27 protein-coding genes, 3 pseudogenes and 1 riboswitch are annotated in these 57,671 nt (G+C 37.3%); of the genes and pseudogenes, 14 read left to right on the top strand and 16 right to left on the bottom strand.

What is annotated here, in order from left to right; translation table 11 throughout:
* Positions 1 to 68: 68 nt before the first annotated feature.
* A complete protein-coding gene (locus tag ACFIKU_RS06470; RefSeq protein ID WP_375657012.1) occupies positions 69 to 1,199 on the bottom strand; it encodes a metallophosphoesterase in 1,131 nt (376 codons plus the stop codon).
* 3,739 nt (positions 1,200 to 4,938) lie between these two features.
* On the opposite strand from ACFIKU_RS06470, the gene ACFIKU_RS06465 reads away from it, so the two are divergent.
* The 3 genes from ACFIKU_RS06465 (at position 4,939) to ACFIKU_RS06455 (ending at position 17,980) form a co-directional block, all read left to right on the top strand.
* On the top strand, positions 4,939 to 8,226 hold the full coding sequence (locus ACFIKU_RS06465; RefSeq protein WP_404977420.1) for an autotransporter outer membrane beta-barrel domain-containing protein: 3,288 nt from the start codon (positions 4,939 to 4,941) through the stop codon (positions 8,224 to 8,226).
* Between the two features lie 632 nt (positions 8,227 to 8,858).
* Complete coding sequence (locus ACFIKU_RS06460) at positions 8,859 to 13,901, top strand: autotransporter outer membrane beta-barrel domain-containing protein (protein WP_375657011.1); 5,043 nt, start codon at positions 8,859 to 8,861, stop codon at positions 13,899 to 13,901.
* 638 nt (positions 13,902 to 14,539) lie between these two features.
* Positions 14,540 to 17,980 carry an autotransporter outer membrane beta-barrel domain-containing protein gene (locus ACFIKU_RS06455; protein WP_375657010.1) on the top strand — a complete coding sequence of 1,147 codons (3,441 nt, stop codon included), beginning with the start codon at positions 14,540 to 14,542 and terminating at the stop codon, positions 17,978 to 17,980.
* A 110-nt stretch (positions 17,981 to 18,090) separates the two neighbouring features.
* Here the strand turns inward: ACFIKU_RS06455 and ACFIKU_RS06450 are convergent.
* A pseudogene (locus tag ACFIKU_RS06450) lies at positions 18,091 to 18,678 on the bottom strand (integrase); the annotation flags it as partial.
* 795 nt (positions 18,679 to 19,473) lie between these two features.
* Between ACFIKU_RS06450 and ACFIKU_RS06445 the strand changes: the two are divergent.
* The 6 genes from ACFIKU_RS06445 (at position 19,474) to ACFIKU_RS06420 (ending at position 31,136) form a co-directional block, all read left to right on the top strand.
* Positions 19,474 to 19,611, top strand: a complete 138-nt coding sequence (locus ACFIKU_RS06445) for a hypothetical protein (protein WP_375657009.1) — start codon at positions 19,474 to 19,476, stop codon at positions 19,609 to 19,611.
* Between the two features lie 430 nt (positions 19,612 to 20,041).
* A complete protein-coding gene (locus ACFIKU_RS06440; protein ID WP_375642207.1) occupies positions 20,042 to 22,519 on the top strand; it encodes an autotransporter outer membrane beta-barrel domain-containing protein in 2,478 nt (825 codons plus the stop codon).
* 672 nt (positions 22,520 to 23,191) lie between these two features.
* Positions 23,192 to 25,621, top strand: a complete 2,430-nt coding sequence (locus ACFIKU_RS06435; RefSeq protein ID WP_375642208.1) for an autotransporter outer membrane beta-barrel domain-containing protein — start codon at positions 23,192 to 23,194, stop codon at positions 25,619 to 25,621.
* A gap of 144 nt (positions 25,622 to 25,765) precedes the next feature.
* The gene (locus ACFIKU_RS06430) at positions 25,766 to 26,986 is read left to right on the top strand and encodes an autotransporter outer membrane beta-barrel domain-containing protein (protein ID WP_375657008.1); all 1,221 of its coding nucleotides are present in this window, start codon (positions 25,766 to 25,768) and stop codon (positions 26,984 to 26,986) included.
* Between the two features lie 130 nt (positions 26,987 to 27,116).
* On the top strand, positions 27,117 to 30,083 hold the full coding sequence (locus ACFIKU_RS06425) for an autotransporter outer membrane beta-barrel domain-containing protein (RefSeq protein WP_375657007.1): 2,967 nt from the start codon (positions 27,117 to 27,119) through the stop codon (positions 30,081 to 30,083).
* Positions 30,084 to 30,992: 909 nt separating this feature from the next.
* Positions 30,993 to 31,136 carry a hypothetical protein gene (locus ACFIKU_RS06420; RefSeq protein WP_375657006.1) on the top strand — a complete coding sequence of 48 codons (144 nt, stop codon included), beginning with the start codon at positions 30,993 to 30,995 and terminating at the stop codon, positions 31,134 to 31,136.
* Between the two features lie 649 nt (positions 31,137 to 31,785).
* On the opposite strand, the gene ACFIKU_RS06415 is transcribed toward ACFIKU_RS06420, so the two are convergent.
* The 7 genes from ACFIKU_RS06415 to parA all read right to left on the bottom strand — a co-directional run bounded on the left by ACFIKU_RS06415 (position 31,786) and on the right by parA (position 38,966).
* Complete coding sequence (locus tag ACFIKU_RS06415) at positions 31,786 to 32,190, bottom strand: flagellar protein FlgN (protein WP_375657005.1); 405 nt, start codon at positions 32,188 to 32,190, stop codon at positions 31,786 to 31,788.
* A 2,845-nt stretch (positions 32,191 to 35,035) separates the two neighbouring features.
* Complete coding sequence (locus ACFIKU_RS06410) at positions 35,036 to 35,179, bottom strand: hypothetical protein (RefSeq protein ID WP_273723552.1); 144 nt, start codon at positions 35,177 to 35,179, stop codon at positions 35,036 to 35,038.
* A gap of 866 nt (positions 35,180 to 36,045) precedes the next feature.
* Positions 36,046 to 36,264: an EexN family lipoprotein gene (locus ACFIKU_RS06405; RefSeq protein WP_375657004.1), complete on the bottom strand. Its 219-nt coding sequence runs from the start codon at positions 36,262 to 36,264 to the stop codon at positions 36,046 to 36,048.
* A 3-nt stretch (positions 36,265 to 36,267) separates the two neighbouring features.
* Positions 36,268 to 36,537 carry an EexN family lipoprotein gene (locus tag ACFIKU_RS06400; RefSeq protein WP_273723556.1) on the bottom strand — a complete coding sequence of 90 codons (270 nt, stop codon included), beginning with the start codon at positions 36,535 to 36,537 and terminating at the stop codon, positions 36,268 to 36,270.
* 179 nt (positions 36,538 to 36,716) lie between these two features.
* Positions 36,717 to 36,959, bottom strand: coding sequence for an EexN family lipoprotein (locus ACFIKU_RS06395; RefSeq protein ID WP_375657003.1), 243 nt, complete (start codon positions 36,957 to 36,959; stop codon positions 36,717 to 36,719).
* 1,150 nt (positions 36,960 to 38,109) lie between these two features.
* The gene (locus tag ACFIKU_RS06390) at positions 38,110 to 38,340 is read right to left on the bottom strand and encodes a plasmid partition protein ParG (protein ID WP_375620281.1); all 231 of its coding nucleotides are present in this window, start codon (positions 38,338 to 38,340) and stop codon (positions 38,110 to 38,112) included.
* Complete coding sequence (parA, locus tag ACFIKU_RS06385; RefSeq protein ID WP_375642217.1) at positions 38,337 to 38,966, bottom strand: ParA family partition ATPase; 630 nt, start codon at positions 38,964 to 38,966, stop codon at positions 38,337 to 38,339. The genes ACFIKU_RS06390 and parA overlap by 4 nt, the downstream gene beginning before the upstream one ends.
* A 1,002-nt stretch (positions 38,967 to 39,968) precedes the next feature.
* Here parA and ACFIKU_RS06380 point away from each other — a divergent pair.
* Positions 39,969 to 40,298: a TIGR01244 family sulfur transferase gene (locus tag ACFIKU_RS06380; RefSeq protein WP_375657002.1), complete on the top strand. Its 330-nt coding sequence runs from the start codon at positions 39,969 to 39,971 to the stop codon at positions 40,296 to 40,298.
* A 2,112-nt stretch (positions 40,299 to 42,410) separates the two neighbouring features.
* Here ACFIKU_RS06380 and ACFIKU_RS06375 read toward each other — a convergent pair.
* Positions 42,411 to 43,412, bottom strand: coding sequence for a bifunctional riboflavin kinase/FAD synthetase (locus ACFIKU_RS06375; RefSeq protein WP_375657001.1), 1,002 nt, complete (start codon positions 43,410 to 43,412; stop codon positions 42,411 to 42,413).
* On the bottom strand, positions 43,412 to 44,257 hold the full coding sequence (locus ACFIKU_RS06370) for a TIGR01459 family HAD-type hydrolase (protein WP_375657000.1): 846 nt from the start codon (positions 44,255 to 44,257) through the stop codon (positions 43,412 to 43,414). The genes ACFIKU_RS06375 and ACFIKU_RS06370 overlap by 1 nt, the downstream gene beginning before the upstream one ends.
* A 1,234-nt stretch (positions 44,258 to 45,491) precedes the next feature.
* Here ACFIKU_RS06370 and ACFIKU_RS06365 point away from each other — a divergent pair.
* Positions 45,492 to 45,844: pseudogene (locus ACFIKU_RS06365) on the top strand (helix-turn-helix domain-containing protein).
* Between the two features lie 701 nt (positions 45,845 to 46,545).
* Positions 46,546 to 47,665, top strand: a pseudogene (locus ACFIKU_RS06360) (tyrosine-type recombinase/integrase); the annotation flags it as partial.
* Positions 47,666 to 47,752: 87 nt separating this feature from the next.
* Here ACFIKU_RS06360 and gcvP read toward each other — a convergent pair.
* Genes gcvP through gcvT form a run of 3 tightly spaced genes read right to left on the bottom strand, consistent with a single transcriptional unit; the run spans position 47,753 to position 52,041 of the window.
* Positions 47,753 to 50,548 (bottom strand): aminomethyl-transferring glycine dehydrogenase, encoded by a 2,796-nt coding sequence (gcvP, locus tag ACFIKU_RS06355; protein WP_375657013.1) that lies wholly within the window; start codon positions 50,546 to 50,548, stop codon positions 47,753 to 47,755.
* Between the two features lie 5 nt (positions 50,549 to 50,553).
* Positions 50,554 to 50,922, bottom strand: coding sequence for a glycine cleavage system protein GcvH (gene gcvH / locus ACFIKU_RS06350; protein ID WP_273723568.1), 369 nt, complete (start codon positions 50,920 to 50,922; stop codon positions 50,554 to 50,556).
* Between the two features lie 6 nt (positions 50,923 to 50,928).
* Complete coding sequence (gene gcvT, locus ACFIKU_RS06345; RefSeq protein ID WP_375656999.1) at positions 50,929 to 52,041, bottom strand: glycine cleavage system aminomethyltransferase GcvT; 1,113 nt, start codon at positions 52,039 to 52,041, stop codon at positions 50,929 to 50,931.
* 136 nt (positions 52,042 to 52,177) lie between these two features.
* Positions 52,178 to 52,275: riboswitch (glycine riboswitch) on the bottom strand.
* Positions 52,276 to 52,721: 446 nt separating this feature from the next.
* Here gcvT and ACFIKU_RS06340 point away from each other — a divergent pair.
* Together ACFIKU_RS06340 and ACFIKU_RS06335 are read left to right on the top strand one after the other, a co-directional pair.
* The gene (locus ACFIKU_RS06340; RefSeq protein WP_330167957.1) at positions 52,722 to 53,384 is read left to right on the top strand and encodes an LON peptidase substrate-binding domain-containing protein; all 663 of its coding nucleotides are present in this window, start codon (positions 52,722 to 52,724) and stop codon (positions 53,382 to 53,384) included.
* Between the two features lie 14 nt (positions 53,385 to 53,398).
* Positions 53,399 to 53,605 carry a Trm112 family protein gene (locus ACFIKU_RS06335; RefSeq protein WP_375642225.1) on the top strand — a complete coding sequence of 69 codons (207 nt, stop codon included), beginning with the start codon at positions 53,399 to 53,401 and terminating at the stop codon, positions 53,603 to 53,605.
* A 2,619-nt stretch (positions 53,606 to 56,224) separates the two neighbouring features.
* Here the strand turns inward: ACFIKU_RS06335 and ACFIKU_RS06330 are convergent.
* Together ACFIKU_RS06330 and ACFIKU_RS06325 are read right to left on the bottom strand one after the other, a co-directional pair.
* Entirely contained in the window at positions 56,225 to 57,004 is a 780-nt protein-coding gene (locus ACFIKU_RS06330; protein WP_375656998.1) for a hypothetical protein, read from the bottom strand.
* A 94-nt stretch (positions 57,005 to 57,098) separates the two neighbouring features.
* The coding region (locus ACFIKU_RS06325) for a hypothetical protein (protein WP_375656997.1) at positions 57,099 to 57,671 on the bottom strand (573 nt) is incomplete at its 5' end.

The raw sequence follows: 57,671 nt of genomic DNA, 5'->3' as shown, positions 1-57,671 counted from the left end.
CTTCAAGTCCACACGCACACACAATATACTTTTTTTCTCATGCTTTAAAACAAAGAGGAAAAATCCTATTATAACTTACTGCAACTTTCAGAAAATTGGGTGTCTTTCCCTATAACACCAAGATCTTTAATTAAAAGCGGTTTTCCTATTTCTCCATTATAGGCTTTAACGCGAATGGTCTTTCCTTTCACATCTATGAGGTAATAATCTCCATTAAAAAGCGCACCAGCTGTATAGATAGGGATATTTCCAAAAACCTTATCATTTTTCGCACGGCAATAAGACTGATAATGCGTATGACCCACGAAGATTGCTTTAACATTATGAGAGGTAATAATTGACTTAAAGACCGACAAATCTTTAGCATTCTTTTTACGAATAAAAAAGGATTCACCATCAATGGAAGCAGCACGCGCATCATGAAAATTAATGATTGTCACTTTACCTCTTGCATCAGCAGCAGCTAAATCGTTCCTAAGCCAATCTAAAGATTTATTGATTTGCACCTGCATAGACTGTCCCATCAAACGAACCGTATAGCTTGGATAATTGTGAAGCTGCACATAGTGAACATCTCCATAATCCCAAGAATAACTCAAACTCCCCCTTATCGAGCGAATATTTCCACCCGAAATGGGAACCAAACTTTCAGTAACATCTGCATTGAAATGCGATAATTGACTACGGTATTTTTTGATTTCCGATACCATTCTTGAAACTGCACTTATAGCACAAGCATCTTTGTAAAAACTGAATTCTTGAGGATTTGTACAATTACCAACATTATTGGCATAATCGTGATTCCCTAGCCCCTCATAGACAGGTGCTCCAAAAGTTTTATAAACATTTTCATAATCATCATAGTTTTGTTGTTGTCCAAACTCCGTCAGATCACCATTGACAATATGGAACGCGGCCTTGTGCGCTTTTATCACGCCAGCAACCTGCTCATTTATCTTTAACCACGGCTCTCTGTTTGATATTCCATTGGCATCACCAGAGTTTAAACGCCACGGTTGCGGATCAGCCATGATGATAGCAGTATAATTTTTTGCAAGAGACTTTTCTTTCATAGACCAATCCATGAATGCATCATGATAAAGCCTATTGTCCCTTCTTAACTTTTCAGAATCAAGATTAAAACAACCAGAGAGAGTAAAAGCAATCACGGTGATTACCAATTCAACTTTATATCTCATAAACCTATCACCATAAAAACGTTATATATTTTTTTATAAAAAATTCCTCAGAAGCAATTTTTTTAGATTTTCTTGTCAAAAATGTGTCAAAAATTCAAAATAATGAAAGCGGTTATTCTTCAATGAAGGCGCACTTTAATGATATCAAAGAACCATCAGTTTCAAGCCTTCAACTTCAAGCACTTTAATTGATTGAGATTTATAAGCTCTGCCCCTCTCAAATGCCATTGATATATCAACAGCTTATCAAAAACTAGGCATTTATCAGAAACCTAGCAAGTGTTCGTATACTATTAAAATATCCCCAACAGGAGAAAAAATGTATTCTTATACTAGAGCACCTAACTCCTTTGGATATTAAGATCAAATATATTAGAATACTATGATAAATAAGGTATAAATAATCAACAGTGCTAGCAACAATGTTTGAGTATTACCGTCATAACTCACTTTGATAAGCTATAAAAATGCATAAATATTACATAATAATATTATTACTTTATAAAAAATAATATAAATTATGTAATTATTATAATAATATTTATTATTCATATAATATAAATAAGTAAAAATACATTGTGTATTAAATGTAAATTCATACAAATTTAATATTATTTATTTTTTAATTTTGACAAAAAACCAAAAATGTCTTACCAAATAAAAATAATTATCGAAATTAATAACAACTATCCATTTTCACTTCTTCTTATGAAGTTTGCGGGGAAATGAATATTTGGGGGCTCTCATAAGGAGAATACTGGTGTATAAAACATCCCTTTTATCATGCACGGCTGCGACTGCTATCATCCTATTCAACATCCAGTTCACTGCACATGCTGAAACTCTTAGCGTTGCCAACGAAGAAAAAGATATATCCGGAAAAACGTACGAGACTATTTATGTAAAAGACAAAGGAAAAATCACCGGCAGTACTGTAAATGTAACTGGAAATGAAAACACAAATACAGACACAGGTAGCGATAAATATGTTGTAACAGTTGAAGGAGCTAACAGTGCGCTTGAATTAAATGGCTTAAATATTCAAGGCACTGATTCTGATGTTCGTTTCGGTGTTTCTGTAAAAGACAGCGCTAACATCAACCTGACTGGGGGAAACATTACAGCTTCTCAAACCGGCGTTTATATTGATGGTAGTAAGAATAGTAGAAATATACTGCAAAATGTAGTGATATCAGATAATAAAAATGAAGCATCATCACTCCTTGGAATAGAAATAAACAACGAAAGTTTAATCACTTTAGAAAATGTAACTGTTAAGCAAGCAGAAACTGGTATACTTGCGGATGTTGTTTCTCAAGTTATCGTATCTGGAGGATCATTCGAAGGTAAAATGGATGGCGTATATGCTATGGGCGGCACCACCATTACTGTAGATGGCGGTACTAACATTACCTCATCTAATGGTAACGGACTCCATGCCGATGATGAAAATACCACCATAAAAATGACTGGGGGAAGCGTAACTGGAAAAGACGCAGCATTGTATACAAACGACGGTGGTCATATTAAAGTCACGGGTGGTACTCTAACAGCAAAGGGAGATACCACAAGTGCACCTACTACAGAAGGGGATAACCCTGATACATCTAATAAGGGTACTAAAATTGAGAGTGGATTCGGCGCATTGTCGCAAGGTGAAAACAGTGTGATTGAATTGTCTGATACAACGATCAATGATGCTACAATCGGGTTAAAAACACAAGAAAGTGGCGCAATCGCAATGACTGGGGGAAGCATTACAGCGTCCAAAGTTGGTGCATTCTTTTTGGATAGCAAGAGCAAAGAAAACGAACTGAAAGATGTAGTGACATCAAGTGGGAAAGATGATGCGCCACTAATCAATGGAATCAAGGCAACTAACAGTAATGTCACTTTAAATAATGTAACAGTGACGCAAGCACAAACTGCCATAGATGCATATGATTCCACAGTAAAAGTCTTAGGAGGATCATTTGATGCAGAAACAGCAACAATATTTGCTCAAAACGGCGGCAACATCACTTTAACTGGCGGTGCAAAAATTACATCATATAATGATGCTGGACTCTATGCGGAAGGTTCAAAGTCCATCATCGAAATGACAGGAGGGAGCATCACAGCGAAAGAGGAAGCAGTAACGACAACATACGGTGGTCATATTACTGTTACAGATGTCACCCTAAAAACAAATGGTGATGGACTTGGTGTAGCTTCTGATGATCTTGGTAGCATGATTGAATTACTTGGAAAGACAACGATTAGTGATAGTGCCGTCGGGCTTCAAGCACAAAACGGTGGTGTAATCAAGATGACTGGGGGAACCATTACAGTTTCTGCAGCTGGTGCTCTTTTCTCTAACAGTAACAGCCGTGAAAACAGACTAGAAAATGTGACCATATCGAGTGATAAAGATGATATGCCGCTAATCGCTGGGATAATGGCAGACAAAAACAGCGCTGTTACTTTAGAAAACATAATAGTGTCTCAAGCAAGTAATGCTATAGTTGTAGATAATTCTACAATAACAGTCTTAGGAGGATCATTTGATGCAAAAAATGCAACAATATCTGCTCAAAACGGCGGCAGCATCATTTTAACAAACGGTGCAAAAATTACATCGTCTGGTGATGTTGGATTCTATGCAAAAGGTTCAAACTCCTCCATCACAATGATAGAAGGAAACGTCACGGGAAAAGGGAGTGCTTTGGCTGCTGAAGATGGTGGCCATATTACTGTTACAGATGTTACCCTAAAAACAAATGATAGCGATACGTCATCTGGTGTATTTTCTAATGGCGCAAATAGTGTAATTGAATTGCTTGGAAAGACAACAATTAGTGGTAGTGCAATCGGGCTTGCAGTACAAAATGATGGCGCAATCAAGATGATTGGGGGAACCATTACAGCTTCTGCAGCTGGTGCTGGATTCTTAAACAGTAACAGTCGTGAAAACAAACTAGAAAATGTGATAATATCGAGTGGTAAAGACGATACGCCACTGAACTTTGGAATAAAAGCAGATAAAAGTACCGTCACTTTAAAAGATGCAACCGTCATGCAAGCAACCAATGCCTTAGTTGCAGATCATGATTCGACAATAACAATCTCGGGAGGATTATTTAATGCAAAAGGTGCAACAATATCTGCTCAAAACGGCAGCGCCATCACTTTAACAAACGGTGCAAAAATTACTTCATCTGAGAGCTTTGGACTCTATGCTGAAAGCTTAAAATCTACCATCACAATGACGGGAGGCTCTGTCACTGGGCAAGTTAGTGCTTTGGCTGCTGAAGATGGTGGCCATATTACTGTTACAGATGTTACCCTAAAAACAAATGATAGCGATAAGTCATCTGGTGTATTTTCTAATGGCGCAAACAGTGTGATTTTTCTTGAAAAAACAACGATTAGTGGTAGTGGAACTGGGCTTACAGCAAACAATGGTGGTGCAGTCAACATGACTGGAGGAACCATTACAGCTTCTATAGTTGGTGCTGACTTCTCAAGCAGCAGCAGCAATGAAAACAGACTAGAAGGTGTGACAATATCAAGTGGTAAAGACGATGCGCCACTGAGCTTGGGAGTAATAGCAGACCAAAACAGTATCATCACTTTAAAAGATGTAACCATCATGCAAGCAACCAATGCCTTAGTTGCAGATGATCACTCGACAATAACAGCCTCAGGAGGATCATTTCATGCACAAAATACAACAATATCTGCTCAAAACGGCAGCGCCATCACTTTAACCAACAATGCAAACATTACATCATCTGATAACGTTGGACTCTATGCAAACAGTTCAAACTCCACCATCAGCATGACGGGAGGAACCGTCACGGGGAAAGGTAATGCATTGGTTGCTGAAAATGGCGGACATATTACGGTCACAAATGTGTCTCTAAATGTTACAGATGTATCTCTAGATGACGACGATATATCGTCTGGTGTATTTTCTAATGGCGAAGGCAGTGTAGTTGAATTGCTTGAAGGAACAACGATTAGTAATAGTGAAATTGGACTTACAACAAACGATGGTGGCGCAATAAAAATGACTGGAGGAACCATTAAAACTTCTCTAGTTGGTGCCGGCTTCTTAAACAGTAACAGCGGTGAAAACAAGCTAGAAGGTGTGAAGATATCGAATAGTAAAGACGATGCGCTACTAAACTTTGGAATAAGAGCAGACAAAAGTACCGTTGTTTTAAATAATGTAAAAGTGACTCAGGCAGCCGCCAGTATAGTTGCAAATGATCACTCAACAATAACAATCTCAGGAGGATCATTTCATGGACGTGATGTAGGAGGAAGCGCCGAAGCCAGCAGTACGATTATCTTAAAAAACAATGCTAACATTACATCATCTAATGGCGGAGGACTCCTTGCAGACGGTTCAGGATCTAAGATCATAATGATGGGAGGATCCGTAGCCGCGAACGAAACAGCGTTATTCGCAATAAACGGAGGGCATATTGATGCCACAGATGTTGCTTTAACAACAGAGGGAAAAGGAAGCGGTGCATTTGTAAGTGGCGACAGCACAATTCAATTGCATGGTGATACAATAATTAATAATACTTTGAGCGGCCTTGGAGCAGTTGACGGTGGAAAAATCACCAGCAAAGATTTAACAATAATCGGTGGTGAAGCACTTGAAGGCCCCGACAACGAACGCACTGGTATATGGACATCGGACTCTGGTAGTGAAGTTAGGTTAATGGGCAAAACAACCATTCAAAATGTCGATGAAGGTTTTTATGCAGACGGTGGAAGTAAAATCATTAGCGGAGATTTAATTATAACCGGTGGTGAAAGTAAAACAATGACCGTTGGTGTAAACGTTGCGGAGTCTGATAGTGCAATCGAATTAAATGGTAAAACAATCATTCAAAATTTTGATGTTGGTCTCACAGCAGCGAATAATAGCACGATTAAGATGATTAATGGTGATATTGGAGCAGCACAGAATGCAATAAAAAATAAAATAGATGCAAAAAAAGTTGCACTATGGGCGGCATTTAACGGACATATTGATGTCCAGAATGCTTCTCTAACAGCAGGAGTTTCTGGTTTGCAATTTATAGCTCTCTATAATATTAAATCAGATGTACCTCAAAAATATCAAAGCAGTGAAATCAATTTGACCAATGCAGATGTTCACGCTGAAAATGGTACTGGAATTTTTGTTGGAGGTTTCACTAACACAAACATGGAAGATATTCCAACTTTATCAATCGGTACAGTCAATCTCAAAAATTCAGAAATCCATGCTGATGTATTGTTAGGAGATGGTCTTTTTACGAAAGAAAAAAGCTTTTGGGAAGAAGATGATATTACCGAGATCTCCAACGGCACCTTCACCTTAAGCGCAGATCAGTCTACTTTAGAAGGCAGAGCAAATATTGCTAAAGACAGAAATGTACACTTTGATCTGAAAAACAATACAACATGGACACTAAAGACCAGTACAAAAGAAAAAGATGATGATGGCAATCTGCTTGATATTGCTCAAAGATCACGTTCTGATGTTTCTGTACTTAATCTCAACAACAGTTCTATTGTTTTTGATGGACTGGTAGACGATCATTATCACACATTGCATATAGGATCTGGTAAACCAGATACGCAAGCAGTCTACAACGCCTCTGGAGACGCAAAGATTTACTTCAACATTGCTTGGAGTGATGGCGTAGCAAGTGCCGATCAAAAAACCGATAGACTTCTGATCCACGGTGATGTCTTAGGCTCCACAACAGTTTATATCAAAAGCGATACAGGGGATGAAAGTAGTGTAATAAATGCCTCTGATCCTTCCAATATAGGTGGACTTTCACTCATTCAAGTCTCTGGAAAAGCACAGGAAGACTCTTTCAAACTTGTAAACGGCTACACCACAAGAGGTCGTTTACCTTATAAATATACGCTAACGGCTTATGGACCAGAGTCAAGCCACGGACAAGCCGATGTTGCACAAAATCTGTTTGATGAAAAGAATGAAAATTTCTGGGATTTCCGCTTACATAAAGAAATTATTGAAACGGATTCTGGTTCTGGTCCAAGTGTGATCGTCCCTGTAGCACAAACGGCCAGTTACTTAGTCATGCCAAATGCTCTCTTCTACAGTGGGCTAACCGATATAGCTAAACAAAATGCACTTTTAGCCACAATGAGAACATCTGTCTTAGGAAAAGAAGAGGAAAAACAAACCGGTTTCTTCCTCTACACTTACGGAAGCACAGGAACCTTATCTTCTGAACGTGGTCCTCTCAAATATGGTTATGGCGCTGATATCCGCTATGCTGCTCTCCAAGCCGGTGTCACATTAGCAGCAATTGAAGGGCAAAATACCACGACACATTTCGGTCTTGTAGGCACCTATGGGCGACTATCTTTCACTCCAAAAGAGATGCAGGATGCAAGTAAAAGCACCTTAGATAAATGGTCTCTCACTGCCTATGGCAGCATGCAGCATGACAGTGGTTTCTATATGGATACACTGCTATCCTATGGAATTCTAAAAGGAGATATCGGCAATGCCATCAGAGGAAATACCGCAAAATTGAAAAATGCCAAAATGTTGAGTATCTCCACCACTATTGGCAAAGAATTTGCAACCGGAATGGAAGGTTTAACATTTGAGCCACAAGCACAAATTGCTTATCAACATTTGATGTTTAACACCATTGAAGATGCTGATAATTTTACCATTGATATGAACAATCCTTCTCAATGGTTAATCCGTGTTGGTGGACGTTTGACAAAAACCATTTCCACTGAAAACAGCCGTCCTATGTCTTTCTATGGAAAAGTAAACTTGATCAAAACTTTTGGTGATGATGGTACCATTCATATTGGTAGAGACTTTGACCTTGATCCTATGGGCCCTGCAATTGAAGGCGGCGTTGGCATCAATGCACAACTATCTCACAATTTCTCCCTTCATGGTGATGTAAGCTATCAACAAAAGCTTCAGAAAACGGGTATAAGTGGTGCAAGTTTTTCAGGCGGCATGCGCTATCAGTTTTAAAAGCAAGGCTGTAAAAATAGCTTATTCATTCTATTCAATTTAACAAAAAGGCAGCACAATGTGCTGCCTTTTTATCTCTCCCCTATTCTTCTCTACCAATACACACTGCTAACATTTCTCTTTGAGAAAATGAGTTAAAAAAACTCAAGACGACAAAATATCGCGCTTTCAACTGGTAAAAATATCCCTTTAAAAAACTAAAAGTCGATTGAAAAATCAATGAGCGCTATTTTATCGTAACCGTTAAAGAAAACCATGAAAACTATGATATCACCTTTGTTTTATGAGGTTGAAAGAAATCCCTATCAGACTCAGACAATACAATTTTCTGAACTTTTCTTGTTTACTCCTTTTCTTTAATAAGCATAAGCAATAAGTTTTATGCAAACAAAATACATATCTTGAATAGAAAAACCTATAATAATTATATAATATTAACATAATATATTTATTTTAATACAAAATGAATTTAAATATAATTACATTATATATTAAACGAATAAGTTAATTTATACTTTACATAAAAATAAAAATAGCCTATTCACCTTCCATCTCTAAAATGCCCATCCATTTAATATCCTTCTTATAAGCGGGGGAAGAGTGTGTGGCTCTTATAAGTTAGGAAAATTTTGATGTGTAAAAAATCCCTTTTATCCTGCACAGCTGTCATAGCTGTCATGTTATTCAACACCCATCTCAATGTATATGCTGAAACTCTTGAAGTTTCTGGCGAGAAAAAAGAAGTATCTAACACAACGTATGAGATTATTCATGCAAAAGACAACGGAGAAATTACCGGCAATCATTTAACTGTGGTTGGGGATAAAGACACAGATATTTACGCTGTAACAGCTGAAGGTCTTGGAAGCGCCATTACATTACTGCAAGACACAACCATTAAAGGAACTGACTTTGACATTCGTCTTGGCCTTAATGCAAAAGATGGTGCTACAATCAAAATGACTGGAGGCATTATTACGGTTTCTGAAATTGGCGCTTTCTTCGAAAACAGTATGAATGATAAAAACAAGCTGGAAGGTGTAACAATATCAAGCGGTAAAAATGGCCACTTCATGGATAAGGGAATAAATGCTGACAACAAAAGCAAAGTTACTTTAGAAAACGTAACAGTTACACAAGCAAACACCAGTATATTTGCAAATGATCATTCAGAAGTAACGATATTAGGAGGAGCATTTGATGGAGAACTCAAAGGAATATCTGCTACGGAAGGCAGCGCTATTACTTTAACCTATAGTAAATTAGCCGATAATAAAAAAGGCAGTGTTCAAGTTACATCATCTCATGGTGACGGACTCTATGCAAATGGTGCACAATCCACAATCACAATGATAGGAGGAGCAGTCACTGGAAAAAGTACAGCATTACTTGCAGAAAATGGCGGATATATTGACGTCACAGATGTTACTTTAAAAACAGGTGGTACCGGAATCGGTGCAATAGCTAATGATGTTGACAGCACAATTGAACTACACGGAAATACGGTCATTAATGACGCTGTAATTGGGCTTTATGCAGCAAACGGTAGCACAATCACAATGACTGGAGGAACCATTACGGCTTTTGAAACTGGCGCGTTCTTCAATGAGAGTAAAAGCAATAAAAACAAGTTAGAAAATGTAACCATTACTTATGCAAATACCAGCATAAGCGATCAAGACAAGCTAGAAAATGTAAAAACATCGGACAATGAATTAGACCCTGGATGGGAAAGTGAATTAGAAAATGAAAAAGAAGAGTTTTTATACACAGGAATAACGGCCTTTGCCGGAAGTCATCTCACTTTAAAAAATGTAACCATTACCCAAGCAGAAACCAGCATATCCGCAGAAGATGGTTCTCAAGTAAGAATATTAGGAGGAGCATTTAATGGAGAACACGTAGGACTATACGTAATGAACGGTAGCTTCATTACTTTAGCCAATAGTAAAGAAGGCAGCGTTCAAGTTACATCATCTAATGGTGATGGACTCTATGCAGACGGTTTATTCTCTACAATCATAATGATGGGAGGAACAGTGACTGCGGGAAACAGAGCATTATTTGCAAAAAAAGGTGGATATATTAAGGTCACAGATGTTGCTCTAACAACGATGGACGGAAACGGAAACGGGGCAGCTTCCACCGATCCTTACAGCTTTATTGAATTGGATGGGGGGACAACGATTAATAATGCTATAAATGGACTTGATGCGGAAAACAGTGGTGTCATCATAATGACGGGAGGAGCTGTAACTGCGAAAAGCGCAGCATTGATTACCATGAACGGTGGATATATTAAGGTCACAGATGTTGCTCTAACAACGATGGAAGGAAACGGATACGGTGCTGCTTCCACCGATCCTGAAAGCTTGATTGAATTGCATGGAAAGACAACGATTAATAATGCTCTCATCGGACTTTATACAGAAAATAGTGGTACTATCGCAATGGCGGGTGGAACTGTAACTGGGAAAAGCGCGGCAGTACTTACAAAAAGTGGTGGACACATTAAGGTCACAGATGTTGCTCTAACAACAATGGATGGCAACGGATACGGTGCAGCTACCAGCGATCCTGACAGCTTGATTGAATTACATGGAAAGACAACGATTAATAATGCTTTCATCGGACTTTATACAGAAAATAGTGGTACTATCACAATGGCGGGTGGAACTGTAACCGCAACAAACATGGCACTGTTTGCAACAAACGGTGGACATATTAAGGTCACAGATGTTGCTCTAACAACAATGGATGGCAACGGATACGGTGCAGCTACCACTGATCCTAAAAGCTTGATTGAATTATATGGAAAGACAACGATTAATAATGCTTTCATCGGGCTTAATACAGAAAATAGTGGTACTATCACAATGGCGGGTGGAACTGTAGCCGCAACAAACATGGCATTGCTTGCAAAAAGCGGGGGACATATTAAGCTCACAGATGTTGCTCTAACAACGATGTATGGCAACGGATACGGAGCAGCTACCTCCGATCCTGAAAGCTTGATTGAATTGGATGGAAAGACAACGATTAATAATGCTTTCATCGGACTTTATACAGAAAATAGTGGTACTATCACAATGGCGGGTGGAACTGTAGCCGCAACAAACATGGCATTGCTTGCAAAAAGCGGGGGACATATTAAGCTCACAGATGTTGCTCTAACAACGATGTATGGCAACGGATACGGAGCAGCTACCTCCGATCCTGAAAGCTTGATTGAATTATATGGAAAGACAACGATTAATAATATTTTCATCGGGCTCAATGCAGAAAACAGTGGTGCAATCACAATGACGGGAGGAGCTGTAACCGCAACAAACGTGGCAGTGCTTGCAAAAAGCGGTGGGCATATTAAAGTCACAGATGTTGCTTTAACAACAACAAATGGTAACTATGGTGCTGCTGCAACCGATCCTAAAAGCTTGATTGAATTATATGGAAAGACAACAATTAATAATGCTGTAACCGGACTTGAAGCAGAAAATAGTGGCACAATTATAATGACTGGTGGAACAGTAACTGCGAAAACCATGGCATTGTTTGCAATGAACGGTGGACATATTAAGGTCACAGACGTTGCTCTAACAACGATGGATGGCAACGGATACGGTACAGCTGCCAGCAATCCTTACAGCTTAATTGAATTGCATGGAAATACAGCAATTAGCAATACTTTCATCGGGCTTTATGCAGAAAACGGTGGCACGATTAAAATGACTGGAGGGACCGTAGCAGCAAAAGGATCAGCATTTGTTTTAAAAAATAGCGGATATATTGATGTAACAAATGTTTCTGCAGCAGCAGAAAACAGTGGCATAACATTTGATAAATCCGAGGACGATAATGCCTTAGAAATCAACTTGACAAATACAAAGATTCGCACTGAAAATAGTATTGGAATTAACGCAGACCAATCAATCGGTATAGCCAATCTCAAAAATTCAGAAATCAGTGCCGATATTTTATTAGCAGCCAAAGCATCAACTAAAGAAAATAACTTTGCTTTTACACTAAATGCTAATCACTCCGTATTAAAGGGAAGAGCAAAAATTGCAGAAAACAGAACTGCACGCTTTGATTTGACAAACAAGACAACATGGATATTGAAAACCAGTACAAAAGAAACCGATGATGACGGAAAACTGCTTGCTATTGCTCAAAGGTCACGTTCTGATATTTCTGTGCTCAATCTCAATGATAGTTCTATTGTTTTTAATGGACCGGTAGAAGATCATTATCATACATTGCATATAGGTTCTGGTAAACCAGATACCAAAGCCGTCTATAATGCTTCTAGTGAGGCAGAAATTCATTTCAACGCTATATGGAGTGATGGTGTTGCAATAGATGCACAAAAAACCGATAGGCTTCTCATTCACGGTGATGTAGCAGGCACCACAACAGTTTATGTCAAAGTCTCAGGAGATAAAGAGAATGTAGAAAATGTTTCTGCTTCTTCAAATATAGGTGGACTTTCACTTATTCAAGTTTCTGGAGAAGCAAAAGAAGACTCCTTTAAATTGAAAAATGGCTATACCACCATAGGAGGAACTCCTTATAAATATACGCTAACTGCCTATGGACCAGTATCAAGCTATGGCAAAGCCAATGCTAACCAAAACTTATTCGATGAAAAGGATAAAGATTTCTGGGATTTCCGCTTGCAGCCTGAATTTCTTGACCCCAATTCAAAAGTAAGAACCGTTGTACCACAAATGGCAAGCTATTTGGTTATGCCAAATGCCCTATTTTATGCTGGATTGGCCGATATGGCCAAGCAAAATGCACTTTTAGCCAATATGAGAACAACAGTCTTTGGAGAGCAGAACAATCTAAAAAACAATTTCTTCCTCTCTACCTATGGGGGTACAGGTACCTTATCCTCGAAACGCGGACCTCTTAAATATGGTTATGGCACTGATATCCGCTATGCTGCTCTCCAAGCCGGTGTCACATTAGCAGCAATTGAAGGGCAAAGCACTACTACACATCTTGGTCTTTTAGGTACCTATGGGCAACTGTCTTTCACTCCAAAAGAGATGCAAGATGCAAGTAAAAGCACCCTAGATAAATGGTCTCTCACTGCCTATGGTAGTGTACAGCATGACAGTGGTTTCTATATCGATACGCTTTTATCCTATGGGATAATAAAGGGCGATATCACCAATGCCATCATTGGTAAAACCGCGAAATTGAACAATGTAAAAATGTTGAGTATTTCCACCACCGTTGGCAAACAATTTTCTATCGGAATGGAAGGAGTAACCTTCGAGCCCCAAATACAACTTGCTTATCAACATTTGATGTTTGATACCATTGAAGATGCTGATAATTTAAAAATTGATATGAAAAATCCTTCTCAATGGTTGATCCGTGTTGGTGGACGTTTAACCAAAACCATTATGACCACTGAAAATGGTCCTGCCATTTCCTTCTATGGAAAAGTAAACTTAATCAAAACTTTTGGTGATAAGGGAAAAGTACAAATTAGCAAGAATTTTGATCTTGATCCCATGGGAACGGCAATTGAGGGCGGCGTTGGCATTAATGCGCAACTGTCTCACAATTTCTCCCTTTATGGTGATGTAAGCTATCAACAAAAGCTTCAGAAAACGGGTATAAGTGGTGCAAGTTTTTCAGGCGGCATACGCTATCAGTTTTAACTCAAGGCTGTAAAAATAGCCTATTTATTCTATTCGATTTAACAAAACGGCAGCACAATGTGCTGCCTTTTTTGTACATTAAAGTCATCCTTTTTCCTTTTAAAGCACCCTTCCCTCTTTATACTTAGTTCTTTACGAAAATCACCAAGACAAAACACAACAGAGCTCTTCATCCCAAATGGATGAAGAGTACTTGCTACTTTGAGAAAAAGAGAAGTCTATTAGAAATAAGTTAATACCACTGTGTTGAAAGATGAAAACCCTCTTTAAACCCAAGTAAGTTATCTTTTTTACAAGCTTCTACTACCCCCTTTTCTGTTCCCTCATAACTCCAATTTGCATTATCTAATAATCTCTACCATCACTTAAAAGATGTCATGGTACCACTATATCAGTATCTCAGAATATTTCTCTGAATAATAATATTCAAAATTATAATTCTTTAAATAAAATCAATTATAAATACATTTTGTATTAGACATAATTAATATCAATTATTTTTTAATTTTGACAAAAAACCAAAAATGTCTTACCAAATAAAGACAATTACTGAATTTAAAAAAAACTATCCATTTTCACTTCTTCTTATGAAATTCGCGGGGAAATGAATTTTGGGGGCTCTCATAAGGAAAATACTAGTGTATAAAACATCCCTTTTATCATGCACGGCTGCAGCCGCTATCATTCTGTTCAACATCCAGTTCAGTGCACATGCTGAAACCCTCGAAGTTTCTGATGGTAAACAAGAAGAAGTATCCGATAAAACCTATGAAACTATTCACGCAAAAGACGGTGGAAAAATCATTGGAAAACATTTAACCATTGTTACGTATAAAGATATAAACCAAGGCACAAACAAAACCGTCTATGCTGTAACAGCAGAAGGTGCTAATAGTGCGATTGAGTTACTGGATGGCACAACCATTAAAGGCACTGGTTCTGGTATTTTCTTAGGCCTTGAAGCCAAAGACGGTGCTACACTTCAAATGACTAAGGGAAAAATTACAACTTCTGGAAGTGGAGCCTCCTTATCTAGCATTGGTGCTTCCTTCTCTAACAGTAAGAGTGAAAAAAACAAGCTGGAAGATGTGGTAATATCGAGTTATAATGAAGATAATCCAATATCCTTAGGAATAAGTGTTAAAAACAGCACTGTGACTTTAAACAATGTAGCCGTCACTGAAGTAATAAAAGGCATATTTGCAGAGGATCACTCAACAATAACAGTGTCTGGAGGAGTATTCGATGGGAGCACTTATGCGGTATATGCTAAGAACGGCAGCACCATTACTTTAAACAACAATGTTACAGTCGCATCATCTAAAGGTAATACACTCTATGCAGAGGGTTCAGGATCTAAGATCACAATGGCAGGAGGAATTGCCATAGGAGGAATTGGGGATGAAGGTAAAAGCGTATTACTTACAGAAAATGCTGGACAAATTGATGCCACGAATATTACTCTAATGGTGGGTGGCAAAGGAACCGGTGCACTTGCAATTGGTCCTGATAGCAGAATTGAATTGCATGGCGATACAACAATTAACAATACTTGGAACGGTCTTGGAGCAAGTGTTGGTGGTAAAATCGTTAGCGAAAACTTATCGATAATCGGTGGTGAAGCGATTGATCAAGGCCCCGACAACGAACGCACTGGTGTATGGACATCGGACTCTAGTAGTGAAGTTAGGTTAACGGGCAAAACAACCATTCAAAATTTTGATGAAGGTCTTTATGCTGATAGTGGGAGTAAAATCGTTAGTGGAGATTTAACAATAACCGGTGGTAAATCCAAAAAACCAACCGTTGGTGTAAGCACTTGGGAGGCCGATAGTATAGTTGAGTTAAATGGCAAAACAACCATTCAAAATGTTGATGTTGGTCTTTTTGCCATTGAAGGTAGTACAATTAAAACGAGCAATGGCGCTATTGATGCTAATTCTAAAGATCTAGATACCCAATCCGACGCTCTTCAGAATGGGAAGAAAAATAAAATAGAAGCAAAAAAAGCTGCACTGGTTGTAATAAATGGCGGCCATATTGATCTGAAAGATGTTTCTGCCACAGCAGAAGTTGCCGGTTTACAATTCACAACTTTCTCTGACAACAATCCAAATGGCTCGCATGATCCACAAAAATATCATAGCAATGAGACCAATCTGACCAACGCAGAACTTCATGCTGAAAATGGTACTGGTATTCTCGTTGGAGCTTTTGTTGAAAAAAGCATCGAAGATGCTGCTGCTCCATCAATCGGTACAGTCAATCTCAAAAATTCAGAAATCCATGCCGACGTATTATTAGGAGATGGTATTTTTTGGGACAAAACGTTATGGAAAGATAAAGATTTGTGGGATGGTAAAGAGGCTAAAGCGATCTCCAACGGCACCTTCACCTTAAGCGCTGATCAGTCTACTCTAGAAGGCAGAGCGAATATTGCTAAAGACAGAAATGTACACTTTGATCTGAAAAACGATACAACATGGACGTTGAAGATCAGCAAAAACGAAAAAGATGCTGATGGCAATCTGCTTGAAATTGCTCAAAGATCTCGTTCTGATGTTTCCACGCTTAGTCTCAACAACAGCTCCATTGTTTTTGATAAACCAACAGAAGATCATTACCAAACATTGCATATAGGTTCTGGTAAACCAGACACGCAAGAAGTCTACAACGCAACGGGTGATGCAAAGATTTACTTTAACGCAAGATGGAGTGATGGTGCTGCAATAAATGACCAAAAAACCGATAGACTTTTGATCAATGGAGATGTCTCTGGTAACACATCTGTTTATGTTACGGGGCGCTTAGATGATGACAATGTCGCAGCAAATACCTCTGCAGCTGCCAATGTCCGTGGTCTTTCACTCATTCAAGTTTCTGGAAAAGCAGAAGAAGACTCTTTCAAACTCGTAAACGGCTATACCACAAGAGGTGGTTTACCTGATAAATATACTCTCCGTGCCTATGGAGCAAATTCAAGCCATGGACAAGCCGATATTGCACAAAACCTCTTTGATGAAAAGAACCAAAATTTCTGGGATTTCCGTTTGCAACCAGAACTTCTTGGAAATGGTTCTGGTTCTGGAAATGGCTCTGGTTCTGGTCCAAGTGTGATCGTCCCTGTAGCACAAACGGCCAGTTACTTAGTCATGCCAAATGCTCTCTTCTACACGGGACTAACCGATATAGCTAAACAAAACGCGCTTTTAGCCAATATCAGAACATCTGTCTTAGGAAAAGAAGAAGAGAAACAAACTGGTTTCTTCCTCTACACTTACGGAAACACAGGAACCTTATCTTCTGAACGCGGACCTCTCAAATATGGCTATGGCGCTGATATCCGCTATGCTGCTCTCCAAGCCGGTGTCACATTAGCAGCAATTGAAGGGCAAAATACCACGACACATTTCGGTCTTTTAGGTACCTATGGGCAACTGTCTTTCACTCCAAAAGAGATGCAAGATGCAAGTAAAAGCACCCTAGATAAATGGTCTCTCACTGCCTATGGTAGTGTACAGCATGACAGTGGTGTCTATATCGATACACTTTTATCCTATGGGATAATAAAGGGCGATATCACCAATGCCATCATTGGTAAAACTGCAAAATTGAACAATGTAAAAATGTTGAGTATTTCCACCACCGTTGGCAAACAATTTTCTACCGGAATGGAAGGTTTAACCTTTGAGCCACAAGCACAAATTGCCTATCAACATTTGATGTTTAACACCATTGAAGATGCTGATAATTTTACTGTTGATATGAACAATCCTTCTCAATGGTTAATCCGTGTTGGTGGACGTTTGACCAAAACCATTTCCACTGAAAACAGCCGTCCTATGTCTTTCTATGGAAAAGTAAACTTGATCAAAACTTTTGGTGATGATGGTACCATTCATATTGGTAGAGACTTTGACCTTGATCCTATGGGCCCTGCAATTGAAGGCGGCGTTGGCATCAATGCACAACTATCTCACAATTTCTCCCTTCATGGTGATGTAAGCTATCAACAAAAGCTTCAGAAAACGGGTATAAGTGGTGCAAGTTTTTCAGGTGGAATACGCTATCAGTTTTAAATCAAGGCTGTAAAAATAGCCTATTCATTCTATTCGATTTTAAAAAAGGCAGCACAATGCGCTGCCTTTTTTGCTTTATATAAATCCTAATGAGACTTACCCCCCCTCCTTAAGAGAGCCCTTGCTTTTTCTACTGCCTGTAAAATCAATATCCACACCAAACGCCGCAACATGTTTGAAACAAAGCTTGAAACGTATCAGTGCTGTATTAGTCAGCTCCAGCTTTTGTATGACAGATGGGAGCGAGGGTATTGCGTATTTCTGTTTGTGTAATCTCTGAAACAGACAGACAGCCTAATTTAGGGGGAATATAAAGTTTTAAAGGTGAAAACCAGTTTTCATCTTTACCGTTATTTCTTAATTCAGATTTACGACTTTCAAAAGCATCTAAGGCAATGTCTTTTAAGTAATGGAGATGACACATTGCCTCACGTTTTTATTTTTCTCATTCTTAATGGGGTCACGACCATCATGTAAAACAGAACACCACCCAGTTGCACATTCAACGAGCTTTTTTTAAGAGGCTTTTCTTAAAGCACCCAAATCCATTTCGTAAAGGCGCCTATGAATGCTGTAACAGTAAAGCCATTGAGTACGCCATCTTTACGCTTATGAATGAGCAAGCCAGCACCATCATTATATTTTCCCGCCCCCAATGTGGCAACAGACCTTGCATTAAGACGGTTCATAAGAGACATTTTTAGTCTTTTCTTGTACAGTTTTTATCCACACACTCATCCCACTTGTTATGTGCAAATGAGTGGTTTTAGTTGATTCAAGATAAACAGCTTTGAAATGAGAAAATCTTACGGTATTCGAGAATCTTATTCAATGTAAATAACGATAAATTACCATTATAAATCAATATATTGAACAATTTTTATCAAGAAAAATATAAGGTATTTTTATCTAGAATATGTCACCAAGTATGCTGTCTTTTCGCACATGAAATTCATTTTTTCCTGAAGTATTTTCTTTTCCACTTAAATACGCTTTTCCTCCTCTTGACATGGGTTGCGCAGCTATTCATTATCGAATTTGTCTATAAAGCTAAGCAAAGTGTATTTTTAGACAATATAAAGAAAACACCATTGAAAAAGATAATGATAAAATAAATTCTCTCTTCATACCTTTTCTATGTGTATCCTCCTGTTTCTTCAATCCATGAGCTTAACACTACCTATAAGGATTCATTGATATTTCCATGTACCGTTTTTTAGGCAAACCATTTTGACAATGCTTATCCCTCTCATTCCGATCAGTATATTGATGTATAAAGATAATTATTTGTTTTTCATATTAAATGAGAATCTCGAATATCGTAGGATTTTCTTATTTCAAACTTGTTTCATGTTAAATCAATTAAAAATTTTCTTGTACGTTACAAGCAGAGCTGGCGTGTGGAGCAAAGTTATATAAGAAAAGCCTAAGAACTTCTATAATGAATTGTATCCAGAACTAAGGACTTGTCATAAACATTGGGAGCTAGCAAAGTGTGTAATGGGTTTGCTCTTTTAATAAGCGTAAAGATATCGGCTTTCTCCTTCGTAAGCGTAAAGATGATAGGACTCTATGGTTTCGGCGTTATAGCATTCATGACCACCGTCGCGAAATGGGCTGTGCGTCCTTAGAAAAATAAGCTTTGCTACCCTTAAGGAAAAGTCTCTTTTAAGAAAGCCTATGAATAGCCCCCCCTCATCTCTTCTTCTTATAACAGAGAAAATTTTCTGATCGTTTTGGTGAGTGCATAAAATAATATATCTTACCGCTATAGAGCTTTTATAACGATTATCCTGAATAAACAATTTTAAATATCATACTTCATCGTGTTTTTAGCATAAACTTAACCAAGCTAAGTTTTCTGAAATCCATTTTTCCGACTTTTTATGATCATAAAAAAAGCTTTTTCTAAGAAAAACTTAAAATCATAGAGAACACCATAAATATAATTTGTTTTGTTATTTACAATAAAAACATAATGATATAAAAACTGACTGGGTACTTGCGCCATCAGGGGAATGAAGTAAGCATCAAAGCATACCAAATACTAAAGGCATATCTATGTGTAAGAAATATATTTATAAGAAAAATTTTTTGTTATGTACAATTGCTGGAACTTTCATTTTTTCTCATTTTGCTCCAACTTATGCAAATAGACAACCTCCTGAAATTATTAGTGAGTTTAAGCTGGAGAAAGGAGAAGAAAAAACTCTTAATAACGTTTTTATCCGCAATGGATTGAGCGCAGTACACGCCTCTGAAAAGGCAATTGCCACAATTACGAATTCAACAATACATTCAGCTTCGTTTGCTTTTGCTGTATCACAAGGTGGACGTATTAATGCTAAAGAAGTAAAAGTCAATGCCTTGTATACTGGTCTATCAATTTCAAACGGTATCATTAACATTGAAGATTCATTCATAGAAACCAAAAGAAAATCCGGTATTATTTTTCATAGCATTTTAGATTATTTTCTGAAAGATGGTGAAGAAGTTATCAATAAGGCAATTCTTAACAATACAAAGCTTCTTGTGAGAGACGGTGTCGGTATTTTAGGACCATCATCTTCAAAGTCTGTTGCCGAGGTTCAACTTAGAAATTCAGAAATTCGTTCTGATGTATTATTACAAAACAATGTAAAAAAGAAAACAGATTCAGATCCTCATCCTGTGACTTTTGTATTAACTGCCGATAATTCGATTATGGAAGGAAGAGCAAGAACCTTGGCAGTAAATACAACTGTTTTTAATTTAAACAACAATAGCAAATGGTATTTAAATGTAAGTCAATACGACATAAATCGTGATTTTGGTTCATTTAATTATGCACTGCATGACATTAAACAACGAGCGCTATCTACCGTTTCAGTACTGAACTTGAATAATAGCTCTATTGTGTTTAATCCGCCACATGCGCTAGCAAAGGGGCAATATCAGACCTTGAGTGTAGGACGAACAATTGCGCTTCCTAATCCACAGGAAAACAGGGGCTCCGCTATAAAAACCGTTTATAATGCAGTAGGCAATGCAAGGTTTTATTTCAATACAGAATGGAGTGATGGTTTAGAAAGAGAACAACAAAAAACGGATCGCCTTCTTGTCCATGGGGATGTATCAGGCACCACAACAATTAGGTTCAATAGCCTTTCAAAAGGTGAGCCATCAAAAGAAGAAGCTTCTATTCCCGCGAATATGCGTGGACTGTCGCTCATTCAAGTATCTGGAAAAACAGATGAAAATGCCTTCAAACTAGCAAATGGCTATGTCACAATGGGCGGTTTGCCTTATAAATATGTCTTAAATGCCTATGGACCAACATCACGTCTTGGAAAAGCTGAGAGTACACAGAGCCATTTAGGAGAAGTAACTCAGCAATCACAAGAAAAGGGCTCAAAAACCGACACGACCCCCGTTGTATTAGGTGGAGTGGTTTTAAGGATTGAGAATAATATAAAAGGTGAATCAACACCAAGTTCTGAGCAAGTAGGAAGCATACAAAACCATTTGAGAAAAAATCAGAATTTCTGGGATTTCCGCTTGCAAAGTGCAACACTTGATGATGAAGGAAAGATCAGAGCTCTCGTTCCTCAAGTGGCAAGCTATTTGTCCATGCCTAACGCAATATTCTCAGCTGGACTGGCTGATGCAAACAATCAAAATACTTTGCTGAACACAATACAAGAAACAAGCTTTGAGACAAAAGATCATAAAAACAAAGGGATCTTTTTCTCAACTTATGGCAATAAGATGACATTATCCTCTCACCGTACACCATTACAATATGGCTATGGTGCCGATATTCACTATGCTGCTTTACAAGCAGGCATTACATTAGCAGCTCTAGAAGATCAAAACATGACCACCAGTTTTGGTCTTTTGGGGACATATGGGAAATTAGCTTTCACTCCAAAAGATATGGAAGGTGCTGACAAGAGTACACTCGACAAGTGGTCAATTGCTGCATATAGTGGACTGCGCCATAATAATGGTACATATATCCATGCACTTTTCTCCTATGGAATGCTCAAAGGAAATATCACCACAGCTCTCATCGGACATACTGCAGAGTTGAAAAACGCTGATACATTCAGTGCATCGGCGACCATTGGACAAAAGTTCGAAACCAGTAAGAAAGGATTGGTCTTTGAACCACAAGCACAACTTGTTTATCAACATCTCATGCTTGGCACACTCTCAGATGTCGATGGCTTTGACGTGAATATGGGCAATCCTCATCAATGGTTGGTGCGCGTTGGTGGACGTTTAACGAAAACAACGCTTTCTAGCCAACAAGACTCTACCCTTTCTTTCTATGGTAAACTAAACATTGTTAAAGCTTTTTCTAACAATGGCACAATACAGATTGGTGAACCATTCCACCTTGATTCTATGGGAGCTTCTGTTGAAGGTGGACTTGGTGTAAATGCACAATTGTCACAACATATCACACTTCGCGCTGATGTTAATTATCAACATAAGCTTCAAAAAACTGGTATATCTGGAGCAAGCTTTTCAGGCGGAGTAAGCTATCAGTTCTAAGAAAAAGCAAAAACAACTGATAATCTATTCATTTTTAATAAAAAAAGCAGTACGAATGTACTGCTTTTTTGCAATCTTTCGGAAAGAACCATTAATAACGGTTCTTTCTATACAGCTTTCTTAAAAGGATTAATTTCATTCAAACCAAATACAATAAAATTCTTTATCTCTCAATGACGATTGAAATCTCAAGAGAGCTGCCTTTTTGATTTATAAAAATCGAATAGATTCAATAAAAACTGTTATATATTGATAAAAATACAAAATATTTTAGTTTTTTTACATCAAAAAAATTCATAGTGAATAATTCTATATGCAAGAAAACCATCTGAAAGCTTTTTGCAAGCGCGCAACAAATCTTCTCTAAAAACTTTTAGAGTTTTCATAATAACAGCCTTAAGAAACAAACATCCTTGCAAAATATTTTGGTTCTTAGCACTTTAAAACAAAAATACTTATCAAGCTAGGTTTTCTGAAATCCATCTTCACTGCATTGCGCTTTCTATTTTAAAAGTTCTTATAAGACCAATTTTAAAACGATAAATAACAAAATTTAATATTCGTTTTGTTATTTACAATAAAAACATAATGATATAAAAAACTGACTGGGTACTTGCGCCATCAGGGGAATGAAGTAAGCATCAAAGCATACCAAATACTAAAGGCATATCTATGTGTAAGAAATATATTTATAAGAAAAATTTTTTGTTATGTACAATTGCTGGAACTTTCATTTTTTCTCATTTTGCTCCAACTTATGCAAATAGACAACCTCTTGAGATTCCTACGGTCCAAGTAGCTAATGGAGAAGAGAAGAGCCTTCATAATGTTTTTGTTCGTGGTAAGTATGATGCCGTGGTTGCTAAAAAAGGTCATATTACCATTACAAACTCAACAATGCACTCAGGCTTTACTTTGCTTTCTGCAACGTCAGGTGGTCAAATTAATGCCAAAGGAATTGTAGGAAGGGCAGAAGAGCATGGTTTGTCACTCAAAAACGGTATAATCCATATTGAAGATTCAACATTAAGAGTCATAGGCCACAGCAAAGTCTATGGTATCAATTTTGGTTATATTCTAAGCTCTACAATAAAAGAAGGAGAAGAAGTTGTAAACAAGGCAATTCTTAATAATACAAAACTTCTTGTAAACGACGGTGTAGGTATTTTCGGACCTTATTATTCTAAAACTAACGCAGTGTACCTTAAAAACTCAGAAATTCGCTCTGATGTGTTATTAAAAAATGAAGTCTCACCATTCGTCGAGATTCAACCTACTATTTTTACATTAGACGCTGATAATTCGATTATGGAAGGAAGAGCAAAAACACTTCCTCAAAATACAACAGTTTTCACCCTAAACAATAACAGCAAGTGGCATTTAAAAATTAGTCTATTTGAATTGGAAAATAGTTTTAGTCTATTTGATTATAAGCTCCTTGATCTTAAGAAACGTGCACAATCAATCGTTTCAGTCTTAAACCTTAATAATAGCTCTATCATATTTAACGCACCACATAAACTAGCAGACAATCATTATCAAACCTTGCACGTGGGAAAACAACCAACAGCTGAAGTTGCGAGAGCAGAGCAAAACAGGAGCTCTGATGCAACAACAGTTTACAATGCATCGGGCAACGCGAGGATTTATTTTAATACTGAATGGAGTAATGGCCTTACAAAAGAACAACAAAAAACTGACCGTGTTCTCGTTCATGGTAATGTCTCAGGCACCACAACGGTCTATTTCAACAATCTTTCAAATTCTGCAAAACCATTCAATAATGAAGAAGCAGAAGATTTTATTCCTTTGAATACGCGTGGTCTCTCACTCATTCAAGTTTCTGGGCAAGCCAATGAAGATTCCTTCAAACTTGCCCATGGCTACACCACAATGGAAGGCTTACCTTATAAATACGTACTCAATGGCTATGGACCAACATCCAGCCACGGGAAAGCCGATAAGGCACAAAGTCATTTAAGCGGAATATCACAGGAATCAAAACAGAAAAACGCGCAAAATACTAATGTATCATCCCTTGAAAAAGTAACCAACAGACAAGCCCCCTTAGAAGAAAATGGTGATTTCTGGGATTTCCGCTTGCAGAATGCGACTCTTGATGATGAAGGAAAGATCAAAGCTCTTGTTCCTCAAATGGCAAGCTATTTGGTTATGCATAATGCAATATTTTCCTCTGGCTTGGCTGATATAAATAATCAAAATACACTGTTAGATAATATGCACTCAACAGTTTTTGGATTAGAAGGTCATAAAAAGAAAGGGGGGTTCTTATCAACTTATGGCAACAAGATGACGTTATCTTCCAGCCGTAGTCCATTGGAATATGGTTATGGTGCAGATGTTCGTTATGCTGCTATACAAGCAGGCATGACATTAGTAACGTTAGAAAATCAAAACATAACTGCGAATCTTGGTCTTTTAGGCACATATGGAAAGCTTGCTTTTACACCAAAGGATATGGAAGGTTCTGACAAAAGCATACTGGATAAATGGTCCTTTACGGCATATGGGAACCTCCACCATGACAATGGTCTCTATGTTAATGCACTTGTCTCTTACGGCATTTTAAACGGACATATTACAACAGCCCTTATCGGCAACACTACAGAGTTAAATAATACGGATACATTAAATATATCAGCTACCGTTGGACAAAAACTAGCAACTGGTGTTGAAGGGGTGTCCTTTGAACCACAAGCACAACTTATTTATCAACGTATTGTATTTGGCACTCTTTCGGATATCGATGGCTTCCAAGTTAATATAAAGCCCCCTCATCAATGGTTGGTCCGTATTGGAGGGCGTTTAACGAAAACAATGCTTCCCATTGAAAAAGATCGTGTTCTTTCTGTTTATGGTAAATTGAATGTCATCAAAGCTTTTGGTGAGAAGCGCACTGTCGATGTTATTGAATCTTTCCATCTCGATTCTATGGGCTCTTCATTTGAAGGTGGGCTTGGCATTAACGCACAGCTTTCTAAAAACATCGCACTTCATGCTGACGTTAATTACCAACATAAACTTCAAAAAGCTGGTATCTCTGGAATTAATTTTTCTGGTGGTATGCATTATCGCTTTTAGAAATCTTAGCTCTCTATTTTGACGCGTAAGCAGCGCTGAGATGAAAACAGTGCTGCTTATATTTTACTACATTACAAAAACCGTAGTGTGTCAAAAAGTGGTTCATTTTTAGCAAAAAAAGAAAATATCTTAAGGAACATCTCTATGCATAAGAATCTTTTGTTATGTACAGCCGCTTGTGCTTTGTTTTTTTCTTCTTTTAACTTCACATCTACCAGTACTGCCTCTGGTCTAAGCCCTCAAGCACGCCATGCCCTTGATTTAATAAACATACCAACGCAAGCAGAAAAAACGACTCTTAACACATCCACAAAAGCTCATGTGAAATTACCCACAAAAGTTAAAAGAACCGCTACCGCTGATACCGAGAGCACCTCTAAACTTACAGATAATGAAGCAACAGCAACTTCTGCTTCTCTTGATTTGGCAGAAAAAAGAACAATTCTTACGCCACAAAAAGAAAGCTCTTTAGTCATGCCTATCGCAATGTTTGCTGTTGGGTTTTCTGATGTCAACAATCAAAATAACTTGTTAGACAATATGCAAATAACAATGTTTGAACCCAAAGATGATCCAGAGAGAGGCCTTTTCTTATCCTCTTATGGCAATAAGAACACCTTTTCTTCTAGGGCTCAAACAGAACAAAATGGTATTCAGGCAGACATTCGCTATGCTGCATTGCAAGCAGGGGCGACATTAATAGCGCTAAAAGATCAAAATATCAGCAGCAATTTTGGTCTTTTCGGAACATATGGGAAATTGTCTTTTACTCCTAAAAATAAGAAGAACTTTCAAAAAAATATGTTTGATAAATGGTCACTCACCGCATATGGAAATATTCAACATGACAGTGGCATCTATGCAAGTGCATTTCTCTCTTATGGAATTTTCAAAGAAAATAACACCACAGCTTTCATCAAAGATACCTCAAAAGTAAAGAACAGTAAAATATTAGGAGCCGCTGCAACTGTTGGTCAAAAACTGTCAACCAGTTTAGAAGGTGTAATCCTCGAACCGCAAGCACAACTTGTTTATCAACGTCTCATGCTTAGCGCTTTTTCAGATGACAATAATTCTAAAATAGACATAAGCAAACCTCATCAATGGTTGCTCCGTATTGGCGGACGTTTGACGCAAAACAAAGGCCATGCCCTTTCCTTCTACGGCAAACTAAACGCGATCAAAACTTTTAGTAACAACTTTCCGCTTGCAGCTATGGGCTCTCTAATCGAAGGTGGTCTTGGTATTCAGGCGCACTTATCGCAAAATATCGAGCTTCATAGTGATCTCAGCTATCAACATAAATTTAAAAAAGCTGGCATATCTGCAATAAATATTGCCGCCGGAATGCGCTATCACTTTTAAAAATACTTGTATCCCTATCTTGAAATATAAAGCACCCTCATTATGTTTCGTTTTGTCTCTTATAAAAGAAACATAATGAGGTCAAAGTTTTATCTTTATGAGAGGGGGAAATATTTAGGAATACATCCATATGAAAAAAAGTCTTTTACTACACACAGTTTCTGGAGTTCTGTTTTGTTCTTCCACCAGCTTGTCTTATGCTCTTCATGATGCGAATGCACAACCTACGATAGATCTCCCTTCTCCGCCACTAAGTGCTGAAGAAGGGAGCCACCCGACTCTTCCTAGACGTACAACAACAATAACTACTCCTCCTACAACGGTTGAACCTACTGCAACTCCTTTTATAAGTACTGTAACTTCTAAAAATACTGTAGTGTCCCAAACGCGAAGTAGAAGAAATTCAATAAGCGATACAACTGTACAAAGCACTCCTCTTACACAATCTTCAACGACAGGAATGGAAGCAAAATCGAGAAGACGTTCAGGTGTTTCCACCTCTTCTACAGATTCTTCCAGCGAAAAAACACTATCGAATTCTGCTGTATCTTCACAGCCAGAAGCGACACAACCTTCACCTAATTTACAACCAACACTTACAAACTCTGAATCTACAAAAACAGCAACAGAGCTATCGCCAACACCTAAAGAACCAGAACTCGCACAGCCAATATCTTTAAGATCAGAAACTGGAAAACCAGCATTACAAGTACCGCCAAAACCTATAAAAACAGTGCCCGTACGATCTGCCTCTGCACAAAAAGTATCTGAAAAATTAGAGCTTGAAAAACCAATATCACCAATAAAGCGACCTGAAAATTCTACACAAATTGAGGATGTAAGCCTTGGAGTTGAGGCTAAAAACGGTAAGACCATAACGCTACATAACAAAAAAATTCAAGACAATGGTTTTGCCGTACATGCAGAGGGAAATAATTCAAAAGTCAACATGATAGGGGGAACAGTTGATGCGCGTTTTGTTGCACTAAGTGTATCAGATGGTGGAAAAATTGATGCTACAGGTATTACTGCAACAGCAGAAACAGTTGGTTTGGTAAATACAGAAGGCACAATCAAACTGAAAGATTCAAGCGTACATGTCACGGGAAATTATGAAGCGAGCGGTATTATTTTCCGCAATAATCAATATCATGCCCCTAGAAAACAATATACACCCAATGCTGAAAGGAATACCAATGCCGTTCAAGAACAAGATGGTGCCAATATTGCCGATAAAGTAACCCTAGAGAATACAAAGCTGTTCGTTGAACATGGTAGCGGTATCAGCCTTTATGGAGCAGACATAAACGGTGAAGTCAACCTTAAAAAATCAGAAATTCATGCTGATATTTTATTAAAAAATACAAAGAACGAAAATGCCTTCACAAACACCCTTACACTGGTTGCAGACCACTCTTCTTTAGAAGGTAGGGTAAGAACTTCTAAAGATAATAGAACAGTTTTTGATCTAAAAGAGGGAACAAAGTGGCTTTTAAAGGTGAGTAAAAACGCTGTAAATAATGATAATGTTTCAGATGATCATGTACGGTTTGGTGTTGATAAAAAATCATACTCGAACCTTTCTGAATTGCGCCTTACAGACAGTGTCATTATGTTCGACAAGCCAATGGAGCGACATTATCAAACTCTGTTTATAGGACCTAATCTTCCGAAAAGAGATGGAATCGCTCATACAACAGCGGTTTACAGTGCAAAAGGTGTTGCAGAAATTTATGTAAATACTCAATGGGATAAACATTCTCCTATCACGGAGCAACAGACCGATCGCATTGTGATTAATGGTGATGTCTCAGGGAGTACTGTTGTTCACATCAATCTGCAAGAAACAGATAAAAAAATAACCGATAGCTCTGCTGTTTGGGAAGAACATATGGCGTCACTTCCTTTAGGGACACATGGGATTTCAATCATTCAAGTTTCCGGACAAGCAAATGAAAATTCCTTCACGTTAGAAGGAAACTATATGACAATAGGGCAACAACCTTATAAGTATGTCCTCACAGGCTATAAACCTGGAACATCTCATGAGAGTCAAAATCTTTTTGGTAAAAACAGTAGTTTCTGGGATTTCCGTTTACAGAATGCCTACCTTGATAAGGATAAAAAAGTTCGAGCCCTTTTGCCACAGGTAGCAAACTATTTAACCATATCTAATACTTTATTTTCTGCTGGATTTACTGATGTAAACAATCAAAACACGTTGTTAGACAATATGCGAACAACAGTTTTTGGAGCAGAAGACAATAAAAAGAATGGTATCTTTTTCTCTTCCTACGGTGAGAAAGTCACCTTATCTTCCAACCGCGATCCACTGCATTATGGTTATGGCGCTGATGTAAACTATACTGCTTTACAACTAGGTGTCATATTAGCTGCCTTGGAAGGCAAAGACATAAGCACACATTTTGGTCTTTTAGGAACATACGGAAAACTTGCCTTTACGCCAAAAGAGATGCAAGATTCTGAAAAGACAACACTTGATAAATGGTCACTTAGCGCTTACAGCAGCATCCAACATAGCAATGGTATATATGTAAACACACTTCTTTCTTACGGAAAATTAAAAGGAAATATTACCACAGCTCTTGTTGGGAATGCCGCAAAATTGGATGGTACTGAGATGCTTAATATATCTGCAACCATTGGTCAGAAATTAGCAACCAACGCAAAAGGATTGGTATTTGAACCACAAGCACAATTTATTTATCAAAATCTTATGTTTGATATCTTCTCAGATGCCGATGGCTTAAAAGTAGAGATGGGCAATCCGCGTCAATGGTTGGTGCGTATTGGTGGACGTTTAACAAAAACTATCATGGCTGTTGAAGAAAATAAGGCTGTCTCCTTCTATGGTAAAATGAATGTTATCAGAGCTTTTGGTGATGGTAAAACCATAAAAATTGCTGATACCTTTCATGTTGATCCTACCGGCTCTTCAGTTGAGGGAGGCATGGGGGTGAATGCATATCTTTCGCAAAATATCGTGTTAAACGCCGATATCAGCTATCGGCAAAAACTGCAAAAAGCCGGTGTATCTGGCACCAGTTTTTCTGGCGGGATACGTTATCGTTTCTAAAGCAGAAGCTAATCTTAACTTAAATAAAAGGGCAGCACAAAGTGCTGCTTTTTTATTAAACTTATATTTTTTAAAATTCTCAAAACTCATTATCACATCAAAGAAGGTTTTGACTTATAATATTTCTTTTGCATATTGAATAAAAAACTGAATACCATAGCATTCTCTCATTCCCCCTCCATGCATAAAGTTTTATGTCTTACACCACACTTCAAGCGATGATGTTTTTACAGCACAACAGAATAAACATTCATGCGGATTTTAAAAAAAGTCAGCCCCTTCTTCGCTGTAGACGCTCCATTTATTTTAGATGATGTGCATTTAATATACCTGCTATAAAAACTTGATATCTGTTATAAATTATTAAAGGCATGTTTTCCCTCTAAAATCTCAATGCTACACCAACTCCCTCATAAGATAACACATTAATCTATAAAGAGTGTTCATTGTTTTGCTTGTAAAATGAGAATCCAAAATAGCGTAAGATTCTTTCATTTCAGACCTGTTCCATGTTGAATCAACCAAAATCATGTCTCTTGCAAGTTACAAGCGGAAAGAGCCCTTGCGGATAAAAAACTATTAAGAAAGGATTAAAAATGCCTCTAATGACCCCTCTCAAGTGCCAAAGGCTATAGCAACATTGGGAGCAAACAAAGAATATGACAGTGTTGAAAAATATAACAATATCAACTTACTCTTTTATTAAGCATAAAGATGCTCGTACCCCATAGATTTTATATGATTTCCATGGGGACTTTATTATTATACCATTCACAAATTCCGTTGCATCAGAGATGTCGTTTCTCCCCATAAACACCATCACAAAATAGGCTTGAGAGCCTAGATGTTTCTTAAAAACAAGGTCGTGAATTAGGAATAACAAATCCATTCTATTTTGAGTGTTTTGTCATGCATGAAGGGCGTGCCCCCAGTAAAAAACACAATAAAAATCTTGAAATAATGCGTAATCTTCATTATCTAACAGATAGTTTTTTAGATGCTTTTGAAAAACATAAAGCTAAATTAAAGAATGGTGGTATAGAAGGAAGCTGATTTCTAGCCCCTTTATTCTTTCCCAATAAGATCGCCTCCCCATTTCAAATATTACGCCAACAAAGGTATACGCAATATATTCACTCCAATCTGGATGCTCTCTCCAATCTAGCATACAAAAACTAAAATAGCAGAAAACAATATTAAACCGCTTTAATTTTTGTCTCAAACATATAGATTTAAACAGCTAACCGCTTCATATCACCACACTTCAAAGGACAGTACTCCATGAGGCTTATAGGCAATATTCAACCCTCAAAAGACTCAATATATAAAACCTTATATTACCACAGCCCCAAGGAAGCTGTTTTTAAGGCATCACAGGCTGGCTTAAATATTCTCTTGATCCGCCTCTCTAGACTAAAAAATGAAGCGCCCTATTAACTCAGTCTGCAAACAATGCTCTGTAAATAATCCGCCTTCTCTTAGTCCTCTTCCAGCTAGTTTCCCCCACAGCATGCGGTTCACATCACCACACCTTAAACGACATTGTTTTAAGAACAGCGTTTTACAGTACAACAGGATAATAATTTAAATACCCAAATGCGCTTAAAACATGTCTACTCACTAAACGCACTATTTATCCAAATCAACTGCTCTACCTAATCATTGTCATCACTTAGAACAGCCAATATTAATCAGATTTGAATCATTCCTCTATTTCTTTCGCGCGTCCAGATAATTGCATAGCTCTAGAAAGATCATTAACTGCATTTAAATGTGTTTGAAGTAATTCACTATTACGCTGTAATTTTCCTTGTAAATCAGATAGCAAACTTTCAACCTCATGTTCAATATCTTGATTCATGTAGCGCTTCACATCACTCATGGATTTATTAAGATCACGCAAACCACGTATTTTACGCAAATTTATTTCTTCGTAATCTGGAATACCACTGCTCTCTAGCATATTGCTTTCATAATCAACAACTTGAGCTAATCCTTTAACAGCAGCAACAAATTTTGTCATCGCCCAATCACGATCAATAAGGTTGTTATCAAGAACTTTTGCTTTTGCTGCAAAACTATCATCACCATATTGCACTACAGACATTTTTACTTCCCCTTCAACACTATTGTTCAATCTTACTTTCAAATGAGGGAGATTAAACAGGTTCTCTACAATGCTGATACACTCAACCAAGCTCGTGGTGCAAACATTGCTCAAACAACAGCACGACAATCCTTCAAAGCGTATACCACTTCAACTTTCAACGCATTCTTTCAAATATTTTTCTGCTTTGCTCCAAAACCATCATTGCGGCTATACTAATTCATCGAAACGCTATAGACTTAAACCTTACGTAGCAATACTGAAACTTTTATAGCAATATGAAACTTCTATATTGGCTCTGTCGATTTTGGTCTATTTCGCCTTGCCTATTTTATCTTTGCCTATTTTATCATCAGCACGTCTTCAACAGAAAACAACCACACTCTCGCGAGAACCTTGGCCATAAAAGCTATCTGCCGACAAAAAACCCGCAGCATATCTTGCAGCATAAGCCCATTAAAAATTTCAGCATTTTACCGATAGCAGCATTTTACCCTCCATAACTTTATGGCTTTCTCTGCACCTAAACTTGCATACCTTCTGGCACCCCATAAGACAGCACCCTACAAAATTAGTGCACACCCATCCAAAAAGACACACCTCCCCCTGCTCTTTCTGCACACATGCAGTATTTCGCATAAAATACGAAAAGAATGCTCTTTTGAACAGATCAGCCATACGGCAATATTAAAAAAGACATCTTAAATAGCTAAACAGCCATCAATCTTTCTTTTTTAAATTATCATTCGCTTTTCTTTGCAATGAACGACTATATAAGATTTTTTGAACCTTTTCAAGAGTTTCTTAGCCGATCAGTTCGATATGTCTTCAATCGCATATTCACGCGCTTGTTTTAAAGAAACATCTCTTAAGTGCACCCAAGCCTATTTCGCGCTTCCAGCCATGAATGGTATAATGATAAATCTCCATGACGTGTATAAAATCCATTGAGCACTTTCCATCTTTACGCTTAATAAAAGAAGCAAGCCAGCACCATCACATATTTTGCTAGCCCCTCATGTTGCGATATCCTTGGCAATTTGAGTGCGGTTCAAAAAGCATGCCTTTCTTGTACAATTTCGCTCCGCATGGCCCCTCCCCACTTGTAAGTGCAAAAGACATGATTTTGATTGCTTCAATCTAGAATAGATTTGGAATGAAAAAATGCATCGGTATTTAGGGCTCTAATTCAAATTGAATAACGATAGATTATCATTATAAATCAAAATATTATCCAATGCATAACGCTTAACACTCCCCACATTGATATTTTCAGAATTTTCACTGCATCTTCCTATAGATTATTTCACTCCATAACACAGTTTGCTCTTAACATCGCGGCTTTACATGCGCTACTAGTATAGAAACAGAGAAAAACAATCATTTTATAATCAAGGTACAATTTTTGTTACGAACTTTCTCTCATTTTCAACCTTCTAAATGCAGCTCTTCTCTTTCATAATCATCACATTTCAAATCTATTCCATGTGGAATAAATTAAAATCACTTTCTCGCACATCACAAACAACGCCCTGATGTGTTGATAAAATACACTGAAAGAAAAATGCCTCTTATGAACCCTCTTAAATGCTAAGGGCTATAGTAAACATTAGAAGAAATCGTACGATGACCGTGACTTGCTCTTTCATAAGTGTAAAGATGGCAGCATTCTATAGATTTTTATATTATTCAAATTTTATATTATTTCACGAAAGCTTTACCGTTATACTATTCAAATTTACCGTTATACCATTTACGAGTGTCATCATAAACTGTCTGTCGTGTGCGTTGAGAGATATTTCTTTAAAAAAGTACATAAATATGCAATAAAAATATATTAATATACAACATAAATATATTTCGTTTGGAACGTGCTATTCTTTTGTGCAAAAACATGCCCCATTAGAGCAGCATTAACCAATCTTGCTATGAGATGAACGATCAGAAAACATTTTTATCTTCCTCCGCTCACCTTAAAAAACCAAGATCTTAACTCAATCTGCTCTGTACGCAGTCCGAATTTTTGTCAAATGATCTTCTCTTGACTTTCCACTCATGTGATTCACTTAAACGAAAACGCAACAAATAAACCTATGAATATTCATCACACACTAAAAAGTACTTAAACGTTCCAAGAAAACTTATGCCTTATATTACCGCTATAAATGACAGTGTTTTATAGCATAACAGGATAAAAAAGTTTTCTGCAACACAAAACCTACAAAACCAATGAATATCCCCTTTAAAACTTTCTTTTTTAGGATTCACAGTGCTCCAATTCCTCAAGCCTTTATAAAAAAGGAACGATTTTAAGCTTGCTGAATATATTGTATCAGCATATATTACAGATTGTAACATATTGTTATTCATAAAATCACCTCAAAAAGAACAGAAAGAGGTTTTTATGGCTGATCTCGTAAAAGCCGCTATGCTTTATTCAACCTTGATTATCACCATCAATGCTTTTGTTGTTATTTTAGTTCTCGTAATAGAAATATACTAAGCATACTCTCTTGGCTTTTTGTAATCTGCGCAAATGAGCATCTTAATTTCACATAAGATCAAAGAAAAATTTTAATTCTACAGATAAATCACACACCCAATTTCAAACATCGCTTGCGACTATTTGAGTGTTAACTCTGCTTTTGTATGCATTTTTAACCATCAGTGTCCGCCTTTTCACGCTACCTTGAATCTCAACTTCATTTCCGCCTTAAAAAACTAAATTTTCTACCAGATCCGATCTGTAAATAATTTGTCTCCTTATTGAGTAAGCCTCTTGCTTCCCCCCTTCAGTGTATATCACAATTTTAAAGGATAATATTTCATGAAGCTTATGATAAATCTATTGAACACCATCTTTACCCTTATGAGAAAATAAACCAGCATCATCACACATTTTTCCAGCCCCAAATGTTATAACAACCTTTAGCACTTGAGATCGTTCATAAGAGGCATTTTTACTTCTTTCTTCAACAGTTTTTACCACACGGCTCTCCGTGCTTGTAACGTGCAAGCAGATGGTTTTAATTGATTCAATCTAGAACAGATTTTGACGAGATCATCGTTCAACATAAAATAATTAAACTATTTTTATAAATCAAAGTGTTATTCAAAATAACATTCATTACACACTCGAAAACAAAAAGCATCTCATATGCAAAGTTTTACATAAGCTCCACCGCTCAACATGATAATATTACGGCACAATTAAGATAAAACATAACAAGGAAAAACCTTGCAAACTCAGAAAAGAGGGGGAAAAATGAAAAGGTGTGGAGAGCGCTCAATTCCTCACACATCCAGCAAAACCGTCCTAGCAAAACTGCCTCACGTCCTAACTAATGTTATAATATTCTCAAATCAAAATCAATTTTTTAAAAATAGTTTGAGAAAAAAATTTGAGTATAAAACGATAATAATTCCATTTAGAATGTTTTTTTCTTTATTAAAACAGAGAAAAGTAATTTCCAAACAAATGTTTCCTTTCAATTTTTCCCAAATTAGCCACAATGCTTAAAGCCGGTCTTAGTGTGATGAAACATTTATTTATGATAAAGGCAGAAAAACACCCCAAAGATAGATTTAATCTCATATTTTAAATACATGTAACCAAAACATTAAAAAATCAGCTCATAGTTTGCAAAATTAGCACTAACACGTAGCAACTCATTGGGGGATGCAATACTATCACAATTGAAAGCACTTTTGGGCTGAACAAATGACAGTATAGCATCCGTTTACACAAAGAGTAGAGATCGTAAACAGCTAATTCTTGAAGCCATCAAACGACTCTCTAAAAGTTAGAGAGATCCTAAAAAGCGTAATAGAATCAATTTATTGAATTGTATGTTTTTAATTAATGCCAAACATAAGTTCCATATAGGCTTGTCTGGCATGTTGACAATTTTTAGATTTCTCTATAGAGGATGGATCCATTTTTTCACATTTTTTTACCCACTCTTCGAGTAATTTTTTATCTTTCTTGAATTCCGCTGCGCTGTAAGTTTTTTCGCAACCAGAAACGCCAAGTCCAGTACAAACCAGCAATACTGCGATAATAACTTTATTCATGATTTAATTCCCTTCCTTTTTATCTTCAGTTTTTTTCTCGTCATCATGTACAAAGCTCGCACCAGGCCAATCTCGGGCATGAACTTCACGATACGCTTTATCTGCGTTTTTACAATTTTGAGAATCTAAATTCCCTGATATCATACATTTCATTGCCCATTGCTCGAGCAATTTAGGATCTTTTTTAAACTCTGCTACGCTATAGGTTTTTTCGCAACCAGCAAGGATAAGTCCAGTACAAACCAGCAATGCTGTGATAATGACTTTATTCATCAATAAATTCCCCTTTTTTCAAATTTACAAAGTTTAGGACACAATTTAGGGTCCCATTAAATTTGTACATTCAGTTCATTGTGTATTTTCAAAAATTTTAACATCGACTTCTGTACGCATTTTTTCCAACCTATGATGATAAATCGCGTACAAAGAAAAACACCGCTATCAATATATTTTTATGATTTAATTGTTATCCTGCTTTTTTCAGTTTCATTGCCCTTTTTGCCACTTTCACGAAGTTCCTTTGCAAGATTTCTATAATGCTCTTGAAAAAGTTCCATATCGGCTTGCATGACATTTTGACAATTCTTGGTTGCAAAAGCAGAGATCCCCATTTTATCGCATTTCTTTCCCCATTCTTGCATCAATTTTTTATCTTTCTTAAATTCCTCAACACTGTAGTTTTTTTCGTGAACCAACAGTAACAAGCCCCATGCAAAGCAATAGCGCTGTTATAATGACCTTGTTCATGATTTAACCCCTCTCTTTGTTTTATTTTTATTAACAATATCTTTGAGTTCACATCCCCTCCCATATTGTGACCTTGCATCTAACTTTCCTTTGCAAATACGCACACTTCCAACGTAAACATGTTAAATCATGAGAACTGATTTCATTTATCAGACTTGCATTTGTAACATTATCTGCACGGCTGTTCTTTGTATTTGAAGTATTTAAACTTCAGCAGTAATTTTGATATCTTGGCATTTTTCAAAAAGCTTTTAATTATTTTTTCAAAAATCACTTCATCATGCGAAGTCGCACAAAGTTTTATCAAAAATTCGTAATGCCTATATCCATTGCAAATTCCCTGCAAATGAAAGAATACACCTTTTAATCAACTGATTGCGCTCTTATCATTTCTTAAACCACCGGAAAAGAAAGAAACCTTTAAGTTCCCCCTGCACTTTTTAAAAGCCAATAGAAATGCTAAAAAAGCGATCTTATACATTGCAATTGAAGCAAAAACCTATTTACTTGCGTACCATTACGACTGGTATTAACTATTTAAGACTATAAAATCATATAAATGTAAGAAATACTGTCTATAATCTGCTCAATGACTTCTTTTGTTTATTAAGAATTATTAGGAAAACTTATAGTGCACCAATATCAGTAAATTTTACTTATTTTTATCCCCCCTTTATAAATATGAATATAATTTAATTAATTAAATCGCTGCATAACAGAAAAAAATAGTCAATGCTACTCTTAATTCCATTATTTACGCATGTATTAATTAAAATAAACAAAAAATAACCTGACGTTTAAAATCATTATCAAGACAATTTTTATGGAAGAATAAACTTATCTATTCATCTAGCGGATAAGATCACAAGTAGTACGATAATTATCACATTTATAAGGAAAAATTTGAAACGGAGAATTTTTCGCAAGCTCACAGCTCTTTCATGAGATGATACAGAACCTTATGAAAAACAACTTAAATGAAACAGCCCTCATGAAAAAGGAAGGGCGCTTGTATTATTAACTTCGTATAAAAACAACCGATATCATCTCTAGAAAAAGCATTCTTACCAACGAAACCTTATTATCGTATATCATTTTTTACACTTTTCCGTATTTTTGTGAAAGCAGTTCACGTACCTCATCGGCTATTTTAGTTCCACGACTTGCACAACTTACCTTAATCAATCGATGCAAACTTTCTGGTATATCAATCGTGAGGCGCTTCATACCTCCACTCATGCTCCCTTTGGAGCTTCCTACCCATGCATCCGCCGTTAAAGGAATTGATTTATTCGTTGGTTTTGTGCCGATTTTAATTTTTTTATTCATCGCGCTAACTCCTTGATTTCCGCTGCAACAGCTTCAATTTCTGCTGTTGCTGGTCCTTGCTTATCAACTTCATAAACCGCCTTCCCCTGTGCTGCTGCTTCTGCAAAAATCACGCGCTGCGCAACGCTAGAAGAAAGAATATGCACGGGGTATATACCAAGAGCTTCGTTCACATCACGCCCTATCGCTGTATTGACTATTTTACGATTAATAACAAAAGCAGATTTAAGATTTTCTTTATAAACACGCGCTTCATCAATCAGCTTTACAATTCCATCGGCAGCCCAAATATCATAGGGACTAGGCAAAACAGGTATAAGCACCAAATCCGAAGCCATAAGAGCACTACGAGCAAGATCAGTCACACGCGGAGGACCATCGATAATAATATGATCATAACCATGACCAATCTGTGTAATCTCTTTGTGAACCGTTGGTCGCGGTAAACCAATAACCGAAAACAAAGGTTCATCTTCACGCGCAGCAGCCCAATCCAATGCGCTCCCCTGTGGATCAACATCAATAAGCAATACCCGTGCACCAGTACGCGCAAAACTGGCCGCAAGATTAACACTCAACGTCGTTTTTCCGACACCTCCCTTTTGATTCAAAAGTCCAATGATCATTTATTACGCCTTTCAGCATTATCGTTTTTACGATTATACAGAAATCAACAAAATAAGCAAGCATCCAATACGTGCAAAATAACCATTTCTCCTATTTTTAGGATAAAAACGACAGCCCACAATTTTGTCTTTATAATATTCTTTTAGCATGAGCAAAAACATTATGGAGATGATATTCTTGAGAATAATAAAAATAAATTTAAACAAGAGACACCCTCTTCTTCTCCCACCTTAAAACGAAGATTCCTAAATCCATGTCGATCTGTAAACAATGCTCTGTAAATGATCCAGCTTCTTATCTCACGCCTACCTTTTGCAGCTTCTCCCTTTATGCACTCCACTTAATGCAACTCTACAAATAAGCTCCACTCTGAATATACAACAAACTATAAGAAGCATTCATTGTTTTGCATGTTGAATGAAAGAGCCTAAATCAGGAAGATTCTCTCATTTTATGCCCTCTGATATTAAATCAATCACAATCATGTCTCTTGTACGCTACAAGCGGGGCTGGCGTGTGGGTAAAAACTGTACAAGAAAAGATTAACATGCTTCTTATGAATTGTCTCAAGAGCCAAAGAATGTAGTAACATTGGGGCTGGAAAATATAACAATGGTGCCAACCTACTTCTTCATAAGCGTAAAGAGGCTAGTGATCAATGAATTTTATACTCTTATACGCTCAACAGGGTAAAATGGGCTTAAGAGAAATAAGAATACCTCCAGCAAGCATGTGAACAAGTAACACAATGGAATGTCTATGCTTGATAAACACAATAGATTATCCATAAAGACCAAACAGCCGTCTTGCATAAGATCGAATAACGAACATATGGCAAAGTGAGATATTTTGCATCTTACAGCTCATTTTCTCCAAATAGATCTTCTCGACAAAAAGAATATTTTTGTTAAGATGCCATTGAAAAACTTACCTTCATTATGTTCTTTTATATACCAGACCAGAGGGTATCATAAAGGTCGTGCAATTGAGAATAAATAAAAATGAATTTACAACAAATTGAACCTGATATTTTTATCAGCACCCAAATTAGCATAGAAAATATCAAAACATTGGCACAAGCTGGTTTTAAAACAATTATCTGTAACCGCCCCGATCACGAGGAGCTTCATCAACCTGACTTTTCTAGCATTAAAACGGTCGCAAATGAATATGGCATAAAAGCCTATCACATTCCCATTTCTCCTCCAACTATAGAACAGTCAGCTGTTGAAGCTATGCAAACAATTTTAAAAACCGCCTCTCTGCCTCTTCTCGCCTATTGCCATCACGGAGCACGCTCGCTGCATCTTTATCGTTTAGCACGTCTTTAAACACATGTTTCATATGCTTCCTCCTCGCCTTAAAAGATAAAAACTCTTAAACACACATCAATCTGTAAAAAACAATCTGTCAATAATCTTTGTCTTGCGCCTTTTCCTTGGCTTGCCACTTCATAAAACTCTACAAGCAAGCTTTGCTCCTCAATATACAACAAACATGCACACCGGAAGCCATAAAAATACATGAAAACTCATATGATGATCAAGGAAAATTATTTTCACCTCACCTTTTATCACTGCTCCACCTCCTTTTTCTTAATCCTTTACCAATACGAGCTCATTCGTACGCCACAAACACCTAAAACGACAGTAAAACCACTAAGAAAACCCCATATTCCATAAAAAGGCATGCAGAGTATTTTATAAAAAAGCCGTAAGCCATAATCTATGGTTATTATAAGATATTGATTTATAATAATTAATTATTTTGCACGTTGAATAAGAACGCCTAATACCGTAAGATTCTCCCATTTTAAGTCTATTGATAATGAATCAATCAAAAGCGTTTTTCTTATATGTCACAAGCAGGAAGAGTTCGTGTGAAGTAAAACGAGTTAAGAAAAATCCCTCTCATAAACGCTCTCAAATAGCCAAGGCTGTACAACACTGAAGACTTGTCAATATAACTGATGATACCGGATTGCTCTTTTATTAGGCATAAAGATGATAGCGCTCAACGGAGCTTGCATGATACCATTCATGAGTGCCATCATGAAAATGGATATAGGAAGCGTTGAGAGATATTTCTTTAAAACAAACGCGTAAATTAGCAAAACAAATATATTCCAGCATTTTATTTTACCTGTAGGGTGTGATTATCCTATTCAAAGAACAACAAAAGCCTGAAACTGTTATTTTCATGATTTAAGAGATATTGCTCTGGAACCTTTTGAATGTGAAAAAACCGAATTTTAAAAAGATAATCATCTGGACTGATTTTCCCCTTTATAACTTCATCTTTTTTCCCAATAAGGCTGTAAATTGATTTCAGAGATTATCCAAATGAATATAGGCAATATAGGGGGCTCTCCTCATCTGGCACACAAAAGCTGTAACAGCAGAGAGAGCACTAAAGTGCCTTAATCTTTGTCTCAAACATATTGCTCGCGTTGAGGATCGCTAAAGCAAAAGCTTTATGAGAAAAACAATGCCATAAAGTTACAAATAGACCAAACGTAGATTGGAAAGATGTTCCAACTTTTATCCAATACTTCTATCAAAAAACAACAAAACATTATTAGCTTTGCGTTTTCATATCCTTACAAAACTGCCTGCCCGCTGTGTTATAGGTGTTATATTTGTGAAGAAAAAAGGAGATATATGGACAGTTCTTAACTTGAGAATCTGAAAGATTTACGTGATACAATAACAAAATTGTACCTTTATCATCAAAAGCATGAGAAATTTTGAAACAAGTACACCTGCTTTCTCGCAATGATTTCTTTTTATCTGCAATCGATCGCAGTCTCCTTAATGTGAAGCCCCTCTCGCAATATACGAGAAAAACGAGACTTAAAGCATTTTCAAGCAGCTTTATTCTCGTTTACGTTATTGGTTAGCACAAAACAGCTGTTGACCACCGCTCTACTTCACAAGACACAACAAACAAACCTTTTTAAAATATTCATCATATGATACAAAATATCACATGAGTAAGGTTTTACATAAACTCTATACCATCATAAAAGACGATACGGCATAATAAAACAAATTAGAAAAAAGAAACCATAAATTTTTAAAATAAAAGAGTCATCTATTAAATTTTATCAAGCTATAAGCTTAAAATCGCAAGAAATTTTAAAAACAGTCTTTCTCCCTCTTCACGTCTATTATTACCAAATAGGCTGGGGATTATTCTTTACTGCATCTTTTATGATGAGTTTTAACGGATCAGAAAGAAACAAGCAGTAAACTTTTGAATGACAATAAAAGCCATAAAATGAATTTTGAAAAAGATAATGCCAAAATCAGATCTTCAGATATTCGATTCTCCCTCTCAACAACGGAAAAAACATATACTCCATGATATTTTTGAATATATCTTTGTGATTATAATCACTTTAAGTGCTATTTTTATGGCTCTTCTCTCTTTTTCAGATAAGTTTAGGGCATATTTTTAAAAGTAAGCAGCCTATCCAACTTTGATAATGGTTGTACTGTCTTTAAAATTTCTTTTGCCTTTTTTTCATCACGGTGCATTTGCGTAATCAAAGGTTCAAGCCCATCAAATTTTTCTTGTCCTCGCAAAAACTGGAAAAAAGAAACGGTACAGCTTTCCCCATAAAGGTCGTCGTTAAAGTCAAACAAATAGGTTTCCAAAAGTGGCGCACCATCTTTAACAACCGTTGGACGACAACCAAAGCTTGCAACACCATCATACAAAACACCGTTCGCACGACGCAAACGTACCGCATAAACACCATGAGCCAAACGAACTTGGGGAGGCAACATTTGATTAGCGGTAGGAAACCCCAAAAGACGTCCAAGTTTTTCCCCTTGGATAATATTGGCGCGTATCCGATAGTGATACCCTAACAAATGGGCTGCTTTGTCCACTTCCCCTTGTGAGAGAAGTTGCCGAATAAAACTCGAGGAAATGATCAAAGGTTGTGAATCTTGAAGACGAGAAACGCAAGGAACTTGCACAACCTCAAATCCATATTTCTTTCCCCTTTGGCAAAGAAGATGTACATTTCCGCTTTTCTGATGACCAAATTGAAAATTTTCCCCTGTCACCACAACTGAAACATCAAAAACTTCCTTTAAAATCGATTTGATAAATTCATCCGCTGAAAGAGTGGCAAACTGTGCATCAAAGGGCTGTTCAATCACGCCATTAAAGCCAAGGATTTTAAAAATTTCAGCTTTTTCAGCTGCCTCTGTCAAACGATAGACAGGAGCTGAACGTTGAAAAAAACTTCTTGGATGTGGTTCAAAAGTTAAAACAACTGCTGATTTCTTTTTTATCCGCGCGAAATCAAGCGCTTTTTGCAACACCGCCTGATGTCCGCAATGAACACCATCAAAATTTCCAAGTGCCAACACTGCTCCCCGCCAAGCCGATGGAAACATATGAGTTCCCTGAAGACGCAAAAAATTAGTCATTACTGAAGTGCCCACATGATTGCTTGTGGTTTATAACCATGATGTTCAAGAAAAGAATGCAAAGCTTGCTTATCCACCACACCATTTTGCGTATAATCATGATGATGAATCCCCCCCATAATATAAAGGGCATCAAGACCAAAATGAGCTGCCCCCTTAATATCCGTCAAAAGACCATCACCAATGGCTAAAACTTGACTTTTTTCCACAATTCCACGAATTTTTTGAAGTTTTTCAAAGGCACACTCATAAATAGGCGCGTGAGGTTTTCCAGCAATGCGAACCTCCCCCCCTAATTGTTGATAAAGACGCGCCAATGCACCAGCGCACCAAAATTCTTTATTGCCATAATGGACAATCACATCAGGATTAGCACAAATAAAAGGTAAATTCCGCGCCCGCATGCGAAGAAACATTTCCTCATAAGCAGAGGGTTCTTCGTCAAAATCTTCAAGAAAACCACTACAGACGACAACAGAAGCCTCCCATTCTTCAACAAATTCACATTCTAACCCTTCAAACAGCACCAAATCACGTTGTGAACCAATAAAAAAAACTTTACGCGGAGCAGTCCGAATGAGATCGCGCGTTACATCCCCTGAAGTGATAATAGCATCATAATAGTCGCTGTGAACATTCATGCTTTGTAATTGAGCAGCAACATCTTCCCGTAACCGAGGAGAATTGGTCAATAAAATAACACTTTTTCCCATTTGTCGAATTTTATATAATGCTTTCAACGCTGGTTCAAATGCATGTACACCGTTATGCACAACCCCCCACACATCACAAAAAACAGCATCATAATGCGCTATAATAGTCTCAATATGGGTAACTTCATTCATGGTGCACCTATCTCTTTTGTCATTTAAAGCTGTCTTTTACTTCAAAATTACTTACCGAAAGATAATACTTGTGTCATCTGCTTTCTCAAGCCATATCCCAACTTTGCATCGCTTATAGCAAGCATACAAAATGATAAAATAAATAAGTTATCATTAAGTGTGCAAAATTCTAAAACGCTTTATATCAAAAGCTTATCATTCCACAATGCTCATTTTTCTCATAAAAACTTTAATCCTAACAATAACTGCGTTGATCCAGTTTCTTATCTAAAACACGCACATTCTTAACAACGAACAAAAAACTCCTTAAAAAACGCTTCCTTAAGTATAGAATTATTGATTTATAATAATATTTATTATTCACACCTAATGAGAAAGCCCAATATATTTTCTCATTTCAGATCTGTTTATATTGAATCAATCAAAACTATTCGCTTGCACATAACAAGCGAACCTGAGCGTATAGATAAAAATACGTAAAGAGAGAAAAAGTAGCTCTTATGCTCCCTTTCAAAGGCAAAAACTGTCGTAATATTTTGAACTGACAAAGAGTATGTGCCGTCCACGCATCTTTTTTCAGTAAAGATAGAAATATAGCTTTTATCTCCTTCATAGAGGCTTTTACGTTATACGCTTTACGAAACGCCATTCGTGAAATAGGCGCTAACATTGAGAAATATCTTCTTAAAACAAACATGTGAATATAAAACAACCAAATCTATTCTGTTTTGATTTTATTTTGCATGAGGGATCTTTACTCATAAAAACTTTCCCCTATCATCATGATATCTCAGACGCATCTAAAAAATCACTTTGATTATTGGTTAAGAACAGCACCGTAAACGGTGCCTTGAGCTTAAAAACCAAGGTTTACCTTCGTGAAAGGCATATCTGATGTCATCAGTTTAGTCAGCAAGCCTTAAAAAGTTGAAAGGCAAACAACCTCTCATTAAAAAAATCTATCCGTCTCAAGAAAAACTATTTTTATTGCCAATTTCCTAAAATTACTTTACACATTAAAAAATGTATTGGTCGTATACGCAACGACCAATAGGGCCTTGAAAACCCGAAACCCTAGCGTAAAAATAAACCCACTATGTGGGTATCCCGGAATTCCGGGAGATTTTGCTATGTCCAGGTGCTCTCAGCACTAAAAGCAAAATGCTGACTAGGGTTCAGTGTTTTCAAGCTCCCGGAATACCAATGCGAGGGCGCTCGCAACCGGAGGGGAAAAATGCAAACTCCAAATCTTAATATTGATCTTTTTGTAGGCAAAAAAATTCGCTTTAGGCGAAAAATGCTAAAAATGTCTCAAAAAACATTAGGGCATCATTTAGGTGTCACTTTCCAACAAATCCAGAAATATGAAAAAGGCTTAAACCGTGTGAGCGCAGGACGTTTAAAGGAAATTTCCGATATATTGGAGGTCCCACTTGCCTTTTTTACGCTGATATCATCAAAAAAGAACATACCCCGTACCATCATGATGAAATCGCATCGAGCAAAGAGGAATATTTGCTTTTAAAAAGTTTTAGAATTCTTACACCTGTCAAACAGAAAGCAATTTTAAACTTAATTTGTGATTAGAATTAAAACGCTTTAAAAGCATGGGGTATAAGGTTCTACACGCTTTGTTTTTGGCTTCCTTCCCACACATCAAAAGATATAAATCCCTCTTCAAACTGGTTGATAAACAATCCCACTTCTCAAGAACAGCTCATTCTCGGCTTCCCCTTCCATACGGCTCCTTTCACAAAATTATACGAGCAAGTCCTCTCTTGAATATTCACTAAACTCTCTCATCAAAACACCCCATGCATAAAGTTTTTGTGCCTTATATCACCACGCCTCAAGCGATGATGTTTTTACAGCACAACAGAATAAGAGCATTCACACGGATTTAAGGCCCCCCTTCTCCACTGTTGACGCTCCATTTATTTTAATGATGAGCATTTAATATACCTGCTATAAAGACTTGGTGTCTGTTATAAATTCTTAAAGGCATGTTTTTCCTCTAAAACCTCAATGCTACACCAACTCCATCATAAGACAACACATTGGATTTATAAAGAGTGTTCATTGTTTTACTTGTTAAATGAGAATCCAGAATATCATAAGATTCTTTCATTTCAGACCTGTTCTAGGTTGAATCAACCAAAACCATATCCCCCAAACCATGTCTCTTGCAAGTTACAAGCGGAAAGAGCCCTTGTGGATAAAAAACTATTAAGAAAGGATTAAAAATGCTTCTAATGAACCATCTCAAGTGCCAAGGACTGTAATAACACCTACGAGCTAGCAAATATAATGATGCTGCCATCTTACTCCTTTATGAAGCGTAAAGATAGTGGTGCTCAATGGATTTACCATTATACAATTCACGGACACCATCGTGAAATGGGCTTTGGTGCATTGCGAAATGTTTCTTAAAAAAAGCCCGTGAATTAGCAAATCAATGGCGTTCTGTTTTGCATGAGGGTCGTGCCCCCATTTAAAGAACGCAACAAACAAAAGTGTTAGGCAATACGTAATCTCCATTATTTGAAAGATATTACTTTAGATGCTTTTGAAAGTCGTAAAGCTGAACTTAAGAATAATGGTAAATGGTTTCTACCCTTAAAACTTCATATTCTCCCCAAATTAGGTTGTTTGCCCGTTTCAGAGATTACGTCAACAAAAGTATATGCAATCCCCTCGCCCTCATCTGGCATACAAAAGCTGGAACTACTCATAAAGCTCTTTTTTTTCTCAATCTCTAACTCAAAACATGCGGCTGCATAGGATTGGATGTTGATTTACAAGCAACAGAAAAAGCACGCACGCTCTTAGGAACATAACGCCATAAAACCACTAATAGACCAGCTATGGATTGAAAAGATGTGCCGGATTTTTATAAAACACTTTGTCAAAAAACAACAATGACACATTTGGCTTTGCGTTTGCTTATCCTTACAAGGGTTTGCACACGTCCCTTATGTTATATTCATAAAGATCAAGTTGAGGGTGATATATGGACTATTCCTGCCGAAAATATGAAAGGAATGCGTGATGCTACAACAGAGTTTCGCGTGCCCTTATCATCTGAAGCATTAAAAGTAATTGAACAAGCCCGTTATCTCTCCAAAAATGATTTTATCCTTTCTGCAACCAATCGTAGTCACCTTAGTGAGAGTAGTATGTCACAATACATGCAACAGACTGGACCCTATCCCCGTAGGTTTCACTCTCGTTTACGTGAATTAGCTGGCAGACCGGCGCGCCTAGTCACTAAAACCATGTCATACGGTAGAAGGCAAAGGAGAACATGCCTATTGCCTACAGAACACAGCTTTTTGTCGACTTTTCCGATTGTTCTCATGTTATAAAAAAAGATGCAAAATTTTAGAAAATAGACAAATAACGCCATAATAACATGATCAATAGGTAAAAAACCCACACAAAATGTGTGGGCTTTTTTGTTTATGTAAATAAACAAAGTAAATACATATTTGTTATTTAATAGGTATTTCCCAATGGCGGACACGAACAAATGAGCATTCTGTCTCCCGCAACATTATCAATACGTGATACAGGAGGCCAATATTTATTGGCTGGATCAAGAGAATTGTTGGGAAAAGCAGCTTCTTGTCGCGAATAGGGTCGTGCCCAAGCATCATCTAAAGTATCTGCCACTGTATGAGGAGCATTCACCAATGGATTATTGTCTTTTGGCCAAACCCCACGACCAACTTTCTTTGCTTCTTCAGCAATAGAGAGTAAAGCATCACAGAAACGATCAATTTCTGCTTTTGGTTCTGATTCCGTTGGCTCAATCATCAAAGTTCCCGGAACAGGGAAAGACATCGTAGGCGCATGGAATCCATAATCAATGAGACGTTTTGCAATATCATCAACACTCACCCCATACTGCTCTTTCAACACACGTGTATCCACAATACATTCATGAGCAACACGTCCATGCTTGCCCCGATAAAGAATGGAATAGGCGGGTGAAAGACGTGCAGCAATATAATTAGCATTTAAAATGGCTATTTGTGTTGCATATTTTAAACCATCAGCTCCCATCATTCGAATATACATCCATGTAATCGCAAGAATAGACGCACTTCCATAAGGAGCTGCCGAAACAGCATGGGTTGTCCCATCCTGTTCATGTCCTGGTAAGAATGGTCTGAGATGCGCTGCAACACCAATTGGTCCCATACCAGGACCACCACCACCATGGGGAATGGCAAATGTTTTATGAAGGTTCATATGACAAACATCAGCGCCAATATCTGCAGGACGAGCAAGCCCCACAAGTGCATTGAGATTAGCGCCATCAAAATAAACTTGTCCGCCATTTTCATGAATAATAGAACAAATTTCCTTAATGCTTTCCTCATAAACACCATGTGTTGAAGGATAAGTAATCATGAGAGCAGCCAATTTATCCTTATGCAATTGCGCTTTCATTTTGAGATCGTCTACATCAACATCGCCATCGCTTAAACATTTTATCACAACGACTTCCATACCTGCCATATGAGCCGAAGCTGGATTGGTACCATGCGCAGATGCAGGAATAAGACAAACTGTACGTTGATGTTCTCCCCGTGATTGGTAATATCGTCGGATAGCCAAAAGCCCCGCATATTCACCTTGAGCACCAGAATTTGGCTGAAAAGAAACTTGCGCAAATCCTGTAATTTCGCACAACCACGCATTTAACTGATCGATCATCTCCACATAACCCGCTGCATCCTCTTGTGAAACAAAAGGGTGTATATTGGCCATGCTAGCCCAACTCACAGGCATCAATTCAGCCGCCGCATTAAGCTTCATTGTACAAGAACCAAGAGGAATCATTGCACGATCCAGCGCCAAATCCTTATCTGCCAAGCGACGCAAAAAGCGCATCATATCTGTCTCTGAATGAACCGCATGAAAAAAGGGCTGGGAAAGAAAAGCAGCATCCCGCTTTTTGCCAAAGAGCTGTGGAGAAACCTGATCGCCTAATTGTGCCCCAAAAAGCTGCGCTAAAGCACAAGCATCTTCTTCTGTCGATAATTCATCAAAATTAATGGCGATGGTGTCATCATCGAGAACACGAATAAGGCGCCCACCTATTTTGGCTTGATGCGCAATCTCTTCCGCTTTTCCCTTCACAACAATGCTTACACAATCAAAAAAAGATTCTCCTTCACAAAAAACACCTGCAGCCTTTAAACCAGCAACAAAACGACATGTTAAATGATGAATTCGCTGCGCAATTTCTTGTAAACCTTTTGGCCCATGCCAAACAGCATAAGCAGTTGCCATATTAGCCAACAAAGCCTGAGCTGTACAAATATTTGACGTCGCTTTATCGCGCCGAATATGTTGTTCACGTGTTTGCAAAGCTAAACGAAAACCAACACGCCCTCTCGTATCCATGGATTGACCAACAATACGCCCTGGAATAAGACGCGTTAACGCATCACTCACTGCAAGGTAACCAGCATGTGGACCACCAAATCCCATCGGAACACCGTAACGCTGCATAGAGCCAACAACGATATCTGCCCCCCATTGAGCAGGTGGCTCCTGAAGGGTAAGCGCTAAAGGATCAGCCACAACGATAACTAAAGCTCCTTTTTCCTTTGCCTCTTTTATGATCTCACTGTAATCATGAAAAGAACCTTTTGTATCTGGCCAAGATAAAACAATTGCCGCTGTATCAGAAGCAATTTCGCCATTTTGGCTAATCTGAATCCCTTGTGTTTCAGCACGCGTTTGCGCAACACTTAAAGTCTGAGGATGTAAAAGACTCTGAACAGAAATCTTCGTCTTTTTCTCACGGGAAAAACGAAAAGCGAGGGCATTGGCTTCAGCTAAAGCAGTTGCTTCATCAAGAAGGGAAGCAGCCGCAACCGGTAAACCTGTGAGTTCACTCACCAATGTCTGAAAATAAAACAAAAGTTCTAAACGACCCTGGCTAATTTCTGCTTGATAAGGCGTATAAGCAGTATACCAAGCAGGATTTTCAAACAGATTTCGTAAAATAACTGGAGGCACATAAGTTCCATGATATCCTTGCCCAATAAAACTTTTGTGCACACAATTACGCTCCATCATCTTGGAGAGTTCTTCCAAGGCTTGTCCTTCACTAGCAGCCTTTGGCAAATTAAGTGAACGTCCCAAATGGATAGAGTGTGGAACAGCTTGAGAAATGAGTGTATCAACACAATCAAGCTCTAAAACATCAAGCATTTTTTGTGTTTCATCAGGTCGCAGCCCAATATGTCGAGAAGAGAAAGAATGCTCGATCATGATACTCATCCAATCAAAGCCTTATAAGCATCTTTATCCAACAACCCTTCCAGTTGTGTCTCATCCTGCAATGTCATTTTCCATAACCAGCCTTCTGTTTCGGCTTTCTGATTTACCAATTCAGGATTATCAGCCAATGCTTCATTGATTTCGACCACTTCACCATCAAGAGGAGCATAAACATCTGAAGCGGCTTTCACCGATTCCACAACAGCAGCTGCCTCTCCTTTGGAGAGTTTTGTCCCACTTTGTGGTAAATCAACAAAAACCAAATCTCCTAATTGCTCTTGCGCATAATGCGTAACCCCAACAGTCACCACTTTTCCTTCAACGCTAAGCCATTCATGGTCTTGTGTAAAATAAGTTTTAGACATAAAAAATCATCCTTTAAAATAACGTTGTTCAACAAAGGGAAGTGAATGAACTGATAATGCAATCTTTTTACCTCGCAGTTCTGTAAAGACTTGTGTCCCTTCAACTTTACAATCAACAGGAACATAACCCATCGCGACAGGACCATCAAAAGAAGGACCAAAACCACCTGATGTTACAACTCCAATCTCATTACCTTGATCATCCAGAAGCACCGCACCAGCACGAATAGGTTGGCGCGTTTGCGGTTTTAATCCGACACGACAACGAGCAGGTCCTTTTTGCAGCGCTTCAAGAAAAGCCTTCGCGCCATAAAATTGTGCTTTTTCTCGAACACTTTTAGGAACAGCCCATGTTAGAGCCGCATCAATAGGTGTCGTATCAGGGGTAATATCATTTCCATGCAAACACAACCCTGCTTCTAACCGCAAGCTATCGCGTGCTGCAAGTCCAATCCACTCAACACGAGAATCACTCAGCAATTTTTCAGCCAACATATGCGCATGCCCTATAGGCAAAGCAATTTCAAAACCATCCTCTCCCGTATAACCAGAACGCGTTATAAACCAATCTTGTTGTGGTTCGAATCCTTGCATAAAGAACAATTCATTCCCTGGTAAATCGGCATCAGCAAGAACAGCGGCCGCTTCAGGACCTTGAAGAGCAAGCAATACCCTTTCAAGAGCAATCACTTGACATTCAAAATCAACCGCACGCTTTTCCAATTCTACAAAATCAGCCTGTGCATTACCGGCATTGGCGACCAACATAAAACGGCCCTCTTCCAAACGAGTAATGATAAGATCATCAAGAATACCAGCCTGCTCATTAAGCAAGTAATTATACCGTGAGTGCCCAATCTTTAAAGCTGCTGCATCAATGGGAAAAGCGTAGGACAAAAATTCCACGGCTTGTGCCCCTTCAACGGCAATCAATTTCATATGAGAAATATCAAAAAGTCCTGCATGTGCACGCGTATGAAGATGCTCTTTCAAAACGCCAAGAGGATAAGTTAAAGGCATGTTCCACCCCGCAAAAGCACCAAATTTTGCTCCTGCTTTTTCATGCAAATCATATAAAGGAAGTGTTTTTAAAAAAGATGTTTCTTGTGCTGTGCCCATAATAACTCCAAAGCTGCGCTAACGCCCACAGAATATGGCCGTCTCTGCCCCCTCTGTCATCAACCTGAGAGACTCGCGAAAAGATTTTTCGCTTACACCTTCGGCGCGGGCTCTCCCGACTTTCCAGATCTGCCTTCTTCCTTTTACGGTCCTTAAAGCCTGAGAGATTATGGGCTATTTCCCCTTCGGCGGCAATGCGAAAATTCGCAATCTGCACTCTCCCGCAAAAGAATGAAAGAAACGATAACGCTCTTTCCAGCATATTTAAACCTATAGCCTATCTTTATCACACTGTCATTAGTAAAGTGATGAAAATGTTCTCATTTTAAAACTTGCATAAACTGCTTCAAAAGATTTATAATAGTAACCTTTTGAACCTTACAAAAATTGCAAGGAACACATTTTAGGAAATTTAAGACAAAAATCAAAAGCTATAAACAAAAATACCTCTTGAAAATCATGCAAAACGTCACACACTAAAAAGACCGCAAAGCAATATTCTTTCGCGCGCAGTTCAATCTTAAAGATAGGGTTTCATATTCTTTTTTAGAATTAGGACTTCAAGTATTTTATAAGTATGATTTTAATGCACAAGAAGTGGGTTTTCTGCTTTCTCAATAGTGTCATAAATTGCAACTATTTACAGACTAAAGCTACCGAACAAAGGTGACAAAATACTCATGAAAGCTGGTAATATCTCTTACAATTGCGAAAATGATCTTCCAAAGCAAATTGCCCTTTTCCCTTTAGAAGGTGCACTCTTACTACCCGGTGGTTTTTTATCACTCAACATTTTTGAACCAGAATCACTTGAAATGATTGAAAACGTTATGGTAACTGATCGTCTATTGGGCATTATTCAACCACTTTCATCGAATACAGACCGCTTCTCTACACAACTTTATAAAACAGGCTGTATAGGGCGCATTACAAACTACAGTGAAACAGGAAATGGACAACTGTTCATTATCTTACAAGGTGTTTGCCGCTTCACCTTAGAACAAGAATTGACAAACACAAAATCCTATCGAACAGCTCTCATCCAATCAAACATAAAAGACTTGCAAGAATTTGATATTGAAGAAAGCATTAACCGCGAAAACTTACTCGACGTTGTAGAAAAATATCTAACCATACATGAAATGGAATATAATTGGAGTAGTATTATAGAAGCCCCCACACCTATATTGGTTAATGCTTTTTCCGCTCTTATCCCCTTTACACCAGCAGAAAAACAAGCTCTCCTTGAAGCTCCAGATATCGAAAGCCGTGCCCAAACTCTTCTTGCATTAACAGAACGCTCACTCATGAAACAAACAGGCACAGATTACCGCTTAAACTAATGAACGGTCCCAACATGAAAAAAATGACCACAGATCCCAAAATGCTCGAATTGCTCGTCTGCCCAATAACGAAAGGCACACTCTCTTATAACCGAGAAACACAAGAGCTCATTTCTCTCAAAGCCAAACTTGCCTATCCTATTCGTGATGGCGTCCCCATTATGCTTGCCTCAGAAGCGCGCCCTTTGCAAAACAATGAAAACGTAGCGTATAAAAAATAAAAAATCCTCATGCAATCCCCCTCTACAAGCCCACTGTTATCAAGCCTCTATCAATATGATATCTCAATATTTACGATTTCTGAAAAAAGAGTTTTACAATATAGCAATACACCGATTTAAAAGATATTTATATCGCTTTACACCTTGTAATAAAAGCCAAAAATACCATCAAATTCTCTCATCCCAGCCTGTTCATACTGAAGCAATCAAAACCATTCGCTTGCACAATACAAGCATCTGAATAAAAACAATTAAAAAAGGATCTTATGAACTCCTTAAAAGCAAGGGGTATAATAACATTTTGAACCAACTCAGGTAAATGAAATTTATTATATTAAATATAAAGATTTTTATATTTCATGGACTTTAAATTTATACTATTTACGAGCAACATGTTTGAGATACCCCGATTGAGATGAATAAAAACGATAAGCTGTATCATCTTCTGTATACCATATAGAAGACAAGAATCTTTATCTGTTTTCGTAATCTTTGAAACGGGAAAACAGCCTAATTTGAGGGAGAAAACATAAAATCGTAAAGGAAAAAATCAACCCATTACCTTGCCATCACCCTTTAATTCAGCTTTACAATTTTTAACAGTATCTAAAGAATCTCAAGTAATATTTTTATGTATAATATACGCATTGATTACGTGAAAACTTGAAAAAACAAAAAAAACACTGTTGTAATTTCAATTGACGATTAAAAGTAATTGCCTTATGAATAAGACTTGTGTTTTTGGTCGTATACGCGACGATCAAATAGGGTCTGGAAGCCCGAAAAACTCAAACTAGAAATAAAACCGCTTTTGCGGATATCCCGGAATTTCCGGGGGCTCTTGTTATGTCCAAGTGCTCTCAGCACTAAAAGCAAGAGGCTGTTTTGAGTCAGCACTTCCAGACCCCAGAAACGCTTATTCCATAAAAATATAATAAATTCAGTGTGTTATATGCAATTATTTTATATGGATCCACTTAAGAATCCACACTTTTATGCATGATCCATTTGACCCTTTTTTATATAAGATTACCATGTATGAATAGACCATAAAAAGCAAATCATGATGTAAATATTATAACGCATGTGTGTATTCAAATGAAATGAAAAACAGTTATCATTCATAACAGTTCATAAATTTTATGATACGTTTTTATCACTTAAAAATCGCATTGTTTTAAATTTAGTTGTTTGGAATTTTCAATAACATACGTTTAAAGATCACATCTTGTTTTAAAGATTGGTTTGTTTAATCGTATAAAGACAAAATATTATTGTTTCCCAAAATTGGGAAGCAAAAAATCTATATTTATTATAGCAATATCTTATCATCTATTAGAGGATAATCGTTTGAAATTGTCATAAGCTTATAGGTTTAATTTATAAAGATTGCATAAAAGGATTTAAAGACAAGATCGCTTTTAAAACCACGGTATTTTTTTACCGGAGTAAGGAAATAAACAGATATGAAATTCAAAAAGTTATATCTTATGAAATCAAAAGCCTTTTAATGACATAATGCAAGAAAGAAAAAAACGTTTTAAAAGTTATCGTTTAAAAATACGAAGCCAAATGAGGTCAATCCAAATTTGGATTGAGAGATTTTAGTCACCTCAAATTTGAGGGCACCTATTGAGACAATAGATAAGCAAATAAACTTCAAAACCATTGTAACATCATAAGGCATGGGATTTTACTAAATTTTGGAGTCAAAAGCGATATTGTTTAAAGAATGCCTCTATTTAAAGGATAATGCCCCCAAAATTGGGGTGGTTGATTTTGCCAGCCCAAAAATGGACCGGCTAATTTATAAAGAAGTTACGTTTGAGTGCAAAGAGAAAAGGCATTTATGAGAAGCTTTCTAAATGCACGTTTAAACGTTTGAAACTGATGCTTTATAAGCTTATTATTCTTTCCATTTACTTAAGAACATTTTCTCTTTTGAGTAAACCTAGGCTATAGATTTCACAGCAGAGCAAAATTTTGAAAACCTTACATTTTATAAAAGCGGTTGTTTATTGTCTTATGAGAGATTGTTTTAAAAACCAATGTTCATAAATGTAAAAGAACGTTTTTAAAAAGACATTTGTTTAATAAGCATTTTCTTTTGATTGGATTGATAAAGCTACAAAGCGTTTTGATTTGTTTGATTTTAGACAAAGCGTTCTTTTAATTCATTCAGCTCAATTTTGAGCTTAATATTTTGAAACGTTTTTAAAAGAAGCGTCATGATCATGTGCTTTGTTTTAAATGAATCTCTTTAAAGAAAAGGGCGTTATTCTTAATACGTTTGAAGCCATATGAGAGTTTATAGGTTCTAAATTCACTCTCTTATTCAAATGAGTGATTAAGGATCATACGCATCGTTTACGTTTCTTTTGATAAGTTTTTATATCTCTCATAGAGTGCTTGCAATATGATACGTTTTGTATATATGCATTCATTACTCCATGTGGATGATTCATTTTAATCATTAGAATAGACATTTGAAAGCCGCGTCATATCAATTGGCACGGCTTTCTTTTTTTAAACTCTCTCTTTTATGATATGTTTATTAGCAATGCATTTTATATGCGTTTATAGCCATTAAAGAATGCACGCCCCCCCCATGCTTGTCATTTATTTGTCTGTATCCGTAATTTTGATAATATTATCATTTTCATAAATCTCACATTTTTTAGGAACGACACTTACTTTACTTTGACTGTTTAATTTTGCATTGCCATAGGCTTTACCCCAGACCTTGGCATGATATGAAACCTTGGCATTGCCATAAACAGAGCCATAAATCTCAGCATAGCCACTTACAATAACATTGCCATAAACCTTGCCATAAATTTTAGCATGACCTTTGACAATAGCATGGTTATAAATCTTGGCATGGCTGTAAACACAGACAGAGCCAGAAACCTGAGCATGCCCATAAACCCTTGCATAATTATAAACCCAAGCATTATAAGAAATATGCGCATTATCATAAACATGGGCTTCTGTATAAATACGAGCGCTTCCACTCACATGGGCATTGCCATAAACATAGCCAGATATACGTGCATTACTATAGACACAAGCATTGTCATAAACTTTAGCATATTGAGAGATAAAAGCCTTTCCATAGACCTCAGCATTGCCATAGACATGACCACAGACCTGAGAAAAATGGCGTATTTTTGCATTTTCATAAATACGGGCATAGCCATAAACCCATGCATTATCATAGACCCAGCAATTGCCATTATGAGAGAGGTTGCTTTCCTTTTCAATAAAGCCGCCTAGATCGCCAGCTTTGATATCATCAAAATCTTTTAAAGCACGAATGCGATAAAGAGTTGTAATCTGTTTAGTAATCCTATCTTTAATTTGTTTAATTTCACTAGTTAATTCATATTTTTTGCACATAAAGATACCCTCACAATCTAATGTGATAAACGTTTGATAAAATTTGGAATGGGAAATTTGAAAGAGGGGCACCCCCGCACCGCCCGCATCTTATTTACGCAGCGTCTTTTATGGTGTGATCACAAATTTTGATATGACCATTCAATTTTTTGGTATCTATATATGAATTGCCAAAAACACTCACTTTATCGCAAATGTATGTATAGCCTGTAATTTTTGCATTTTCATAAATACAAGCCTCATCACAAACCACAGCAAAAAACCAAACTTGAGCATTGTCATAAATTCTTGCATTGCCATAAGCTTGCGCATATCCAGTTAATAAAGCATTATCATAGATTTTAGCATGACCTTTTATAACAGCCCTGTCAGATACTTCAGCATGATTCAAAACGCAGGCATGATCGTAAACATAAGTTCTTCCAAAAACCAAGGCATGATCAGCAACCCTTGCATTGTCATAAATTCTTGCACCATCAAAAACTTTAGCATTGCCTTCAATTTTTGCATTATCGAAAACATAAGCTTCATTTAAGACTTTAGCATTATCAGAAACATGGGCATTATTATAAACACAAGCCTTATCATAGACCCAGCAATTGCCATCATGAGAGAGGTTATCTTCCTTTTCAATAAAGCCCCCTAAAGTACCTGCTTTAACATCAGC

Origin of the sequence: Bartonella sp. CM120XJJH (assembly GCF_042194715.1) — a bacterium.
In the GTDB taxonomy this organism is placed as follows: Bacteria; Pseudomonadota; Alphaproteobacteria; order Rhizobiales; family Rhizobiaceae; genus Bartonella.
The sequence above is the reverse complement of the archived record's forward strand: the minus strand, read 5'-3'. Positions and strand labels throughout refer to the sequence as shown.

Excerpts from the sequence above, each read along its gene's own strand:
- ACFIKU_RS06470 (WP_375657012.1), bottom strand. The coding sequence starts at position 1,199 with ATGAGATATAAAGTTGAATTGGTAATCACCGTGATTGCTTTTACTCTC.
- ACFIKU_RS06400 (WP_273723556.1), bottom strand. The coding sequence starts at position 36,537 with ATGAATAAAGTCATTATCACAGCATTGCTGGTTTGTACTGGACTTATC.
- ACFIKU_RS06330 (WP_375656998.1), bottom strand. The coding sequence starts at position 57,004 with ATGTGCAAAAAATATGAATTAACTAGTGAAATTAAACAAATTAAAGAT.
- gcvT (WP_375656999.1), bottom strand. The coding sequence starts at position 52,041 with ATGGGCACAGCACAAGAAACATCTTTTTTAAAAACACTTCCTTTATAT.
- parA (WP_375642217.1), bottom strand. The coding sequence starts at position 38,966 with ATGATCATTGGACTTTTGAATCAAAAGGGAGGTGTCGGAAAAACGACG.
- ACFIKU_RS06405 (WP_375657004.1), bottom strand. The coding sequence starts at position 36,264 with ATGAATAAAGTTATTATCGCAGTATTGCTGGTTTGTACTGGACTTGGC.
- ACFIKU_RS06435 (WP_375642208.1), top strand. The coding sequence starts at position 23,192 with ATGTGTAAGAAATATATTTATAAGAAAAATTTTTTGTTATGTACAATT.
- ACFIKU_RS06415 (WP_375657005.1), bottom strand. The coding sequence starts at position 32,190 with ATGTCTGTAGTGCAATATGGTGATGATAGTTTTGCAGCAAAAGCAAAA.
- ACFIKU_RS06335 (WP_375642225.1), top strand. The coding sequence starts at position 53,399 with ATGAAAAAAATGACCACAGATCCCAAAATGCTCGAATTGCTCGTCTGC.
- ACFIKU_RS06375 (WP_375657001.1), bottom strand. The coding sequence starts at position 43,412 with ATGACTAATTTTTTGCGTCTTCAGGGAACTCATATGTTTCCATCGGCT.
- ACFIKU_RS06340 (WP_330167957.1), top strand. The coding sequence starts at position 52,722 with ATGAAAGCTGGTAATATCTCTTACAATTGCGAAAATGATCTTCCAAAG.
- ACFIKU_RS06390 (WP_375620281.1), bottom strand. The coding sequence starts at position 38,340 with ATGAATAAAAAAATTAAAATCGGCACAAAACCAACGAATAAATCAATT.
- ACFIKU_RS06370 (WP_375657000.1), bottom strand. The coding sequence starts at position 44,257 with ATGAATGAAGTTACCCATATTGAGACTATTATAGCGCATTATGATGCT.
- ACFIKU_RS06430 (WP_375657008.1), top strand. The coding sequence starts at position 25,766 with ATGCATAAGAATCTTTTGTTATGTACAGCCGCTTGTGCTTTGTTTTTT.
- ACFIKU_RS06460 (WP_375657011.1), top strand. The coding sequence starts at position 8,859 with ATGTGTAAAAAATCCCTTTTATCCTGCACAGCTGTCATAGCTGTCATG.
- ACFIKU_RS06425 (WP_375657007.1), top strand. The coding sequence starts at position 27,117 with ATGAAAAAAAGTCTTTTACTACACACAGTTTCTGGAGTTCTGTTTTGT.
- gcvP (WP_375657013.1), bottom strand. The coding sequence starts at position 50,548 with ATGATCGAGCATTCTTTCTCTTCTCGACATATTGGGCTGCGACCTGAT.
- ACFIKU_RS06420 (WP_375657006.1), top strand. The coding sequence starts at position 30,993 with ATGCATGAAGGGCGTGCCCCCAGTAAAAAACACAATAAAAATCTTGAA.
- gcvH (WP_273723568.1), bottom strand. The coding sequence starts at position 50,922 with ATGTCTAAAACTTATTTTACACAAGACCATGAATGGCTTAGCGTTGAA.
- ACFIKU_RS06440 (WP_375642207.1), top strand. The coding sequence starts at position 20,042 with ATGTGTAAGAAATATATTTATAAGAAAAATTTTTTGTTATGTACAATT.
- ACFIKU_RS06380 (WP_375657002.1), top strand. The coding sequence starts at position 39,969 with ATGAATTTACAACAAATTGAACCTGATATTTTTATCAGCACCCAAATT.